Below are 57,671 nucleotides of genomic sequence, written 5' to 3'. Positions count from 1 at the left end.
GTTGCCCAGCGTCTGCGGCGCGCCGGGGTCGATGTGTATGAGGCTGATGTGCGCCCGCCGGAGCGTTTCCTGATGGAGCGTTTTATCACCGCCCCGGTGAGTTTCGGCGGCCGGGCCCAGGACGATGGTTCGTTGCTGGATGCCCGGCTAAAGCCCCATCCCGATTACCGGCCGCGCTTGAAACTGGTCTCGCTGGATATCGAGACCAGCGCCCAGGGTGATCTGTATTCCATTGCCCTGGAGGGCTGTGGCCAGCGTCAGGTGTATATGCTGGGCAAGGCCACCGAGGCTGACACTGCGGTCGATTTCGATCTTGAGTTCTGTGCGACCCGGGGCGACCTGTTGCTGCGCCTGAACCAGTGGCTGGCGCTGCATGATCCCGATGCAATCATTGGCTGGAACGTTGTGCAATTTGACCTTCGGGTATTGCACGAGCATGCCCGCCGGCTGGGTATCCCGTTGCTGCTGGGACGTGGGGGCAGTGAAATGCAGTGGCGCGAGCACGGCACCCGAAACAACCATTTTTTCGCCAGCGCGGCGGGGCGTCTGATCATCGACGGCATTGAGTCGTTGCGTTCGGCAACCTGGTCGTTCCCCTCCTTCAGCCTGGAAAACGTCTCCCAGACCCTGCTGGGTGAAGGCAAGGACATCAGCACGCCGTATCAGCGCATGGACGAAATCAACCGCATGTTTGCCCATGACAAGCCTGCGCTGGCGCGCTACAACCTCAAGGACTGCGAGCTGGTGACGCGGATATTCGCGAAAACCGAGTTGCTGACCTTTCTGCTGGAACGGGCTTCGGTCACGGGCCTTGAGGCAGATCGCAGCGGTGGTTCAGTGGCGGCGTTTTACCATTTGTACATGCCACTGATGCACCGCCAGGGCTTTGTCGCCCCCAATCTTGGCGACAAGCCACCCCAGGCCAGCCCCGGCGGCTTTGTGATGGAGTCCCAGCCGGGGCTTTACGAGTCGGTGCTGGTACTCGATTACAAAAGCCTTTACCCGTCGATTATCCGCACCTTCCTGATCGATCCGCTGGGGCTGGTGGAAGGGCTGCGCGAGCCGAGTGACGAGGCCTCGGTGCCAGGCTTTCGCGGGGCGCGCTTTTCCCGAACCCGGCATTGTCTGCCTGCCATTATCGAGCGGGTGGCCAATGGGCGCGAAGTGGCCAAGCGGGAAAAAAACGCACCCTTGTCCCAAGCCCTGAAGATCATCATGAATGCGTTCTATGGGGTACTGGGTTCCAGTGGCTGCCGTTTTTTCGATACGCGACTGGCGTCGTCGATCACCTTGCGGGGACACGAGATCATGCTCAAGACCCGGGCATTGATCGAGGCCAAGGGTTACAGCGTGATCTATGGCGACACTGACTCCACCTTCGTCTGGCTGCGCAGCGAACACAGCGAACAAGACGCTGCCCGTATTGGCCATGACCTGGTGCAGCACGTCAACCAGTGGTGGCAGGCCCATGTGCGTGACGAGTACGGGCTCACCAGTGCGTTGGAACTCCAGTTCGAAACCCATTACAGCCGGTTCCTGATGCCCACGATTCGCGGCGCCGAAGAGGGCAGTAAAAAGCGCTATGCAGGGTTGGTGGCCCATGCAGACGGGCGTCGGGAGATGGTCTACAAGGGGCTTGAAACTGTGCGCAGCGACTGGTCGCCGCTGGCCCAGCAGTTTCAGCAGGCGTTGTACCTGCGCATCTTCAATCGCCAGCCCTATCAGGACTACGTACGGGATTTTGTGCGCGGCACCCTGGCTGGGGAGCATGACGAACTGCTGATTTACCGCAAGCGCCTGCGTCGTCAACTCAGTGATTACGAACGCAACGTACCGCCCCATGTGCGGGCGGCGCGGCTGGCCGATGAGTACAACGACCAGCAGGGACGGCCCCGGCAGTACCAGAACGGCGGCACCATCAGCTATGTGATGACCGTGGCCGGTCCCCAGCCGTTGGAGAACCGCACCGCACAGGTGGACTACGACCACTACCTGACGCGTCAGCTACAACCGGTGGCGGACGCGATTCTGGTATTTGTCGACGACGACTTCAGCGCGCTGGTGGGCGGGCAGATGGGGTTGTTTTAAGCGTCGCTGGCGGGTGGGGTGGCCTTGGATTTGGCGCGATCCTTGGCGGCCTTGGCTTCAGCGGCCAGGCACTCCAGGCAGAACTGCTCGGCGTAGCTCATGATGATTTCTGTGGTATCACCCTTGATCGTGCGCGAGCCTGCGAGGATGTAGCGCATGCGCTTTTCGGTCACGCCGATGCGCTGGGCAATCCAGGCCGGGGTCTGGCCGATGCGGTCTACCAGTTTGTTGGCGTATTCGGTGGAGTGGTTGTAGCGTTCAGCGTTGGGAAACATAGGGGGTCCATAAGCGTGGGGATAAAGCCGGAGGGCAGGGTACTCCTTTTCATCGCAATCGCCTGTATTTAAACCACCGGGCTGACGGGATACCTGGCGGCTAGGGTTTTGCCGGCCTGATCAAGCTCTCTGCCGGGATGCCAAACATCTCATGCAGTTTCCAGATCATGGGCAGCGTCAGCGCCCGCTTGCCATTGAGCACCTCGTAAACGCGGTTCTACGCCGATAGCGGGCACCAGGTCGGCAGGTGACAATCCGGACTGCTCCATCCTGAAGCGTATGGCTTCTATCGGGTTGGGCAGGTCCATCGGGAAGTGCTTCGCTTCATAGGCTTCAATCAACGTAATCATGACATCGAGGTAGTCGCCCTGCGGGGTGCCTGGTTCCGGCTCATTGTCGAACAGGGGGGAAACAGCCTTCAGGGCGTCCTGGTAGTCTTGTTCAGTACGGATTGGGCGAATATTCATGGGTTACTCCAGTTCAACGGTATCGGCATCAATGGCGTCGTACTGTTTACGGGTGCCGACGAACTTGATGTAAAGGGCGCTGAAGCGGTAAGCCACCGCGACCACGAGCCGATACTCATTACCTTTGATGTTGAAAACGACTCTGCCGGTGGGACTTTAGCAAGTGACTTCCATTTCAAAGCGGCTATTCAAATACCAAGCAACTCCCGTAAATGCCAGGCACAAAGTTCAAGAAAGTGTGTGGTGCCCCTCATGCTCCAAATCACGTGCCGCCTGGTATTTCTGAACTAGAGTTCCCCTTACTTACCAACTGACACGAGAGGGACTTTCATGACTGCGCTGGATGTTTTCTGGGTCGGACTGGGGGGCGGGCTGGGGTCGTTGCTGCGCTGGTGGATCGGGCTTCGGGTGGGGCAGTTGTATAAGGGCTCCTTGCCCCTGGGCACGTTTTTGATCAACGTCAGCGGCGCCTTTGTCATCGGTTACTTGAGCATCCTGTTTACCGTGGACTGGCGTGACCGCTATGGCGACTTCCTGAGTGCTGCCGTGCTCACCGGTATTCTTGGCGGCTACACCACGTTCAGCAGCATGCAGCTGGATGCTTCCAAGCTGGCCAAGGCCCGGGACCGTGCATGGGCGGCAGGTTATCTGATCATCTCGGTACTGGTCGGTCTGGCCGCCGCCGCATTCGGCGCCTGGCTGGCGCGCTGACACAGGAGCAAACACCATGCTGAACATGATTATTCTGATTTTCGTCGGCGGCGCGTTTGGCGCCATGTGCCGCGAATTTGTCATGCTGTCGGTGCCGCGCCTGGCCGACGGTTTCCCGATGGATATTTTTGTCGTCAATATCGTCGCCGCCTTCCTGCTGGGAGTGGCCACGTCGCTGTTCAAGAGCAACCGGATCAATCAGTACGTACACGTGATGGTCGGCACTGGGATCATGGGCGGGTTGTCCACGTTCTCCAGCTTCGTGTTCGGCGCCGTCGAAATGATGAAAGACCCAAGCGGTGTATTTGTCTCCCTCTGCTATCTGGTACTGAGCCTGGTAATCGGTTTTGTCGCCGTTGAGCTGGGCCTGGTTGCCGGAGCAAAGGTCACGCCGCTGCCCGCATCAGACAACCCGTAACCAGGGTTGCAACGGCCATGAAAAAGCCCTCGTCAGAGGGCTTTTTTTGTATCCCGGCCAAAGGCTCAGGCCAGGGATGTACGCTTTCCGAAGAACATCTCGGTGATCAGGTCATTGTTGATCTCATCACCCTGCAATGTGCGCACCAGCAGCTCGCTGCCCAGCAACGGCAGCGACAGCACCATGGTCGGGTTGACGCGTTTGACCTTGGGCATGTTCCGCGTTTCGTTGACCAGCGCGATGATCTGGGTGTCATCCCCGGCGACTTCCTTGGCCGCCAGAATGGTGAACACGTTCTCGGCGTCGCTGTCGCACAGGGTCACGATGTATTTGGCGTCCTCGGCACCGGCCATTTTCAGGGTTGAAGCGGCCGATGGATCACCTTCGATAATGTCGGCCTTTTCGGGCAAGTCGTGCTGACTGCCGGTGGCGCACACGACCGTGACGTGCTCGCCGCGATCGGTCAGGCCTTTGTAGACGTTTTGTGCCAGTGAACCGACGCCGACGAGGATGTAGTGATTTTTACGGGCCATGTGGGTAATCCTGCCTTTAACGATTCGTTGGATGTTGTTGCTGATCAGCGGGCCGGCAATGGAGGCCACCGAGATCGCGAAGATGGTGATGCCCAGGATGATCACCGTCAGGGTGAAAAACCGCGCATCGGTGGTATGGGGCACGATGTCGCCAAACCCCACGGTCGACATCACCACAATGGCGAAGTAGAACGCTGACGGCAGGTCGGTGACGGGGGGAGCGAATCCTTCACCGATGTAGAGTGTGCCCAGGGTGCTGTAGACGATCAGCGAGGCGATGCTGACCACTGCAAAGAAGCTGCCCGTGGCCAGGCTGTAGTGGTCAAACCGGCGCCAGTAGAAGACCAGGACCGCAATCGTGAAGAGTGAAAAGAAGGTCACTGCGTCGGTTTTTTTAAGGATGAAAAAATCAACGCAGACGGTGGCTACCAAGAGCAGTAATGCAAAAAACCAGCTGATACGCGACTTGATCAACAACCCCAGGGACATCAGTACCAGTACAAACCCCACTACAAAACCGGGGATTTCAAGCAAGGCTAAAAAGCTCAGAGCCTCCTTCCATGAATCAAACGAGCCGGAGACGGTATTGGCGTGAGCAATGCCACGCTGCAACACCGGCATGAATAAAAGAAAGCCATTGATCGCCACCAGCAAAGCGACTCCATAGGCAAAGGAGATACGATTTTTTACGTCCTGTAATAAAGTCATGGCACCTACGACGCGTCTATTGAGGGGTGAAGGGAGTGTAGGCCAGGTTTTCCTGGCTGCCACACGGGGTCTCGGGTGCTGGGTCTTTTTCAGGTATTGGCTGCCAGTTGGTCATAACCGCGCAGGTAGTAGTTGAGGGCCGAGATCAACCAGCACAGCACAAACATGCCGATGATCCAGTAGCCAATTTCGCCGAAGTTTTCACTGATGGCATTGATCGGCGTCCATATTCCGCCGGTTAGCTCAAGCTTGTCGGCAATCAGTCCCAATGCCTCGACGCCGCCGATGAACAACGCAACCACCACCGAGGCGGCCGTGATGGTGATGTTGTAGTAGAGCTTGCGCACCGGTTTGGAAAACGCCCAGCCGTAGGCACCGATCATCACGAAGTTGTCCAGTGAATCGATCAGGGCCATGCCCACGGCGAACAGTATCGGGAAGACCATGATCGACCACAGGCTGATGCCGTGGGATGCGCTGGTGGCGCTGATGCCCAGCAGGCCGATTTCGGTGGCGGTGTCAAAGCCCAGACCGAACAGAAAGCCCACCGGGTACATGTGCCAGCTTTTATTGACCAGGTTGAACACCCGGCCAAAGATGCGCGCCATCAGGCCACCTTTGTTAGTGGTGATCAGGTCCAGCTCTTCGGGTGGCAGGCTATGGCCGGCCTTGACCTGCCTGAACTTCTTGTACACCGAGATCAGGATCACCAGGTTGAGCACGCCGAACAGCAGCAGGAACACCGAGGACACCAGGGTGCCGATCAATCCGCCGGTTTCATGGAACCACTCCATGTCGTCCTTGAAAGCCATCGCCGTGACGGCGATGGCAAAGGATGCCAGGACCACGATGGTGGAATGCCCCAGGGAAAACCAGGTGCCCACTGCAATCGGTCGCTTGCCCTGCTGCATCAGTTTGCGGGTGACATTGTCGATGGCTGCGATGTGATCGGCATCCACGGCGTGGCGCAGGCCGAAGCCGTACGCCAGTAATGCGGTGCCCATCAGTACCGGGTTGTTGCCAAACTCGATAAAGGCCCAGGCCCAGGCGAGGAGGTTGGCCAGAATCAATCCGGCCAGCAGGTAAATGGCACGACGCGTGGTGTTCGACGGTTCGGCATTGACCAGGGGTTGGGCAATCACGGTCATGGGAAGGCTCCGGCAGGGATCGGACATTATTGGCGGTGGGCCGGCATGACGTCTTTGTTGGGCACCAGGAACAACCAGGAAGCCAGCACAAAGGGCATGGTCAGGGTCGGGATGCCTGCCGGGCCCAATACTGTATTCAAGGCGCCCTGCACAAAGACAGTGAAGATCACCCCGATCACGGTGTAGATCAGTACCCGCCAGCTTGGCTTGTTGAAGGTCGAACCCAGGGCGATGGCCGTCAGCACGGCGCTGAATGCATACAGGCCGTTATTGATACTGCTGTGTTCGGCCTGCAGGACCACGGCGGTCAGGACGGCCAGCAACGATCCGAGAATACCGAACACGGCGGCCCACAACGATGACACCGCCAGCCCTGCGAGAAACAGCACGCTGCCAATCACCGTGCTGATCAGGAACACTTCAGAAACACCGTAGAACGTACTTTTGAACAGGTCGATGCCGTCGAACAGACTGGTGTTGTAGGCGACCAGATCATGGGGCAGGTTGGGCACGGGCAGGGAGCTGTTTTCCAGGCCGCCAAAGGCATAGCTGGCCAGCAGCATGGTCCAGGTCACCAGTACGAAGGGGGCGGTGAGCGCAGCGACTTTCCAGGTTTTCAGGATGTCGGCGATGCAGATCGTGACGATCACCGAGACCGCGCTGCCCAGGATGATGCACAGCCACAGGATGGGGGTGACGGCAAGAAAGGTCGGCAGGGCGACACCCACCAGGCAGCCGTTATACCCGTACAGGCCGGCTTTCCAGGAGGTGTGGTCCTTGAGGTGCATGCCGGTGAAGGTTGCTACCACGGTGCCCAGTACACTGCCGTAGGCCACTGCCGGATTGCCTTCGGCAAAAGCCCCGACAAAGATCGCGGCAAAGAACAGCAAGCCGGTCAGGGGGTTGTTCTGGAACATGACTTGAGCGCAACCGCGCAGAGTGACGTCGATAAACTCAAGGACGACGTTGCCATCCGCCACTTTTGACCACTTGGATGCAGTTTCCATATTGACTCTCCCAATTGTGCATTTGGCCTGGATCCGCTTGCGTAGCAGCTGCCCTAGGAACGAGGCTGCGTCCGACGGCGCAGCCGTCGTAATCCCTGAGGACAGGGTTTGACTGGCACACCGCAGTGCCTGATTTTGCGACGGCTGCGCCGTCGGACGCAGCCTCGTTCCTTCGGCAGCTGCTACACAGTTACTTCCACAAAAACTGCGGCTGAAGTGTCAGGCCCAGGATCTCTTCGCGGGCGACTTTCCAGAACTCGCGGATTTGCGCCTTGACCTCACCGCTGTCGTTGCCCAGTACCTTGAAAATCAGCCCGCAGTCGTTCGGCAGGCGGGTGACGCCGCTGGCCAGCCCTGCGCTCATGTCGAAGAGCGCCGGGATGCGCTCCACAATCCGGTCGTGATGCTCCTTGGGCGTGAGCAGCACCACGTTGCCGAACACGTCGAAGGTCTGCATGACACCAATGGCGTCCAGGCTCTCCTTTTTCGGTTCAAGAATGTACTTCTCGACAAACAGTTCGCGGCCCTCAAGGTTTTCAGCGCTCACTCGCGAGGAGTAAACGTCAAAACCGAAACGCTCATCGACATGGTGGTATTTGCGCCCCGACATCAACACTTCGCAGTAGATCGCCGTTGCCGTGGGGTGGATCTTGATCTGGGTGCTGGTGATAAACCGCGCATTGCGATGGGGGATCAGCGGGTCTGGCATAAACTCCAGATAACCGCCTTCCTCGATTCGCAAGTGCTGGATTTGCGTGGCGTAGTTGGCATCCATCGAATGCACTTTGGTCGCTGACTGGGTGGTGACGTGCCCGCAGGCACCCACCCCAACATTGACGTCAGTGGCCAGGCGGTCGCCCTGCAGCACGCAGCCCGAAGTCGAGATCATGGTCACACAGGGCAGTTCGGGCATAACCTCGTCCCAATACAGGGCCCGCTGCACCAGCGACGGCACGCGCCGCTCCATGTCCGCCAGCACGCTGCGATTGCCGCGCTTTTCAAAACCCAGTCGCAGGTAGCCGCTTTTTCCCACGGCACCACTTTGCATTTGTGGAGGTTCGTCCTGGTACTGCGACAGCTCCGGCGCATCATTGCCCAATGCGTGAGCGCGCAGCCGTGACGGGGTGTTCACGATCTGGCTCTGCGCTGTCATGCAGTGACCTCGCTCTTGACCGCCGGTTTTTGGGCGAACAGGAACATGTGCTCGATCATGTCCACCAGTTCTTCAATGCCGTGGCCGGTCTTGCAGTTGGTGAGGATGTACGGACGGTTGCCACGCACCACCTTGGTGTCGCTTTCCATGACATCCAGGCTGGCGCCGACATAGGGCGCAAGGTCGATCTTGTTGATGATCAGAATGTCTGCCTGCACCAGGCCCGGGCCATTTTTACGCGGGATTTTTTCGCCTTCTGCCACGTCGATCACGTAGATGTAGAAGTCGGCCAGGGCGGGGCTGAAGGTCAGGGTCAGGTTGTCGCCTCCGCTCTCGATCATGATCAGGTCGCTGTCGGGGAACTTCTCTTCCATTTCCTCGACCGCTGCAATGTTCATGCTCGGGTCTTCACGCACTGCGGTGTGCGGGCAGGCACCGGTCTCGACACCCAGGATCTTGTCTTCGTCCAGGATCCCTTTGAGGGTGCGCTTTACCTGCTTGGCGTCTTCGGTGGTGACGATGTCGTTGGTGATGATCAATGGCTTGTAGCCACGGTTGATCAGAATCGGAGTGATCACTTCGATGATCGCGGTTTTACCTGAACCGACCGGGCCGCCAATACCAATACGAGTAATCTTTTTCACGGTTATTTCCTTACCAGATAGGGGAGCTGATTGAGCGTCGACCACGTCAACGCAATCCGGGAGTATCAGTTCATGAACAGCCGCACGTGTGCTTTGACGTGAGCGGCGGCGAGCACATCGACGATGGGTACATAGGACGACATCTGTTCGATATCACCGATTTCAGCGATGTCGCAGAAGGCTTCAATGTCGTGGTTGAGTTCGAACAGAATGTGCTGGGTGTCCAGGTGCGTGACCCGCATAAGGCGCATGGCGGCGCTGAGGATGGTCATGGCGACACCGTACTGGTGCATCACCACCACTTCCCTGGCGCCAATGCCCTGGGTCGACATCACCACGGCCTGGGTGACGGGGTAGGTGCCCGCCGCGTTGCCGGCCTTGATCTGCTCCAGCCACCAGCGGACCAAGGGTTTTTCGACGACATGGATCGACATTTCGGCCAGTTTTTTACCCATGCGCGTCGCCATCAACCGGCTTTCTTCGTTGAGCTTGCGGTTATTGACCGCCCAGTCCGCGCGCAGGATCCCGTCGCGGTCTTCGGCGACACAGGCCCGGTGTGCGGCGACCACACCCATGCCGTCACAACTGGCCGCTTGTTTGAGCGCCGTGAGGACAAAGCCCTTGAGGGTCGCGACATCGTGAACGATGCCTTTCTGAATGGCGGATTCCACGCCGTTCGAGAACGAAAAGGCACCCACTGGCAATACGGAATCGCCAAACTGCATGATGCGAATTAGATCTGATGCGTTCATCAAAGCGCCTTCTTGCCGGATTCAGTGCTTATGGCTGTGAAACGTATGGCCATTGTCGTGGCTGTGACTGTGCGAGTCGTGACTGTGCAGGCCCTGGATCTTGAGGGCTGCCGCGTCCAGCTTGTCTTGCGGGCTGGCCACGTGAACGTGGGTGTCGGTTTCTTCGGCGCCGCCAAACAGCAGGCGTGCCTCTGAAGTGGTCAGCAGGGGCAGGACTTCAGCACCGCCGACAAAGGCATATGGCAAGTGTTGAAAGCCGTGGGTGCGCATCACCGAATCCATCATTTTGGTTTCGACCGTGAGCGGGATGTACACCTCGTTGTGTTTGGTCACGGCTTTCCAGTGCTGGTTGCCCAGGGCATGGCCCAGTTCGAAGCTGGTCTTGATCAGGACGTCCAGGGGTTGCTGTTTAAGTTCCTTGAGGTCAATCACCATCACGTCGCGCAGGTTCAGTTGCACCACGACGGCGGTGTTGGTGGCGTCATCCCACATCAGCACATCACCGTCAGACAGCACGACGTTGCGCTCCAGCGAGATACCCAGGTCCAGCCCGCCGAGACTGGTGCGCCGGCAGCGGCTTTTTTGCGCTTCACGCTGGTCCAGTACCAGAAGGTCGACATTGGCGCTTTCCAGTTTCTGTTTCCAGTGAGGGTCTTTCTTGGCGTTGCCCAGAATGTGTTCAATCAAAATCACGTCGCAAACTCCTTCCCCGAATCATTTGCCGGGCGTTTGCCGCCGGGGATGAATGCGTCCCCGGCGGCTGCCCGTTCAGACTTTAGCCAAAGAAATAACGCTGGTTCATGGTGGCCACGTCGATGGGTTTGCACGTGGCGTGCACACCGTCGACTTTTACGGCGAAGGTTTCAGGGTCAACTTCGATAAGCGGCGTCTGGTCGTTGCGTACCAGGTCTTTTTTGGAGACGGTGCGACAGCCCCGTACTGCCACGACCTGACGTTCCAGCCCGGCCTTTTCTTTCACGCCGTCTTCAAGGGCCGCTTGCGACACGAAGGTCACGCAGGTGTCCTGCACGGTTTTGCCGAACGCGCCAAACATCGGGCGGTAGAACACCGGCTGCGGGGTTGGCAGAGAGGCGTTAGGGTCACCCATCGCGGCCCAGTTGATCATGCCGCCCTTGATCACCATCTTCGGTTTGGCACCGAAGAAGCGCGGATCCCAGAGCACCAGGTCGGCCATCTTGCCGACTTCGACCGAGCCCAGCACGTGGCTGATACCTTGGGCCAGGGCCGGGTTGATGGTGATCTTGGCCACGTACCGCAGTACACGGAAGTTGTCGTTGTCGGCACTGTCTTCCGGCAGTTTGCCGCGCGAAACCTTCATCGCATGGGCGGTCTGCATCACGCGCAACCAGTTTTCACCGACCCGGCCCATGGCCTGGGAGTCACTGGAGAACATGGAGATAACGCCCATGTCCTGCAGCACGTTTTCGGCGGCGATGGTTTCCGGGCGTACCCGGCTTTCGGCAAACGACACGTCGGCCGGCACGTTCGGGTTGAGGTTGTGACAGACCATGATCATGTCGAACAACTCGGCCTGGCTGTTGACACCATAGGGCAGGGTCGGGTTGGTCGAGCTCGGCAGCACGTTGTTCTGGCTTGCCACCCTGATGATGTCGGGGGCGTGACCGCCACCGGCGCCTTCAGTGTGGAAGGTGTGGATGGTACGACCTTCGAAGGCATCAATGGTGTCTTCGACGTAGCCACATTCGTTAAGGCTGTCGGTGTGCACCGACACCTGGACGTCCATCTCGTCGGCAGTACGCAGCGCATGGCGTATGGCGTTTGAAGTTGCGCCCCAGTCCTCGTGAACCTTCAGACCGGCGACACCGGCGATGATTTGCTCGGCCAGCGGGTCGCGGCCGAAGGAGTTGCCTTTGCCGAGCATGCCGACGTTGACCGGCAGCCCTTCGAGCGAGCGCAGCATCTGGCGGATGTTCCACGGGCCTGCGGTCACGGTGGTGCCGTTGGTGCCGTCGGTAGGGCCGATGCCGCCGCCGAAGAAGGTGGTCACGCCGTTGGACAGCGCGTGATAGGCCTGTTGTGGCGAGATCAGGTGAACGTGGGTGTCGATCCCGGCTGCGGTCAGGATCAAGTGCTCACCGGAGATGGCGTCGGTGCTCACACCCACCACCAGACCGGGGGTCACACCGCTCATGGTGCCCGGGTTACCGCTTTTGCCGATACCGACAATCTTGCCGTCACGCACGCCCACGTCGGCTTTGATCACGCCCTGGATCGCGTCGATGATGGTGACGTTGGTGATCACCAGGTCCAGTACGCCATTGTCCCGGGTCAGGGTGTTGTCAGCCCCCATGCCGTCGCGCAGGGATTTGCCGCCGCCGTAGACGGATTCTTCGCCGTAACCACGTAAGTCCTTTTCAATCTCGACAAACAGGTTGGTATCACCCAGGCGGATTTTGTCGCCCGTGGTTGGGCCGAACAGGCCTGCATATTCTTTGCGTGAAATGGTTGGCATCGGTGGCTCCTTTTCTAATGCCGCGCGGGCGTCAATGACTAAACGGCGCGAGTGCAAAATATGAAAATGCTGTGGTTACTTGTCGTTGGTGGGCTTGGCCGGCTTGGAAAATTTGAAGCCGTGATCGACCGCGCGCTGAATGGCCTGGAGTTTTTCCGGGCGTTCATGGTTGCTGGTCATTTTGTCCGGTGCCCAGCCATCGACCAGGTTGTTGAAGCCGTAAAGGGTTTGCTTGCCACCGTACGGAATCAGCGGCACTTCAATTTCATCGCCCGGCTCGAAGCGGATGGCGGTGGTAGCCGAGATGTTCAGGCGCTTGCCAAAGGCTGCGGCACGATCGAACTCAAGGGCACGATTGACTTCGAAAAAATGAAAGTGTGAGCCGATCTGGATCGGGCGATCGCCGGTGTTGCGCACTTTGACTTTGGTGACGGGACGGTCTTCGTTGAACGTGATCGGGGTGCTGGCGAAGATGGTCCCGCCCAGAGGCACGTCAGCTTCATCGCCCTTGTGTACGCCGCCAGGGTTTTTGGCGTGAGGGATGTTGTGCTTCGGGTGGGTGTCCTGGTGCGGCCCTGCGGTCTCTTTAGTGCTCATGACTGACTCCTCAAAACGTGAAAGTTTTGCGTTAACCGGGTTTGGAACAGGCGGTTACTTGATCGGGTCATGGACCGTGACCAGACGGCTGCCGTCGGTGAAAATCGCTTCGACCTGAACGTTGGGAATCAGGTCGCTGACACCTTCCATCACGTCATCTTTGGTCAGCACTTTGCTGGCCTCGGTCATCACATCTTCAACTGACTTGCCGTCTCGCGCGCCTTCCAGTGCGGTCACGGTGATAATTGAAACAGCCTCTGGATAGTTCAATTTCAAGCCGCGAGCCTTGCGCCGGAATGCGACGTCCGAGAGGGTGTAAACCATCAGCTTTTCGACTTCTCTGGGGGTGAGCTGCATAAGCCCTCCTATCTACAGTGCGGTAAGAATTAAAGTTCTGGAGTGCGTGTCAGGCGTGCGCGCATGCAAAACACTCCACACGTCGGGAGCGTGCAAAGGCTGGTTGAGGTTTGAGTGGTTTTTGGGTGCAGGTGGTCGTTTCATGGGCTCAACCGTTCAAATCCATTAATACGGGTGCGAGCAGAGCCTAGACCATAATTCTCGGCAGGCCAGGTGAGGCTGTAGGGTGGTAACCCCCGGTGTCAGGATAGTTGTCGCCTCTCCGATTTTTCCTGAAAAAGCATATCGGGGGCGGAAAGAGACTGGTCGTGCCGTATTATTCATCTGAACGTAGAGCCGCATTGCTCAAGATGCTGCTTCCCCCGCTGAGCCTGACGATGGCCGAGGTTTCCCGGCGCGAAGGGGTCAGCGAAATGTCTTTGTCCAACTGGCGCAAACAGTTCAGATCCGAAGGGAATGTAGTGTCCGAAACCAAGCCGTCATCCCAGAACTGGTCAGCCGAAACCAAGTTCGCCATTGTCCTTGAAGCCGCCGGTTTGGCCGAAATCGACCTGGGAGAATATTGCCGCCGCAAAGGACTTTATCCCGAACAGATCGCCACCTGGCGACAGTCATTTATCAGCGGCCAAAAGTCTGAAAAGTCCCAGCAAAAAGACGACCGCGAACAAGCGCGTAAAGACAAGAAACGCATCCAGGAACTTGAGCGTGAACTGCGCCGCAAAGACAAGGCGCTGGCCGAAACCGCCGCGCTGTTGGTGCTGCGAAAAAAGCTCAACGATTACTGGGGGATCGACAGCGAGGACAACTGACCTCTTTGCCGGAACGGCAGTTGCTCGTAGCTTGGCTGGTCGAAGCAGTGGTGGCCGGGGCCCGAAAAGTCCTGGCATGCCGAGAGGTAGGGCTGTCGCTCAGAACCTTGCAACGGTGGACCGAAACGCAGGTGCTTCAAGCCGATGCCCGCACGACCACCGTGCGGCCTACGCCGCGTAATGCCTTGAGCGAGATCGAGCGGCAAGCCATCGTGACGCTGTGCAACAGCCCGGCATACGCCCATCTGCCTCCGAGCCAGATCGTTCCGCGTCTGGCTGACGAAGCACGTTATCTGGCGTCGGAGGCCACGTTTTATCGCATCTTGCGAGCGGCGGGCCAGCAACAGCATCGAGGCCGTAGCCAGCGTCCCCGGCGCTACGCAGCACCGACAACGCACGCTGCGCAAGCGCCCAACCAGGTGTGGTCGTGGGACATCACGTACTTGCCGTCGCCGATACGGGGCAAGTATTACTACCTGTATTTGATCGAGGATATTTACAGCCGCAAGGCCGTGGGCTGGGAAGTTTACGAAGAAGAAAGCGGCGAAAAAGCCGCTGCGCTGCTGCAGCGCAGCGTGATCGGCGAGCAGTGTTTATACGAGCCGCTGGTGCTGCACTCGGACAATGGAGCACCGATGAAATCGCTGACGCTGTTGAGCAAGATGTACGACCTGGGCATTACGCCGTCCCGTGGTCGGCCGCGAGTGAGCAATGACAATCCGTACTCGGAGTCACTGTTTAGAACGCTGAAATATTGCCCGCAATGGCCGCAGGCAGGCTTCGCCAGCCTGGATGCCGCACGGGTCTGGGTGAGGGATTTTATGCGCTGGTATAACAACGAGCATCGGCATAGCCGGATCCGCTTCGTCACGCCGTCAGAGCGCCATCGTGGGTTGGATCATCAGATCCTGGCTCGGCGGCATGACCTGTACGAACGAGCTCGGAAGAAAAGCCCGGAACGCTGGTCAGGTCAGACGCGTAACTGGGAGCCAATAGGGACGGTGATGCTGAACCCGGATCGGGAGCAGCAGGCCGAGAAAAGAGCGGCATAGTTGGATGGTTGACGCGACAAGTACCTTGAAAAACGCCGGTAACAGGGTGTTGACAAAGTCTGGAATTGGCTGGTTTTGATTTTTATTGTTTTAAAACAATAAATTACATATTTTTTATTTGCTTTTTTGGCTGGTGTTTATAGCTAAATACGCATTTTTAGAGTCCGAAAAATCCTCATCTTTTGTGCGTTAAGTCATCTAAATGGGTCAAGAGCATTGGATTAATAGGGCCTTATGCAAGCGTCATAATTCTTGCATGAGACCCCGCGAATTCACCATTCAGGCAGCTGCCATGAGGTTATTTCTGATCCGCCAGCTTGTCGTTTTTAAACAAGTGCTTGTGGGGGTTCGGATAGAGTGCGCTGTGCAGTTGATCATTGAGTTCGGTCAGTTGCCTGAGCATTTCCAGGCTCAGCCACACATAGGCATAAAAGGGTGTTTCGCTGATCTTGCCATCAAGACTCTTGAGCACAAGTTCATGCAGGTCGTGGGTTTTTTGCCGCAGTTCGCCACTGATCTGGTTGTTTGAAATGCCCAGGGTCAGCTTGTTCTGGAGTGATTCGAGCGCTTGCGGGATCAGGTGGTGGAGGTCGCTCAATGCTGGTTCGCTCTCAATCAGCAGATGGCTTTCGCGTGAAGACCAGTATGCATCGATCATCAGGCTCATGGTCGCCAGCATGTTGCGGTGCAGGGTTTGCACTGCCTCGAACACGTGTGGCTTGAGTTTGGTCTCTTTGCTGGCGGGAGCGATATAGCTGCGCAACTTGATGATCGTGTCCAGCTCATCCTTCAGCTCATCCTCCAGATCGGGCCGCTCGGCGATCCGGGGGGAAAAGTACGCCGAATACAGTTCGTTGATCTTGCCCAGACTTGCACTGAGTTTGATCCGCAGATCGGTGTAGGCCCTTAACGGGTAAATGCTGGTGTAGAGCATGGCCAGTATCGAACCTGCCAGTACGTAACCACTGCGGGTGAGTGCGGACTCCATGTCATTGGGCGGCGCGCAACTGACCACTGCCAGCGTTGCGCCGATCAGCAGGGCCATATAAGGATGCTTGCCCAGCGTCAGGTAGCCTGCGATGAACATCAGGACGCCGGACCACAACAGCATGAGGGAAAACGAGTAGGTTTCCAGGTACAAACCCACGAGCCCCGACAGCGCACCAATGATGGTGCCACCGGTACGTTGCACGGCTCGTGACGAGACATTACCCCAATAAGGCTGCGGCCCCATCACGATGAGCATGGTGATCAGGGCATAGGAGGCGCCGTCGAGCTTGAAGTAACGAATGACAACGAAGGTAATCAGGAACGCCAGACTGATACGGGTGGCATGGATCCAGTGGTTGTATTTGCAGGCCAGTTTTTCCAGATTTGAAATCTTTTTGCCCAGCTGCATAGAGTCCCCAATCGTTGTAATGGATTGGGCTGCCAGCGTAGTTCAGGATGGGTGGCTCCACCACTCAGGATGGCTCTACTTTGGGGCGGGGGAGAAATGGCAGGCGTAAAAAAGGCCATTACCATCATGGGGATCCGGTAATGGCCAAAAATCTCAACCAAAGAGAGCGTCAGGCATCAACCTGACGGGCGGCAATGTATCAATGTCACTCTTAGTTAGCTAGCTAAGTGTGAGCGAAACTGTTTTACCTGATGCGCAATAATGGTGCATTACGAGCCGGCTAGGCATGACATGCGTTACCCGATACCCTTTAAGGCATGCAAATACCTGACTTGAATCTGCTGGTTGCCTTGAATGTCCTGCTCGAAGAGGGCTCGGTGGTGGGCGCTGCCCGGCGCATGAACCTGAGCGCTCCGGCCATGAGCCGCACCTTGACCCGAATCCGTGAAGTCTTGAATGACCCTATTTTGGTGCGTTCCGGCCGTGGGCTTGTGCCCACACCCAGGGCGTTGGAATTGCGTGAACAGGTACGCGGTGTGGTTGAGTTGGCCCACGGGATCTTCACTCAAAGTCAGAACAGTGATTTGCGTGAGCTGGAGCGCACGTTCAGCATTCGCGCCAACGACGTATTTTTTGGCGTGTATGGTGCCGCTTTACGCCAGCAAATAGCCCTGGAAATGCCCAAGGCCACCTTGCGGGTCGTGCCGGAAGGTTTTACCGATGATGAAGCGCTTAATGAAGGGCGTATTGACCTCACCATCTGCGCCACTAACCGCTTCAGCTCGGATATCAAGGTTCAAAAGCTGTTCACTTGCCCGTTTGTAGGGCTGGCACGGGAAGGTCATCCCATCTTCGACCAGCCCATTACACCCCGACGCTTTGCCGGGTATGACCATATCAGTGTGTCCCGCCGGGGCCATGCCCGGGGGCCGATTGATGTGGTGCTGGCTGAACAGGGGCTGGAGCGTCGGGTGTCATTCACTACGCCGACCTTCTACTCGGCGATCTTTGCGCTGGCTGGCGCCGACCTGATTCTGCCGTTGATGCCCCAGGTGCTGCTTAAAACCCTTGAACCACTGGGCCTTAAATTGCGTCCGTTCGAGTTGCCGATCCAGTTGCAGCCGGTTGAAATCGTTCAGGCCTGGCACCCGCGCCTGGACAACGACCATGCCCACCGCTGGCTGCGTCGAACCCTCAAGACTTTCTGCGATAACGCAGTGGTGTGAGCCTTAACCCCTGTAGCAGCTGCCGAAGGAACGAGGCTGCGTCCGAGTGCGAAGCACTCGCAAGATTTTAGTCGCGCCATTACTGTTTAACCCGTTAGCTGATATATGGCGGCTTCGCTACCGGACGCAGCCTCGTTCCTTCGGCAGCTGCTATGGGCAAAAGTTGGCATCCGCAATAATTGCGTCTGACGCACTCCACAGTTAGCTATTTATCAATTTTTATAGTAATGCAAGCTGATTAAACTTTCTGTCATCTATAAAGACGACGGAGTCAGCCATGTACTGGCGGTTTGATCATGGGCGCAGTCTGGCGTCTGGAGCAGGGGTGTGACTGCGCTGGTTGCAGGTGCAACCACCCCGGCACCCGCCATCAGCACGGCATTTGGGCTGCGGATTTTTACGGGTCTGCTGGGCGTGTTGCTGGCGGTGCTGGTATCGGGTTTCAACGAGAATGTAACCAAGGTGGCCATGCCCGATATTCGTGGGGCAATGGGCATCGGTTTTGACGAAAGTACCTGGTTGCTGGCGGTGTATTCGGCCACGTCCATCAGTGCCATGGCTTTCGCGCCCTGGTGCGCGGCAACCTTCTCTTTGAGACGGTTTACCTTGTGTGCCATCGGTGCTTTTTTGCTGTTGGGCATCCTCTGCCCGTTTGCGCCTAATGTCGATGTGCTGATGTTGCTGCGCACTTTGCAAGGGTTTGCCGGTGGCGCCTTGCCGCCAATGCTGATGTCAGTGGCGCTACGGTTTTTGCCGCCGGGCATTCGTCTATACGGGCTGGGCAGTTATGCGCTGACCGCGACCTTTGGCCCCAGTTTTGGTACGCCGCTGTCTGCCTGGTGGGTGGAGTACGCCGGGTGGCAGTGGGCGTTCTGGCAAATCATCCCGCTGGGCCTGTTGTCGATGGCTTGTGTGGCCTGGGGTTTGCCCCAGGACCCATTGCGGCTGGAGCGTTTCAAGCAGTTTGACTGGCGAGGCCTGCTGCTTGGCTTGCCGGGCCTGATCATGCTGGTGCTGGGCCTGGAACTGGGCCAGCGGCTGAACTGGTTCGAGTCGTCGATGATTCAGTTTTTTATTGTCGGCGGCACCGCGCTGATGGTGTTGTTTTTTATTAATGAATGGTCGCATCCGCTGCCGTTTTTCAAGTTGCAACTGTTGAAAATCCGCAACCTGGCTCATGCCCTGCTGACGTTGGGCGGGGTGCTGTTTGTGTTGTTGGCGGTGATCAAGATTCCTTCCAGTTATCTGGCTCAGGTGCAGGGTTACCGTCCCCTTGAAACCGCTCCGGTCATGTTGCTGGTGGCGTTGCCACAGTTGATTGCGCTGCCGCTGGTGGTCGCGCTGTGCAACCTGCGCTGGGTTGACTGCCGCTGGGTACTGGCCATTGGTCTGGCGCTGTTGGCGCTGGCGTGCGGCCTCGGTTCGCAGGTGACCTCAATGTGGAGTCGCGAGAATTTCTATGGGTTGCAGGCGATTCAAATCATCGCACAGCCCATGGCAGTAATTCCGTTGTTGATGCTCGCCACGGGCGGCCTGAACCCGGCTGACGGCCCGTTTGCATCGGCCTGGTTCAACACCGTCAAAGGCTTTTCAGCGGTTGCCGCGGGCAGTGTGCTGGGTGTGTTGACGCTCAACCGCGAGCACTTCCATTCAACGATGTTGCTCGATCGCCTGGGTAACTCGCCGCTGGTCAGTACCGGGGCAGATCTGGCGCATCGGGTTCATCAGCAGGCGGTGGTGCTGACGTCTGCCGACCTCTATCTGTACATGGCCGCCTTGGCGCTTCTATTGATTGTGTTAATCCCTTTTGGCCCCACGCGGATCTACGCGCCGGGCACACCTGTTGGAGCAGTGAAATGAGTACAACAAGCGGGCGCAAGCCTTTGGTCATGGTCGGCGTGGGTCTGGTGGCAGTTATTGTGCTGTACGGGTTGTGGCGGCTGGTTTTCGGATCGGGTGCAGTGCAGAGCACCAATGATGCGTTTGTCAGCGCCGATTACACTTTGATCGCGCCTAAAGTCGCAGGGTTTATCGATGAAGTGCTGGTGCAGGACAACCAGCCGGTCAAGGCCGGGCAGTTGTTGGCGCGGATCGATCCTCAGGACTATCAGGCTGCCGTGCAAGCGGCGCAAGCCAGCGTGGCGAGCGCTCGGGCGCAGCAGGCCAATGCACTGGCGATGCTTGAGCGTCAACGCTCGCTGATCGAACAGGCCAAGGCCACGGTCGATGCGGACCTGGCGCAGGTGGAGTTTGCCGAACATGAGTTGCAGCGCTATCAACATCTGGCGGGGCAGGGGGCGGGAACATTGCAGAACTCCCAGCAGGCGAAAAATCGTTCGCTGACCGCCCGGGCCGAGTTGGCCCAGCACAAGGCCGCCATGGAAGCTGCCCGTCAGCAAACCCGTGTGCTGGCCGCCCAGGCCACCGCGGCGCAAGCGTCGGTGGACTATGCCGAGGCCTTGCAAGCACGGGCCGAGCTGGACTTGTCCCACACCCAACTGACGGCACCTTTTGACGGCGTTGTAGGGCGGCGCAGCGTGCGTCTTGGCGCTTACGTCAAGCCCGGGGATACCGTGCTGGCGGTTGTACCGCTGGCGGACGCCTTTGTCGTTGCCAACTTTCTAGAGCATCAGCTGACCCACATGCAGGCCGGGCAACGTGTGACGATCAAGGTTGACAGTTTCCCCGGCCAGACCCTGCAAGGCACCGTCGACAGTATTGCTCCGGCTACCGGTGTGACGTTCTCGGCCATTGCCCCGGATAACGCAACGGGCAACTTCACCAAGGTAGCGCAGCGCATAGCGGTGAAAGTCACCCTGGATCAAGGGCAGTTACTGGCCAGCCAATTGCGCCTCGGGATGTCGGTAGATGCATCTATCGACACGGCCACAGCGCACGATCAACAGGTCAGCGCACGATGAAAAACACTGCATTGATCTGGGCTGTGGCCTGTTACAGCGTGTTGAGTCTGAGTGGTTGCGTGGTAGGTCCGGACTTCCAGGCGCCCGTGCCCAAGATTGCAAAAAACTGGGCGCCCGTGGCCACCGAAGCGGGGCATAGCGGGACGCTCGAGTCAGCAATCGACCCGCGTTGGTGGGATACTTTTGGCGATCGTCAGCTGTCGGCATTGGTGCGCGAGGCGCAGCAGAGCAACTTTGATGTGAAACTGGCGGCCAGTCGCCTGGAGCAAAGCCTTGCGATACGCCGTCAAATAAACGCCGACACCTTGCCTGAGGTGGACGGTACGGCCAGTTACAGTCGCAGCCGTAACAGTCAGGTGGGCTTGAATGACCCTTCGGGGCACAGCGGCAAGCAGGCGTTCAATCTGTGGAATGGTGGCCTGGGTTTTAGCTGGGAAGCGGACTTGTGGGGCAGGGTCAAGCGTTCGGTGGAAGCGGCTGATGCATCAGTGCAAGTGGCGGCAGAGGATCGTCACGGGGTGCAGTTGCTGGTGATCGTGCAGACCGCGCAGCACTATATTCAGCTGCGTGGTACGCAGCAGGCACTGGCGGTGGTGGAGCAAAACCTGCAGATCGCCCGCCGTAGTCTGGAGCTGACTCAATTGCAGCTCAAAGAGGGCGTAGCCACTGACTTGCAAGTGTCGGAAGCCGCCGCTCAGGTAGCCGAGATCGAAGCGCGCATGGCGCCGTTGCAGCAGCGTAGTGCGCAATTGATCAATGCTCTGAGCATGCTGGTGGCTCGTGAACCAAGGGCCTTGCAGCAGCTATTGAACGCAGCGGCGCCCGTGCCGGCCTATGGCGCGGATGTACCGATTGGCTTGCCGAGCGAGTTGGCGCAGCGACGCCCCGATATCCGCCGTGCCGAGGCACAATTGCATGCAGCCACGGCTGCTATCGGTATGGCCAAGGCGGACTTTTATCCACGTATTACCTTGTCTGGAAGCCTGGGGATGCAGGCCATGCAACTGTCAGATCTGGGCAGCTGGGGCTCGCGCAGTTTTGCGTTCGGGCCGGGGTTGAGCGTGCCGGTGTTTGAAGGTGGACGTTTGCAGGGTGCGTTGCAATTGCAGGAAGGGCGTCAGCAAGAGGCCGGCATTGCCTATCAAAAAACCGTATTGCGGGCCTGGCATGAGGTGGACGATGCACTGGTGGCGTATCAGGCCAACCAGCGTCGTCGTGACAGCCTGCAGCAGGCGGTGGTGCATAGCCAGCGTGCGCTGGATAGCGTCCATCAACAGTACACCCAGGGTACGGTGGACTTTCTGAACGTATTGACCGTTCAAAACGTGCTGCTGGCCAACGAAGCAGCGCTGGTCGACAGCACCGCCCAGGTGTCGCTGTCGCTGGTGGATGTGTTTGGGGCATTGGGTGGAGGGTGGCAGGGGTAGTTGCCTGGGGGCGGTGGCCTATGTGGGAGCGGGCTTGCTCGCGATGGCCGCGCTTTGGTGACTCAGTCACACCGAGCAGTTCGCATCCCAAGCCAGCCCGCTCCCACAGGTTTTGCAGTGGTTTCTGCAGGATTTGCTATGCTCGCGCCCTCGACCGCAAGCGCCAACATAGGCGTGTCCAGTTAACATTGAGCCTATTTATGTCTGCTGATACTCAAGCCACAACGGTGCGTTTTTCCCGTTCCGACTATAGAACCTTGGGCCTTGCGGCCCTGGGCGGGGCGCTGGAAATTTACGATTTCATCATTTTCGTATTCTTTGCCCTGACCCTCAGCCAGCTGTTTTTTCCGCCGGACATGCCCGAATGGCTGCGCTTGCTGCAGAGCTTCGGGATTTTTGTGACCGGTTATCTAGCGCGCCCATTAGGCGGGATTTTGATGGCGCACTTTGCCGACCACCTGGGGCGCAAGCGGGTGTTCAGCCTGAGCATCCTGATGATGGCGCTGCCTTGTCTGCTGATCGGGATCATGCCCACTTACGCGGATATCGGTTATTTCGCGCCGCTGATTCTGTTGGCCCTGCGCATCCTTCAGGGCGCGGCGGTAGGGGGGGAGGTGCCCAGTGCCTGGGTATTTGTGGCCGAGCATGCACCGGCCGGTCGCAGGGGCTTTGCCCTGGGCTTCTTGCAAGCCGGGCTGACCTTCGGCTACTTGATCGGGGCCTTGACCGCGACGCTTCTCGCCCAGATGTTCACACCAGCAGAAATCCTTGATTACGCCTGGCGCTTTCCGTTCCTGCTCGGTGGCGTGTTCGGTGTGATTGGCGTGTGGCTGCGTCGCTGGCTCAGTGAAACCCCGGTGTTTTTAGCCTTGCGCGAGCGCAAGGAAGGCCGCGCAGAGTTCCCGTTACGCACGGTTTTGCGTGATCACCGTGGGTCTTTGCTACCGGCTGCGTTGCTGACCTGCGTCCTTACTAGCGCCGTGGTGGTGTTTGTGGTGATTACGCCGACCGTGATGCAGCAACGCTTTGGCATGACTGCCAGTCACACCTTTGCGTTGAGCAGCCTGGGCATCGTGTTTTTGAATATCGGCTGTGTGCTGGCCGGTCTGATCGTCGACCGTATCGGCGTCTGGCGCAGCATTGCGCTGTACAGCGTTTTGCTGCCACTGGGTATCGGCCTGTTGTACGCCAGTCTGGTAGGGGAGTGGGCATTGCCCGGGCTGGCGTACGCATTCGCCGGTTTGACCTGCGGGATTGTCGGGGTGGTGCCTTCGGTGATGGTTGGCCTGTTTCCTGCGCCGATCCGCGTTTCGGGCATTTCGTTTACCTACAACATCGCCTACGCACTCTGGGCCAGCACCACGCCGTTGCTGCTGATCGCGTTGATGCCGTGGAGTCCGTGGGTGTGCGTGGCGTTCTGCGGGGTGATGGGAGTGGTCGGGTTGCTCACGGCCCGGCGCTATGGTTCCAGCGGTGCCACTCAAGTCGAGAAACGCTTGTTAGCCAAGGCCGAGATGTAAGGGTTTGACCTTCTGTCATCGCAGTGATTGCTGGCTTTAATAGGAAGCATTACTATTCGCGCCCCACCTGTGTAGTCCCCTGCGATGACTCAGAAAGTGCCCCGTAAAACGGGCTTCTTTGACCATTACGAAGAGTTGATCGGAACCTGGACCCGGCGCCTGCGCAACCGACAGCAGGCTCAAGACCTCGCCCATGACACTTTTGTCCGCGTGCTCGAATCCAATGTGGATGCGGTCGAGCAGCCGCGTGCGTATTTGCACCAGACAGCCCGCAATATCGCGGTGGACGGTTTTCGCCGTGAAGAACTGCGCGCTGCCAAGGAGCAGGCGGGCGTTCCTTCAGGCTCGTCCGAAACCGGTGATCCGGAGCAGTACATGCGTGCTCTGCAGTTGGCTGAGTCGGTTGAAAGGGCATTGCTGGAGCTACCGCTCAATTGTCGCAGGGTCTTTGTCTGGCAGAAGATCGAAGGCCTCACCCAGGCAGAGATTGCAGAGCGCCTGGGGCTGTCCAAGAACATGGTGGAAAAGTATATGATCCGCACCCTGCGCCATCTGCGTGAACGTGTGGGGTCTGCGTGATGACATCGGTAAAGGATTGCGTGATGGATACGCCTGACTGTGCATGTGGCAGCGCGAATGTGCGCGACGCCGCCGCAACCTGGTTTGCGCGGGTGCAAGCGCACACCCTGAGCGTGGCCGAGCAGGCCGAATTTGAGGCGTGGCGTACGCAACACGCCAGCCATGAGGCGGAATACCAGTGGTTGGCCAGCATGTGGTCGGCCGCAGACCTGTTGCCCAAGGCGCGATTGCAGGCGTTGTGCGAAGTGCCTGCGCCAAGGTTGGGGCGTCGCTCGTTTCTGGCTTACGGGCTGGCTGCGAGTGTTGTGGCAATAGCGGCCGGGGCGGGTCTGTGGATGCAGCTGCAATCGTCAGCGGGCTACCAGGCCGAGTTTGCCACGGCGACAGGTGAGCGGCGCACAGTGAACCTGCCCGATGGATCATCCATTGAACTCAACGGCCGCAGCCGCGTACGAATCAATTTCGAGCGTCGCCAGCGCAATGTCGAGTTGCAGCAGGGCGAGGGAATGTTCAGCGTGGCCCGCGACGCTGACAGGCCGTTTGTGGTTCAGGCCGGTGCCGGACAGGTGACAGTGACCGGTACGCGTTTTGACGTGTTGCGCGAGGGCGATCAGGCACGGGTTGCGGTGGAGTCCGGGCATGTTCGGGTGCAAGGTGCCAACCCGCACGCAGTGGCCAACCTGACGGCGGGGCAGGGGACTGTTGTGGACGCGCAGGGGCAGGTGGCTGCCGTGCAGGCGGTCAACACCCGGGTGTTGACCGCCTGGCGCAAGGGACAACTGGTGTTCGAGGATGCCACCCTGGGTGAAGTGGCGGCACAAGTGTCCCGTTATCGCGACAAGCCTGTGCACGTGACCTCGCCTGCGATCGCCCGGCTGCGGCTGTCCAGCGTGTTTAAAACCGATGACACCGATGCGCTGCTCAAGGCCTTGCCACAGATCCTGCCAGTCGCTGTCCGGGCACGGTCAGACGGCAGTCAGGAAATCATCGCCAGAAAATAATTGGGTAATCAATTCAGGTTTTTTTCGAGTTCTTCGTCTTCTTGATCAACTGCAACTGGTTTGCATTAACAGTCGCACTCAAGTGCGATCCACAGGGCAAGACTCGACGTGAAAAACAACAATCATCGTGGGCGACTTTCCTCGCTTGAAACACCTTTGAGCACTCCAGCTTCTCTTCCCCGCACGCGCTTGTTGCCGCTGGCGTTGGCCCTGGCGGTCAATGCGGCGATGCCCTGTGCGTTTGCCGCACAATCCCCGTCGAGTGCTGTCCATATTCAGTCGCAGCCCTTGGGTGCCGCACTGAGCCAGTTGGCTCAACAGACCTCGTTGCAGGTGTTTTTCAGCCCGCAACTGGTGGCGGGCAAACTGGCGCTTGCGGTCGACGGCAACCTGTCACCCGAGCAAGCCCTGGCGCAGTTGCTGCAAGGCAGTGGCCTGAGCTACACGCTGGACGGCGATGCCGTGACCCTGAGTGCTGCGCCCACCGTCAGTGCCGCACCTTCCGGCCCCCTGGAACTGGGACCGGTGGATGTGAAAGTGGTCGGTAACTGGCTGAGCGATGCCAATGACGCGGTGGTGCAGAATCATCCGGGCGCCCGGACGGTGGTACGCCGCGAGGCCATGGTCGAGCAGGGCACCATGAACGTCAGTGACGCGCTCAAGCGCATTCCCGGGGTGCAGGTGCAGGAGTCCAACGGCACTGGCGGCAGCGATATTTCGCTGAACGTAGGCGTACGCGGTTTGACTTCACGGCTGTCGCCGCGCTCCACCGTATTGATCGACGGCATCCCTGCGGCGTTCGCGCCCTACGGCCAGCCACAATTGTCGATGGCTCCGATTTCGTCGGGCAACCTGGACAGCATTGACGTGGTACGCGGTGCCGGTTCGGTGCGCTATGGGCCGCAAAACGTGGGCGGGGTGATTAATTTCGTCACCCGGGCCATTCCTGAAACCTTCCAGGGCGAAGTGGGTACTACCCTGGAGACCTCCGAACGCGGTGGCTGGAAGCACATTGAATCGGCGTTTCTGGGCGGCACGGCAGACAACGGCATCGGTGCCGCGCTGCTGTACTCGGGGGTCAAGGGGGATGGCTATCGGGCGCGCAACAATGACAACGATATTGATGACGTGTTGCTTAAAACCCACTGGGCGCCCACCGATCAGGATGACTTCACCCTCAACTTTCATTATTACGATGCCACAGCGGACATGCCCGGTGGCCTAACCCAGAAGCAGTTCGATGCCGATCCGTATCAGTCGGTGCGCGACTACGACAGCTTCACCGGGCGGCGCAAGGACGTGTCCTTCAAGTACCTGCGCCAGATTGACGACCAGACCCAGTTTGAAGTCCTGACGTATTACACCGACAGCTTTCGTGGCAGCACTATTGCCGCACGTAACTTGCAGACCCTGGCCTCGTATCCGCGCAGTTATCACACGTTTGGCATCGAGCCACGGGTGTCCCATGTGTTTACGCTGGGGCCCGTGACGCAGGAAGTGGGTGTGGGCTATCGCTATCTCAAAGAAGCGATGCACGAGGAGGCCAGCCAGGTCTTGCTGGTCAATTACGTGCCAGTGCCGGGGCCAGGAGCCGATGGTCATGTGTATCAGGATCGCACGGGCGGCACTGAGGCCAACGCGTTCTATATCGATGACAAGATCGATGTAGGTAACTGGACGGTGACTCCGGGGATTCGTTTCGAGCGCATCAGCACCCAATGGCACGACCGCCCGGTACTGGGAAACAACGGTGTGCCGGTGCTTGAGAAGAAGCGCAGCATCGACAGCAGCGAAGCCCTGCCGGCCCTGAGCGTGATGTATCACCTCTCGGACGCCTGGAAGCTGTTTGCCAACTACGAAACCTCGTTCGGCAGCCTGCAATACTTCCAGCTGGGGCAGGGCGGTGTCGGCGATGCGACAGCGGCAGGCCTGCGCCCTGAAAAGGCCAAAACCTACGAGCTGGGTACGCGCTACGACAATGGCGTGTGGGGCGGTGAAGTGACGCTGTTCTACATCGATTTTGCCGACGAGTTGCAATACGTCAGCAACGATGTGGGCTGGACCAACCTGGGGGCAACCAAGCACCAGGGCCTGGAAACTTCGGTTCATTACGACCTGTCGGCTCTGGACGCACGCCTTGACGGCTTGTCGGTGAATGCGGGCTTCACTTACACCAAGGCGACTTCCGAGGGTGACATTCCGAACTTCAAGGGGCGTGACCTGCCGCTGTATTCCCGCCAGGTGGTAAACCTGGGTGCGCGTTATGTGGTCAATCGCTGGACCTATAACCTGGACATGTTTGCCCAGTCCCAGCAGCACGCGCCCGGCACTGGCGGTGTGTACATCACTGATCCGACACCGGATGGCCAGTATGGGGACATACCGGGCTATGCGACCTGGAGCACCCGTGTTGGCTACGATTTCGGCCCTGAAGCGTCGAATTTGAAGGTGGGGGCGGGGATCAAGAACCTGCTGAACCAGGAGTACTACACCCGTTCCAGCGACAACAACTCAGGGATTTACCTGGGTGAGCCGCGTACGTTCTTTGTGCAGGCGAGTGTAGGTTTCTAAGCGCCTCAACACAGGTACTGCCGGACCTGTGGGTGCGGGTTTGCCTGCGAGGTGGAGCACTGCCCCCCTCACAGGGTGTTGTGTTACCTAGACGCGCAAGATCCGCCCGCTGATGGCCACGGCCATCAGCATGGCGGTGATCAGCAAAAAGGCGATGCTCAGGCTGCTGGCATGGGCGATAAAGCCGATGGCCGCAGGCCCTGCCAGAATCCCCGCATAACCCAGGGTGGTGATGGCCGGCACGGCGATGTTTTCCGGCATCACGGTTTGTTTGCCTACGGCGGTGTACAGCACTGGAACGATGTTTGAACACCCCGCGCCCACCAATGCATACCCGAGCAGCGAAACTTCCCAACCCGTCCCCAGTGTTGCCAGGGCCATGCCGGCAGCGGCAAACAGCCCTCCCACGACAATTACCCGCCGGGCACCCAAGCGCTTGACGATGGTATCGCCCATCAAACGACCTGCGGTCATGGTCAGTGCGAACGCGGCATAGCCAAGCCCGGCGTAGGCTTCACCGATGTTTTTTTCGGTGGTCAGGAACACCGCACTCCAGTCGAGCATCGCGCCTTCGGCCAGAAACACCGTAAAGCACAGCAGCCCGATGAACAGCACCACGCCGTGAGGCACGGCAAACGCCGGGCCGCTGCTTTCGCTGCCATAGGGCAGCAGATGGGGAGCGGCTTTAATCAGGGCCGCAAGGAGCAGCATAATCACCACCACAATCGCCCACAGCGGTGACAGGCCCAGCGCAAGCAATGCGCTGACACCGGCTGCCCCGGCAATCCCGCCCACACTGAACAAACCATGAAAGCCCGACATCATGTTGCGTCCGCTGGCGCGCTCAACGATCACGGCCTGCAGGTTGACGGTGGAGTCGACGGCGCCCAGCCCTGCACCAAATACAAAGAGCGTCGCGATCAACAACGACATGGAGCTGGCAGTCGCCAACAGCGGCAGTGCGAGGCAGATCAGTAGCGTCCCGCCGATCAATACCCGCCGACAGCCAAAGCGTGTGGCCAGAACCCCTGCGATAGGCATCGCCAGGATCGACCCTGCGCCCAGACACAGCAGCAAAAGCCCCAAGGTCGCCTCATCCAGCCCGGCCCGTGCTTTGGCATAGGGCACCAGTGGCGCCCAGGCCGCGAGCCCAAAACCGGCGATAAAAAAGGCAATGCGGGTCGACATTTGTTCAAGACGCCCCGGCACAAGGGGCATTTGGGTGTTGATGGCGGTCATGGTCATCCTTGGAAAACGGGCTCTGGTGCGATGCGGCGGGACATCCTTACATATTTGCGGCAGGTGTCGCGAGGGCGCTGGCATACGGGTTTGCGAGAGTGGTTGAATAGCGCGCTTGCTTACTCAACTGCCTATGGTGCGTATTTTATGGATAAGAACTCTAACCCTGCAGTGCAATTACTCAACCCGGCAGGCTTGTATGACCCTGCGCCCAACGGCTATTCCCATGTCGCCCGTCTGGCGCCCAATGTGCGCCTGGTGTACACCGCAGGCCAGGGCGGTGAAAACGCCGAAAGCCAGTTGTCACCCGACTTCGCCGAGCAGGTGCGCCAGGCATTTGCCAACGTGCAGATTGCCCTGGCAGCAGCGGATGCGCAGATCAAGGACGTCGCCAAGATCACAGTATTGATCGTAGATCACAGCATGGAGCGTCTGCAGATTTTGGGTGCTGAGATCTCGCGGGTGTGGGGTGAACTGCCAGCACCGGCCTGCACATTGATCCCGGTACCGCGACTGGCGCTGGATGAGATGCTGTTTGAGGTAGAGGCGGTGGCGGCAGTGGCGGTTTAAGTGGGAGTCTGAACCCGCCGTTAACGCGCAGTTACTGGATAAACCGCGCTACCTGGAAGACTTCGCGAGCAGGCTCGCTCCCACTTAATTGAATTTTTTTCTGTGCCCCTGTGGGAGCGAGCCTGCTCGTGAACGGTTAAACCTGCAACAACCGCTCCCTGAGCTTGCCGATTTCGTCGCGCATTTGCGCGGCGGCCTCGAACTCCAGGTCGCGGGCCAGGGCGTACATTTTTTCTTCCAGCTGGCGAATGCGCTTGCTGATCTCGCTCGGCGAGCGCAGTTCGTTTTCGTACTTGGCGTTCTCTTCGGCGGCTTTGGCCATCCCTTTGCGCTTTTTACTGCGCGAACCCGGTACTACTGCGCCTTCCATAATGTCGGCAACGTCCTTGAACACCCCTTTGGGGGTGATGCCGTTGGCGAGGTTGAACGCGATCTGTTTCTCGCGACGACGCTCGGTTTCGCCAATGGCTCGTTCCATCGAGCCGGTGATCCGGTCTGCATAGAGAATTGCCCGGCCATTAAGGTTACGGGCCGCACGGCCAATGGTCTGGATCAGTGAGCGCTCCGAACGCAGGAAGCCTTCCTTGTCGGCATCGAGAATTGCCACCAGCGACACTTCGGGCATGTCCAGGCCTTCACGCAGCAAGTTGATGCCCACCAGCACATCAAACACCCCCAGACGCAGGTCACGAATGATCTCGACCCGTTCCACGGTGTCGATGTCCGAGTGCAAGTAACGCACGCGTACGCCGTGGTCGGCCAGGTAGTCGGTCAGGTCTTCGGACATGCGTTTGGTCAGCGTGGTGACCAGCACCCGTTCTTCCAGCGCGACGCGCTTGGCGATCTCGGACAGCAAGTCGTCGACTTGGGTCAGTGCCGGGCGAATCTCGATTTGCGGGTCGACCAGGCCGGTCGGACGCACCACTTGCTCGACCACACGGCCCGCATGTTCGGCCTCGTAGTTACCCGGCGTGGCCGAGACGAAAATCGTTTGCGGGCTGATGCGCTCCCATTCATCAAAGCGCATCGGCCGGTTGTCCAGTGCCGAAGGCAGACGGAAGCCGTACTCCACCAGGGTCTCTTTGCGGGAGCGGTCGCCTTTGTACATGGCGCCTACCTGCGGCACGCTGACGTGAGACTCGTCGATCACCAGCAAGGCATCCGCCGGCAGGTAGTCGAACAAAGTCGGTGGCGGCGCACCGGACTCGCGGCCCGAAAGGTAGCGCGAGTAGTTTTCGATGCCGTTGCAGTAGCCCAGCTCCATGATCATTTCCAGATCGAAACGGGTGCGCTGCTCCAGTCGCTGTGCCTCGACCAGTTTGTTATTGGCGCGCAGGTACTCAAGACGCTCCTTGAGTTCCTCCTTGATGCCTTCGACGGCGTCCAGCAGGGTTTCGCGCGGGGTCACATAGTGGCTTTTTGGGTAGAAAGTAAAGCGCGGCATCTTGCGTATGACTTCGCCGGTCAATGGGTCAAAAGCGCTGATGCTCTCGACTTCATCATCGAACAGCTCGATGCGCACGGCCTCAAGGTCCGACTCTGCCGGGTAAATGTCGATCACATCGCCACGCACCCGGAATGTCGAACGGGCGAAATCCATGTCGTTGCGGGTGTATTGCAGGTCGGCCAGGCGGCGCAACAGCTCGCGCTGGTCGAGCTTGTCCCCGCGATCGACGTGCAACACCATCTTCAAATAGGTTTCCGGGCTGCCCAAACCATAAATGCACGACACCGTGGTGACGATAATCGCGTCCTTGCGCTCCAGCAGCGCCTTGGTCGCGGACAAACGCATCTGTTCGATGTGGTCGTTGATCGAGGCGTCTTTCTCGATGAAAGTGTCGGAGGAGGGCACGTAGGCTTCGGGCTGGTAGTAGTCGTAGTACGAAACGAAGTACTCCACCGCGTTGTTTGGGAAGAACGACTTGAACTCGCCATACAACTGCGCGGCCAGGGTCTTGTTTGGCGCGAGTACCAGTGTGGGACGATTCACATGTGCGATCACGTTGGCGATGCTGAAGGTCTTGCCCGAACCCGTTACCCCGAGCAGGGTCTGGTGCGACAGGCCGGCTTCGATGCCTTCGATCATCTGGCGAATGGCTTCGGGTTGATCACCCGCAGGCTCGAAGCGGGTAACAAGCTGGAAATCGGGCATGAAGGACCTCGGGGTTTGCTTCTATAAAGGCGTTGACCCTTATAAGTGCATGCGACTCAAGCCGCAGGAAAAAAACAGGATACGGGTAAATATGGAGGTCATGTCTGACTGTTTCAAGGCGCTGCTCTGACACGGTGATCTTGGCAAAGATTGCAATTCGACCAGTGGCCTGAAAATAAACTCAAATACTTAGCCAAAACCGGTAATAGCCTGTTGCCCGAATCGTGATCGGCCTTATACTTGCTCCCCGTTTGTGCACCGCTCTAGTGCAATCGGCTGGAGCGTTGTCACCCCCTCCATTCTCCATTCAGAGCCGCCGTAATAATGAGCCTGTTCTCCGCTGTCGAAATGGCACCACGCGATCCTATCCTGGGCCTCAACGAAGCATTTAACGCCGATACCCGTACCAGCAAAGTGAATCTGGGGGTCGGTGTTTACTGCAACGAAGAGGGACGAATTCCGCTCTTGCGTGCCGTTGTCGAAGCCGAAACGATTCGGGTTGCTCAGCATGCGTCGCGCGGCTACTTGCCGATCGATGGTATTGCTGCCTACGACCAAGCTGTTCAGAAACTGCTGTTCGGTGCTGACTCACCCCTGTTGGCTGCTGGTCGAGTAATCACCACTCAAGCCGTGGGCGGTACTGGCGCGCTGAAAATCGGTGCTGACTTCCTCAAGCAACTGCAGCCAAATGCTGTTGTTGCCATCAGCGATCCAAGCTGGGAAAACCACCGTGCTCTGTTCGAAACCGCGGGTTTCCCGGTTCAGAACTACCGCTACTACGACGCTGCCAGCCATGACGTCAACCGTGCCGGCATGCTCGAAGACCTCAATGCCTTGCCAGCCGGCTCCATCGTTGTGCTGCACGCGTGCTGCCACAACCCGACCGGTGTCGACCTGACCCCGGCTGACTGGCAGAACGTGCTGGACGTGGTCAAGGCCAAAGGCCTGATTCCGTTCCTGGACATGGCCTACCAGGGCTTTGGCGACGGTATCGACGAAGACGCCGCGGCAGTGCGCCTGTTTGCTGAGTCGGGGCTGAGCTTCTTTGTTTCCAGCTCGTTCTCCAAGTCGTTCTCGCTGTACGGCGAGCGTGTAGGGGCACTGTCAATCATCACCGAGTCTGCGGATGAGAGCGCTCGCGTTCTGTCCCAGGTCAAGCGTGTGATCCGCACCAACTACTCCAACCCGCCGACCCACGGTGCAACCATCGCCGCCGCTGTGCTCAACAGCCCTGAGCTGCGTGCCATGTGGGAAGAAGAACTGGCTGAAATGCGACTGCGCATTCGCGGTATGCGCCTGCAAATGGTAGAGCTGCTGTCGAAAAAGGCTCCGGGGCATGATTTCAGCTTTGTTGCGCGTCAGCGCGGCATGTTCTCGTACTCCGGCCTGACCGTTGAGCAAGTGACGCGCCTGCGTACCGAGTTCGGCATCTACGCCCTGGACACTGGCCGAATCTGCGTGGCTTCTTTGAATCAGCGCAACATTGAAGCGGTAACCGACGCTATTGTTCAGGTCATCTGAATAATGCACTGAGAAGTCATCGAAAGTGTTGACTTCTCTTTTTATATCAGTAAGATAGACGCCATTCCGCGATAGCTCAGTTGGTAGAGCAAATGACTGTTAATCATTGGGTCCCTGGTTCGAGTCCAGGTCGTGGAGCCAGATAGTAAAAAAGCCGCTAGCGATAGCGGCTTTTTTTTGCCTGAAATTTGGCGTGCGGGGGGCCTGGTCATCCAGATGTTTAAGTGTCGTGCGCAGGCACTCAACCTTCATGGACGGACCATTTGTTCAGCGTGACGGTGACTTCCTCCTCGGCAGCAAAGTCCCCCGCATCTGCTTCTTCCAGCGCCTGCTGGATCTCGGCTAGTTGCCACGCCTCACGTGCCAGATAATCCCGTAGCGCATCGATGGCCAGAAACGATTTACTGCGGCCCGTGGCTTTTGCCAAATTGGCGAGGGTGTCGGCCATTTCGTCATGCAGGCGTATAGACATAACGGGCATGGAAGCCTCGGCGTAGTGATGTGTAATACAGCACACTACATCGACCTACATCCACATCATTAACCGGTCATCGGGCCTTGCTAATGCCTTGGGTTCAACTCTTTGCAGCCTGATACTGGTCAGCTTTAGCTTCGGATGTTCCTGACCATTGAGTCTGCGCCTTCGCAAAACCTATAGCCGCCTCAATATCCAGGGAGGTAGAAGCGAAGGACTTCATAAGCAGCGACTCAGGTAACGCCCAGTCCCATTTTTCCCGGCGCATGTTCTCAACATCTGCCAGCAGGGTTTTTAGATCGCTTGGGTCCAGCGCCGCCACCTGTTCAAGTGCTTGCATCATCTCGTTGGTGTCGGCTTCAGCTGAAATCAGCAATCCCTCCGTCCCGCAACTCAGCCCTACGTGATTAAGCAACAAACACAGGGCGTCATTGGCGTAGTCACCCAGCCAGCTAACGATCTGGCAATTGCTGCCTTTTTTTATGATGTGCTGTTCCGCCAGACCAAGAGCAGCAAACGTCTGTCGCGCTTCGTCCAGCAATACCTGGGCTGTGCGGTCAATGAAAGGGCAGGGTGTGTTTTCAGTAAGCAGTGCTCGCATCTCCTGCCTGACCCGGTCGTGAATCAAGGCGCCCAGTCCCTCAAAATGAGGAGGAGCACCGCCACGAGAGGGGGACACAACAATCACTTTGGCCTCCAGATCAACGTCCTGAACTTGCCAGCGGCGGCCGCCAAATATGATTCGCTGATCCTTCGTCAGGGGGCGGCTGACCGGAACGCAGCCCAAAGGTTTGCCTGCGCAGACCAGTCGAAACTCCTCATCACTGGTGAAGGCACTGTAAAACTCGTAATGGTTGATCAAGCGCTCGCCAAGGTTGCCTGGCAGCAACAGGCCCGAACTTTCTTGTGTGATGAGCTCTTTTGCACCGAGGTTTTTGAGCAGTTCAACAAAGTCTGCTTTTTCGGTTCGGGTAAACGCACCGTCCGTAACCAGGCGCCGCCATAACTCGTGCGCAGTAGCACCCCCGCATTCGGCAATGATGGAAAGGCACTGCTGAACGAGTGTGGAGGCATGCACACCTTGAGTACGTGGCGGCTCAAACCATGACTGGGTGAGCAGACGAATCATGGAGATGGTCTGTACCAACCCTTGGCGCAACTGGTCCGAAAGGGTGGAGTTGGTTGTTAGCATCGGCTCTTTGCAGTAAGCACGCAAAATGGCGGGTTCACCGGGGCGCCTGCCGGAGCGCCCCAGGCGTTGACGAAGGCTCGCGACCGAGGGCGGGGAGCCGATCTGTACGACATTTTTGATCGAACCAATGTCGATACCCAGCTCCAGGGTTGATGTGCAGATGCCTGTGGCGGGATATTCCCCGGACTTCAAGGCATGCTCGGTTTGCTCGCGCAGATCCTTGGACAGACTGCCGTGGTGGGGCCAGAACTCATTGGGCACGGCATCCCGTTCACAGCATCGACGAAGCCGGTCCGCGTAAACCTCAACCTGGCCGCGGCTGTTGGGGAAGACCAGGTTATTGCTACCTCTGAGTACCTTGTACAGATGCTCGGCGATAGCAAAATCAGGTGTGCTCTGATCTTCAGGTTCTTCATCGGAGTCTGTTTCAGGTTCATCCCCGGTTTCGAGCAGTTTGCACATCGGGGACAGGATGTAGCCTCTTACCTGGATCTGAAGTTTCTGGCCCGCATTCCTGGACTCAATGATCTTGACGCCCTCTGCGCGACGAGGGCAAAGAAACTCACTGGCCATCTTCATATCACCCAGCGTTGCCGAGAGCCCGACCCTGGGCAAGGTTCGACCGACCACCAATTCGACGCGGTGCATCAGCGATTGCAGTTGTTTGCCGCGCTCACTGCCAATAAAGGCATGCAATTCATCAACGACGATGTAGCGCAGGTTTTTGAACACTGCGCCAAGGTTGGAACCTCGATTTACAAAAAGCGCTTCCAGGGATTCCGGTGTGATGAGTAGCACACCTTCAGGTGATTTCAGGAAGCGGTGTTTCTTGCTGGCTGAAATATCCCCGTGCCAGGCAACTACCGGGATTTCCAACTGCTCGCACAGGCGACCCAAGCGATCCCATTGATCGTTAATCAGCGCTTTGAGAGGGCTGATATACAGCACCGAGCCTGGTACATCGGGGTGATTGAGTAGGTGGGTCAGAATCGGCAGGAAAGCCGCCTCGGTTTTACCCGCTGCGGTGGCTGCAGCAATAATCACATCCTGATTGGCGTCGACCAAAGCGGGAACAGCCTGCTCCTGGGCATCCCTGAGAGATGTCCAGCCTTCATCCCAGATCCAGCGTTGAATCCGGGTGTCGAGAAGGCTGAAAGAGCAGGAGTCAGAGTTCGAAGGTGGCAAGTTCATCGTCCTGCTCCACGGTCAGGTCGGATGCGCCACCGTTGTCCCTTGCCACTTCAACGCTACCAATCAATTCGCGCCAGTCCGTACCCGGGTTCTGCTCAAGGATAGCCAGCAGGTTGATAAAGGCTGTGATCGTTGTGCGGGGTGTACGGAAATAGGCTTCCCCAAGACGTTGATGACAGTGCGCCATAAATTGCGGCAAGGCTTCGTCGGGCAGCAAGTACTTCTGGGGATCCCCAGAGGCATACACGTGTCGCAGTTTTTGCAGCAATACGTAAAAGTCTTCAGGTGTCAGGCTGGTCAGGCGCAGAACCGGCCCGGACAAATCCACCAGGCCACTTTTGGCAAACGCGTTTTCCGCCAACCGGGATTGAAGGGCAGGGTAGCTGAACAAACCGCGGCGAGTATCCATCAGGAACTCAGGCGTACCCCCCAGGACAAACCCCAATCCTTGTGTGGATCCCTGCAAGGAGTCGTTGAGAATGCGCAGGATCTGCTCATAGTTGGCGTTTCGGGCCTGGGTGTTGGCCAGCTTGTACAGGTTCACCAGCTCATCAAGGCAAACCATCAATCCGGCATAGCCGGCCAAACGCACGAATCGGGATAACAGTTTGAGCTGATCGTAGATCGAAGCGTCGTCAACAATTGTCCGTACCCCGAGGGCCGCTCGTGCATCGGTTTTTGTCGAAAACTCCCCCCTCAACCAGCGAATGGCATCCGCCTTGAGCTGCTCATTGCCCTCATCAAAGCCACGGCAGTAGGCCGCAATCACGTGTGCAAAGTCATACCCGTTGACCATTTCAGTCAGTTCATTGAGGCGTGCCTGGATGACGTTTTCGGTACTAACGCCCGATACCTTGGCTTCTGCTTTTGCCTGGGATATGAACTTTTCGACGATACCCTGCAGCGCGCCACCGTCCGGTTTTGCGCGAGTGGACATGTTTTTCGCCAGTTCAGCATAGAGCGACCGGGCCTGCCCGCCGCTGGCGTGCAAACGTCGGTCCGGGTTCAAGTCTGCGTGCAGGGTGACCAGCTTGCGCTCCATGGCAATTGCACGAACCAGATTCAGAAAGAAGGTCTTGCCTGCGCCGTATTCGCCGATCACTACCCGAAATGACGAGCCACCGTCCGCCAAACTATCCACGTCCTTGAGCAGAGCATCCAGCTCACCGACACGTCCAACCTGGATCAGGTGTTGACCCACGCGCGGTACAACGCCAGCACGCAGTGATTGAATAAGCGCATCGCGATCTTTTGTTCGAATAGTGCTCATAGGGTCAATTTTTCCAGAATGTCCGGGTTGATTTCGACGGGCTCTTCACCTTCGGTAATGGGCATGTCGAAGTGTTCATAAGCCAGTTCGTTGATATGTTCCAGAGCTCCGTCGAGCATCAATTCCATATCGCTGGCGCTGTCTTCCAGCTCTGAGCGGCTCCACTGGGGGCGGGAGAGCAGCAGCCTCAGGAATGCAAGATGGTCACCTTCAAGCCCCGGGATGATGACGGCGGCATCATCTTGCGTTTCGCTCACCTGGGGGGCTGGCTCAGGCTCAGGCTCGATGACCGGTTCTTCGGTAAACACTTTAGCCAGTAATGCCGAGACCGCCTCGGTTTCCCGCTGCAGCAGGGCGATGCGATCCAGATTGAGCACCACACCACCTAATTCAGGCATGAGTTGCGGTTCATGGGTGGTCAGCGGTACGCCGAAGTGTTCCGAGAACGCCCGTGACGCAGTAGCAACATGCAAGTTGCCGTAAAGGGACTGAGGATCCAGCTGAAGGACTTTGTAGACCCGTTCCAGTAGTTTCACCTCTTGAGCACTGACACAACCATCTGCCTGGGCAAGGCTCGCAAGGAAGTGGGCGATTGCCTGCTTCTCTGTGATTGCCAAGGGTTCTAGTCTGCTTTTGAGGCTTACAAGCGTGGGGGGTTGTTGCAGTTGAATACCCAGGTGAGCTTTCAAACGCTTGCGCTGAGCAATGCTCAGATGCTGCCAGGCATCGATCTGGTTCAACAGCAGTGATACTTCTTCTGCCGATATTTTTCCGTCGGCAACCGTTACGGCGCTAGCCAGGTCCAGCGTCAGACACGCCGCGTTATAAGCCGGTGTTGCCCGAAGTGCACCATCGTCAGGCAGTGTGACAAACAGGGCAATGCAGTCATCAGGCTTGGGTGTCCTGCTGCCCGCCAGCACGTCGGGTTCCATGCCTATTTGCAAGGATTCCAAAGCCCGGGCCATGGCCAGCAGCAGCGGGCGGGACAAAACACCGGCACTGTTGAAGCGTTTGCCCAGATCTGCAAACGTCATGACTTCCAGGTCATCTTCTATACGGGCTTTCAAGCGCTCCAGCTCATCGCGCAGGGTTGATGGCCATAGTGAGATGGGCAGTTGAAGTAAACCTTCAAGCTTCTGCGCGTTTTCAGGGTAGCGGCCAATAAAACGGCTATACCCGTCCAGATCACTGGAGCAGCGGTCGAGCAAGAACTGAAGCTTTTTGCGATTCAGCGAGCTGGCTGTCACATCGGGAATCTCTCCCAAATCCATCACTGGGGCGCCAACCGCTCTCGAAGCGGTGCGGTAACCGTGCTTGAGCTTCGTTTTGTTATGGCTCAGCACAATGCCATCGGGATAGACCCGCTCAAACTCATCAATAAACAGAGTGGCCAGCAAGTCCGGGCAACGAGTTGCAGGGGTGCGTCGTGTAATGTCCGGGTCTGAGAGGGCCCAGGCCAAAGCCCATTGCCCGTTAACCGGATACTGATTGATAGCCATTTGCCCGAGGCCGACTCTCAGCCCCATTGGCATACTGGATCGCGCTGCAGAGGTGACTGGCGGAGAGTGTAAATACAGTTTTTCGTCTACTTGCGAATGGCCCAGATAATCCAGAAAACTTTCTGCATAGCCTCGCAACGAGCTGTTTGAGCCATAGATACCGAGCAGATGTTCGACTGCCTCAATAATATCCGGCAGGTCGTCAATAGCTTCTTGATCATCGCCTGTGTCTATCAGGGCGCGTCGCTCCAGCCCGTAGAAAAAGATGAACACGTACCCGATATCAGCCCGAGGATCGCAACGGCCCTCTGCCAGCCATTGCACATACCCGCGTCGAGCTTGTGCAGATATGGTTTTGTAGTCTGGCCAATAGGTCATCAATGATGAAGATGAGTCAACGTTTTCAGGCCAAAGCTTGAGCCAGGTATTGATAAGCGATGGCTCACACAAGGCGGATTGGGGATCTACGCACAGCGTTGTGTAAATTAACCCACCCGGGATCAGGAAGTTGCCGACCGAAAGGGGTTGGCCTTTCTTTAACCAGCGCGCTGCGACAGCGCCTTCAGCAGACGCCGACGAGACCGAAGCCCCACTCACGCTTTGAGTGGGGGGAGCGGGGATTCTGTATGCCCTTGCAGGGCGAGTGCCAAGATTGATGGTGAAGAAGTCTGAGCTGGAAGTGCTTGCCATAGGGAGATTCTCAGATTCCAGAGCGCAATTGAGCCTTGCAGCTTGAATGATGGCTTATCGGCAGTATCGCTATTTATGTGCAAATGACCAAGTACTCCACAGCTCAGCGTCTGAAGTTCAAGAAAGCACTGGCGTTTAGCCAGCCATTTACGGGCAGCAACGTTTTTTTATGCACTCCATCACGAATATCGCTATTCGATAATAAAAATCGTTTACTCCTATCTGAGAATGATTATTATTGGCTTCAGTGTTTCCTCGCTCAAAGGACCTGTGTCAGTGATCAGAACCTCTCCGGTATTTTCCCTGCTACAAAACGGGAAAAGCGTTTACGGCATGCTCAATTCCCTGCCTTCACCCATGCTCTGTGAAATGCTCGCGTTTGCCGGGTATGACTTTGTAATCCTCGATCTTGAGCACTTGCTGCGCTCCGAAGAAGACCTCATGCATTGCATTCGGGCCTGTGAGGCTGCCGGCATTTCTCCCTGGCTGCGCCTGCCCCACGTTGACGAAAAGCTGATCGGCAGGGCACTGGATGCCGGTATCGAAGGCATTGTCCTGTCACGTACCGAAAGTGCCGCGCAGGTTCAGCGCGCCATCGAAGCCACCCGTTTCCCGCCCTTGGGGAACCGCGGAATAACAGGGGGGCGCATCACCGGATTCGGTCGTGTGCCATTACCCGAATACATCGAGCTGGCCAACCGTCAGACACCGATTGTTCCCATGATTGAAAGCCGCGCAGGGGTCGACGCTCTGGGCGAAATCCTGCTACTGCCGGGAGTCGGCATGATCATGGAGGGCGCCCTGGATCTGGCCCTTGATCTCGATCTGGGGCCTGACCCGCTCAGCCCTCACGTCTGGCAAATGCTGCAAGGCATGGCCGACGCCTGCCTCGCCGCTGAAGTACCTTTTTGCGCCAACCCCCGCACCGCTGAACAGAACGCGTTTTGGCGAGCTCGGGGTGTGCGCAGTTTTCTGGCCGGTGAAGACCGTGGCTTGCTGCATAACGCATTGAAAGCCCGCCTGCATTCTCTCCAACAGCAATAACGAGTCGACGTAGATAAATGAAAACAACAACATACCTACACTTTTCACTCAGTCTCATCACACTGGGCATTTGCCATGCCGCCCTGGCTGCTGAGCAACCCCCCGTCAGCAGTCTGGAACTGGCACCCATGACGATTCAGGGGGACGTTCTCGGCGCAGCCAGCGATCAGGACGTGCGTACTTACGCCGGTAGTCGTAGTGTCGTCGATTCCAGCGACCTGAAAAAAGCCAGCGTCCGCGGTCTGGACGACGCTTTGCAGCGGGTCCCCGGGATCAAGATTTTTGATGAAACCGGCACCGGCGCCTTGCCGCAGATTTCTGTTCGCGGTCTCTATGAGAGCCGCAGCGGCCGGATCCAGGCCTTGTCCGATGGCATCCCTCTGGCATTGGCACCTTACGGCCAGACGGGCCTGTCGCTGTTTCCAATGACCATGGCCACGGTCGATCGTATTGATATCGTGCGCGGGGGCGCAGCGGTGCAATACGGCCCGAACAACGTAGGCGGGGTCATCAACTTCATCAGCAAGCCGATTCCGCGTGAGTGGGAGACCACTTTGCAGGAGAGGACTACATTCAACCCTGGCGGGCGCCAGTTGTGGGACACCTATCTGGGCACCGGTGGTTACCTGACCGACAACTTCGGCTTGCAACTGGATATCAACACTCTGAGCGGTGAATACGGTCGCGAGCACTCCGACACCGATGTTCAGAACTACCGCCTGCGGGGTCAGTGGAACATCGACGACGATCGTGATCTGGGCTTCGGTGTGCAGCACTACAAGGCCGACATGGACTTGGCCGGCGCGCTCAGCGTGAAGGACTACAAGGATGATCCGCGCCAGTCTACGCGCCCACTGGACCGCTTCGAGGGCGACACCAATCGCGTCTGGGGCACCTACACCCAGCGCCTGGGCGCCATGGGGCCTTTCGACTCGGTGGAGTTCAGCTGGACCAACTTCGCCCACAACAGTTACCGCAACTTCGTGGTCGGCTTGCCGTTCACACCGGACGGAACGGCAGTCACCAAACAGGACGGCCCTCGTGATTTCAAAGTATGGGGGACGGAGCCGCGCATCAGTGCCACGGTCGATGGCGACAACGTTGGCCAGACCTGGCTGCTCGGTGCCCGCTATGTCAGCGAAGACATCGATTACAAGGTCAATCGCCAGAGCCTCGCGACCGGCGTGACGGCGCCGTTCCGCGACTGGAAGTTCGATGACAACGCCCGTGCCTTCTACATCAGCAACGCAATCAGTCTGCTCGATCACCGCCTGACCATCACGCCGGGCGTGCGCTATGAAAACGCCCGCATGAATTACAGCGACGGCATCACCGGGTTCGAGCGCGAAAACAAATCCGAGGAATGGCTGCCGGGCCTGACTGTGGGTTATCAGGCGAACGATGCCTGGTATGTCTACGCCAACGCCCAGAAGTCCCTGCGTCCGCCCCAAGTTACGCAGATCGTCAAGGAGGGTGCTGTGGGGGCCGAGCTGGCGTGGAACTACGAGACCGGTGTGCGCTACACCCCGTGGGACGGCATGCGCGTCGACTTCAATCTGTACCGCATCGACTTCGACGACCAGATTTCATATAACGCCACGACCGACCGCTTCGACAACCTTGGCAGCACGCGTCACCAGGGTTTCGAGACCGATATCTTCTGGACGCCGCAAGCCATGCGTGATCTGGACCTGCATGCCGGTTATGCCTACCTCGATGCCAAACAACGCAATGGCACATACACAGACAACGAGGTGCCGTACTCCTCGCGCAACCAGTTCATGGTTGACGCCCGTTACCGTTTTGCCGAGCACTGGACCTACAACCTTGACGGCCTGTACATCAGCAAGGCCTACACCGATGCCGCGAATACCCGCGATGAAAATGCCTCGGCCAGTGTGGGTGAGCTGCCTGCGTACTGGGTCTGGAACACGGCCGTGGAACGTGAGTTCCCGCTGGCAGACAAGAGCGTCCTGACCGCATCGGCGGGCATCAGCAACCTGTTCAACCGCGAATACTATTTCCGCGGTATCGACACCGCCCCTTGGGGTCGTCAAGCCGCGCCCGAGCGTTCGCTCACCCTAGGCGTCAACTACCGCTTCTAACCCGCGCACACGCGCCTACGTGAACCAGTTGCCCGATCCTCAGGGACGGGCAACTGCTGCCCCCAGGAAACTGCCATGCAACGTCCATTTGTCATCCTTGCACACGTCGCACATCCAGCCATTCTCGAGGGCTTCTTGCCTGCAGCGCACGCGCGCGGGCTGCCGGTTGTGGTGATTACTGATCACGCCCAGGAGCACCGGCGTCTGCTCGCCACCTCGCACATTTCGCCTGACCAGCTGCACGTTATCGAATGTGATGTGTTCAATCCGCTGGCAGTTATCGAGACGCTCAACGCCCAGGGCTTGCGCCCCGTGGCCGTGTTCTCCAACAGCGACCACCTGCAAACCGCCACGGCGATGGTGGCCGATACATTCGAGTGTCCAGGCAAGGACTGGCGACTGTGTTACGCGGCGAAGAACAAGGCGGCCATGCGCGAGCGCATGCAACGACTGGGTTTGCCTGGGCCGTGGTTTCAGGTACTCACATCGAAGAGCCCATTGCCGGCCGATGCGCCATGGCCGGTGGTGGCCAAGCCTCGTGAAGGCGTTGCCAGCCTGGACGTCAGGCTATGTCACAACGCGGACGACCTGGGCACTTACTGCGAGCAGTTCTGGCAGCAGCAACCTGATCGGGCACTGTTGCTCGAAGCTTATATGGAAGGCCCGTTGTTCACCCTCGAAACCCTGGGGGACGGACGGACCCTGCAAGCCATTGGCGGCTTCGACGTGACCCTGTCTGCGCCGCCGCATTTTGTGGAACTCGCCGCACGCTGGAACGGCCACCTCAGTTGCGCGCAGCGTTCTGCGGCGCTGGCACAAGTCGCTGCATTCGGGGTCAATTTCGGTGTGTGCCACAGCGAGTTCATTCTGACCGCCCAAGGCCCGGTACTGGTTGAAATCAACTATCGCAGTATCGGGGATGGCCGGGAGTTCCTGCTTGACCGCCTGCTGCCGCAAGGGTGGTTCGATCGTATTGTCGCGGTGCATTTGGGGCACGCCCTGAGCGCTGCGCAACCGGCGCAAGCCCAGGCCACCGTGCATTACCTGGTAGCCGACCGCAGCGGGCGCCTGGACCAGGCCAGCGCCAGTTTCAACGTCGAGCGAGAAGGGCACTGGTGCGATTATCGGGCGTTGCAGCATGCGGGGGATACGGTGACTATCAGCCACTCCAACAAAGACTATGTCGGTGTGCTGCGCCTGATCGCGCCGGATGATGTCAGCCTTGATGCGCAACTGAGTTCGACCCTGAACGACCTGAAATGGGTGGTGGCATGAGCCTGCAACCAGAGGTCGCCGATCAGGGCTTCATCACCCGGCGCATCATCGATTGTTGCCTGCGCGAAGACATTCGCGGGGTTGTCAGCCAGGGGCAGCTTGGCCCGCTGCCCGAAGCGTTGAGCCCCTATCTGGATCATCAGCCCGGCGCCCACTGGCTCCGTATCGCCCATTTGGGCGCCGACGAGCTATGGCTGCCCGTTGTCAGGGCCTATCCGTTGCAGGACTGGATCGGTACAGGCGACGCCTGGATCAAGGTTTCGTCGCAACAACCGGTCGAGGTCCAGCGCGGCTATTCGCAATGGCTGGGCCACTTGAGTCAGGGCCTGGATGAAGAAAGCCTGGCGCTGTTCGCGGCGTATCTGAAAGAAGCGGATTGCGCCACTGAACACCGGACCCTGTGCAATCAGGCCTATCACCACTGTGCCCCCGGTCTCGGTGATGTCATTGCGCTCAAGGACTGGTCACAGCGGTTGTTGAAAATAGACCAGTTGGCGAGCTATCTGGATCACCCGTTCTACCCCACGGCGCGGGCTAAAAGCGGTTTCGATGCGGCGGCGCTTAAAGGCTACGCCCCGGAGTTTGCACCGCGCTTTGAACTCAACTGGCTGGCGATTCCCAACCAGGCGCTGACCCTGACCAGCCTGCCGCCGCCGCATTGGCCGGACTTTGAAGAAGTCGGCCTGTCGCCGACCTTGCACAACAGCCATTCATTGTTGCCGGTTCATCCGCTGACCTGGAACGAACTTGAGCACTATGGCTTGCCCGAAGGCACACTCAGGGCTCCACGTACCGCCATGCAGGTCGAGCCCACGCTGTCCGTGCGAACGGTGGTGTGCATCGACCAACCGCAGTGGCACCTCAAACTGCCGTTGCTGGTCAGCACCCTCGGGGCGCGCAATTTACGCCTGATCAAACCGAGCACTCTGTATGACGGTCACTGGTTTCAAACCACCTTGATGGCTTTGGCCGAGCGCGATACGGCCCTGGCATCCCGGTATCTGCACGTCGATGAAAAACATGGCGGTCATGCGGACCAGAGTCGTCATCTGGCTTACATCGTGCGTCGTTATCCCTCAGGTCTTGAAAACACCACGCTGGTGCCCGTCGCAGCGCTGGCCAGCCCGCTTACCGATGGGCGGCTGTTCCTTGAGCAATTGGTCGAGCGCTTCTACGCAGGTTCATTGCAACACTGGCTCAACGACTATCTCGACCTGCTGCTGCAGGTGCATCTGCGGCTTTGGCTGCATTACGGCATCGCATTGGAGGCCAACCAGCAGAACGCCGTACTGATTTTCGAACCCGGGCAACCATTGCGACTGTTGATGAAGGACAACGACGCCGCTCGTTTGTGGCCTCAGCGCTTCGCTGCTGCCTGCCCGGATCTCGCCGATTTGCCGACAGCGCTGCAGGATGAGCGCATTCGTGTCGACAGCACCCAGCCCTTGGCCGAGATGTTCTGCACCATCACCTTGCAACTGAACATCGTGGCCATTGTTGAGGCCATTGCGGTCGCGGGGCTGTCCTCCCGATCCAGCCTGTACGGTTCGTTGCGTCAGCGCCTGATGCTTTGTCTGGAGCAGCTCGAAACAGACGGCATCAACTGTGACGACGCACGCCTGTGGCTTCTCGACAGCCCGAAACTGCCGGTCAAGTACCTGCTCAGTGCAGGCAGCCTGTTGAGCAAGGCGCATTCCGGTGCCAGTGATATCAACAAGTTCTACGGCTACAGCGCGACGAACTTCCTGCTGGAGGAGGGGGCATGCAACGCCGTCTGATCACCAGCGTCCTGCTGGGGCATTTCCTATCGGCTTTCACGGCGCTGGGGATTCCGCTGTACCTGCCGCGCATCCTGGCCGATCTGGCGCCCGGTACCCCTGGGTGGGCCATTGGTGTGCTGTTTGTATTGCCGACACTGTGCACCGCGCTGGCAGCGCCGATCTGGGGGCGCTGGGCCGATCGCAACGGCTGTCGCCTGTCATTGCTGCGCGCTCATGCCGGGCTCTTCGCGGGTTTTCTGCTGGCAGGCTTTAGCCCCAATCTGACGGTGTTCGTTCTGGCGTTAATCATCCAGGGCACTTTCGGTGGTGCGATGGCGGCGTCCAACGCCTATCTGTCGACCCAGTTCAAGGGCGGGGACCTGTCCCGAGCCCTGAACTGGACACAGTATTCGGCGCGGCTGGCGATGATCACTGGTCCGATCCTGCTGGGGCTGATGACTTCCAAAGGTCTGGGGTTAAGCCTGTACAGCTATCTGGCCTGGTTGCCGCTACTGGCCTTTGTGCTCGTCCTGGCGTTGCCCAACGACAAGCCCAGGCATGCTCTGGACAGCAAAAAAAACCAGGCATTGGGTGAGCTGCCGCCAGATATGGCGCGGCTGCTGGCGGTGCAGTTTTTATTCAGCTTCGCCATGGTCGTCACCTTTCCCTATTTCATGCCGTTCGGCGAGCAATTGGGAATCGGCAGCGACACCTTGATCGGCGTGCTCTACAGCCTGCCGCATCTGGTGTACCTGCTGGCCTTGCCTTGGGTGCACAAGCATCAGGGCAACCTGCTGTTGCCGGGGTTGGCGCTGCTGGCAATCAGTAACGCGCTGCAGTTCTGGAGTGTGCAGGCCGAGCCTTTATTCGCCCTGCGCCTGGTCAGCGGGGCGGGCATGTTGCTCAGTTTTGTCGGGTTGCACCGCTGCCTGAGCCAGCGCAGTCGCCAAGGCAGTGCAGGGCGCATGTTTGGCTGGTTCGATTCCAGCGGCAAATGGGCCGGTACCGCTGCCGGTGTCACCGCCGCCGTGGTCAGCCAGACCTGCGGCATTGCTTCTCCGTTTCTTGTTGCGTGCCTGGCAGCCATGGCGGCCATGGTAATCGCGCGCCCACTATTGATGACTTCCCGGGAGATTCCGGCATGACGTTCGCAAGACATACCCCTTCGCTGAACACTGTATCCCTGCAGGACCATGCCCTTGATGGCGAAGCACAGCGACATGCCATTGAGTGCCTGCTCAATTGCTATTTGCGTGAATATGCATTGCCCCGCAATGAGGCCAACCTGAACTATCAGGCTCAGGACTTGCCAATGAGCCTGCGCCAGGCCAACGGCCGTTGCATCAGCATTCGCCTGCCCGGCGGCCGGTTGGTGGTACGCATCGATCGCGCCAGCCTTCTGGGACGATGCCATTACCTCAGCGCACCTTATTTCAAGGGCAACCAACAGAGCTGGCGGCCGCTGGACGCCCATGAGCTGGCACGCCTGCTGTGTACGCCGCTCAGTGGCGCCGAGCGCGTCGGCGAGATGCTGCAGCAAGTCGCCAACAGCCTGCTGATCACCCGTACCTTTCTGCGCCACTCCCGTCCTGCCAATGAAGTTGCCGATAGCCTGCTGGCGTCCGAGCAACATCAGCTGTGGGGTCACGCCCTGCATCCGACTCCGAAGAGTCGAGAAGGTATTTCCCATAACGATTTGCTGGCCTGCTCGCCGGAAGTCGGGGCGCGCTTTCAATTGCACTGGTTCAAGGTCGACCCGGCGCTGATACGGCATCAGGGCGATGACCCGCGCAGCACCTTGCGCGACCTATCGGGGCGCGACGACGCTTACCCGTGCCACCCCTGGGAAGTCGCCCGTATACTGGCCGACCCGCTGGTGCAGCGCGCACAGCAGCAGGGCTTGATTACATACCTCGGTGCTTTGGGACAGTCCATGTACCCGACGTCGTCGGTGCGCACGCTTTACCATCCGCAGTTGCCCTATTTCATGAAGTTCTCGATGCACGTGCGCCTGACCAACTGCGTGCGTAAGAACGCCTGGTATGAGCTTGACAGTGCCGTCGCTCTGACCCGGCTGCTCGGCCCTGTCATGAACGAGCTGGCGATGCAGCAACCTGGTTTCAGGCTGATGCCCGAACCCAGTGCCACCAGCCTGGACCTCAGTGCTTTGGGCACCCTTGAACAGGCCCGGGAAGTCACTGAATGCTTCGGTATCGTGTACCGGGAAAACCTCTGCGCCGCAGACCGCGAGCGGTATCAGCCGCAAGTGGCAATGGCGCTGTTCACCTGGGATCAACAGGGTCGCAGCGTGTGCCGCGAACAGGTACAGCGCTATGCCGACCGCGCCGGTCTGGGCATTGAGCTCGCCACCCTGAACTGGCTGGATGCCTATGCTGCCCAGATGCTTGGCGGCGTACTGTATTGCCTGTTCCGTGAGGGCGTAGCGCTGGAGCCGCACTTGCAGAATACGGTCATCGGTTTCGCCGAGGATGGGCTGCCAAGCCAGGTGTGGATTCGAGACCTTGAAGGCACCAAGCTGGTCCCTGAAATCTGGCCCGCTGAACGCCTCAGCGCACTGGATGAGCGCACCCGCAGCTCGGTGTACTACAGCGCACAAAAAGCCTGGCAGCGGGTGGGCTACTGCGCCCTGGTGAACAATCTGGGCGAGGCAGTGTTCCATCTGGCCAGCGGCAGCACTGCCCTGGAGCAACAACTGTGGGCACGTATCGGCGACCTGCTGCAGGTGCAATCAGAGCGGCTTGGCCACCCCGAGCCCCTGCGAGCGTTGTGCGCCGGTGCACCATTGCCGAGCAAAGAGAACTTCATGACACGCCTGATGATGCGCGCCGACCGTGAAGCCGGTTACACCCTGTTGCCCAGTCCGCTGGCTATCATTGAAAAGAGCCAATGCGCATGAGCCTTCCTGCATCCGTCACCCACTGCATCGAGCAGCTCAAGGCTGAGCACGACGGGCCATTATGTGCCTACGTTTACGACCTGCCTGCCCTTGAACGGCACGTAAAGGCAATGCGCCAGGTACTGCCCAAAAGCTGTGAACTGTTCTACGCCGCCAAGGCCAATCCGGAAGCCCGGGTGCTGAAATCCCTTGCCCCTTGGGTCGATGGCTTTGAAGCTGCTTCAGGCGGCGAACTGACGTGGCTGCATGACCAGTGCCCCGACCAGCCGCTGATTTTTGGCGGCCCCGGCAAGCTTGATCGCGAGCTGGATCTCGCCCTGCAGCACCGGATATCGGCGTTTCATGTGGAGAGCGTGACCGAATTGCGCAGCCTGGCACGCATCGCCCGTGAGCGTGGCGTGCAGGCACCGGTCATGCTGCGATTGAATCTGAAGCTGGCCCAGGCACCGCAAAGCCGATTGGTCATGGGAGGCAAACCCACGCCATTCGGTCTGGATGAAGAGGGGCTCGCCAGTGCCCTGCACCTACTGCGTGAAGAGCCGTCTCTGGAGCTAAAGGGGCTGCACTTCCATCTTCTGTCACACCAGCTGGATGTGGACGCGCACCTGGAGTTGATTCGCAGCTACTTCCTGACATTCCGCAAGCTGTGCGCCGACAACGGCCTGCAACTGCCGATCCTGAATGTCGGCGGAGGCATGGGCATCCACTATCAGGACCCGGCGCAGTCGTTCGACTGGCCACGGTTCTGTCAGGGCCTGCAGGGTTTGATCGATGAGTACGACATGGGCGCCACCTGCATTCGTTTCGAGATTGGCCGATTTATCAGTGCTGCCTGTGGCTACTACGTCATGCAGGTACTGGACATAAAAAGCAGTCATGGCGAGTTTTTTGCCATTGGCCGCGGCGGTACGCATCACTTCCGCACGCCTGCTGCTCAAGGCCATGACCATCCGTTCACGGTAGTACGAGGCACTCAGCCAGCTCAGATCAGTGATCAGGAGGTCACGCTGGTGGGGCAGTTATGTACGCCAAAGGATGTGCTGGCCAGACGGCAACCCGTGGCGCAACTGGCGATGGGTGATTTGCTGGTGTTCACCCTGGCGGGGGCTTATGCCTGGAACATCTCGCATCAGAACTTCCTGATGCACGAGCCGCCACTGAAGGTGTTTATCGAGGGTTGAGGCTGAGCAGTACCGCTGCGGGAGCGAGCAGGCTCGCTCCCGCAGCGGGTGATCATCACGGCACGACTGGCTGCGGTGTTATGTTCGAGACGTTGTGGGCGGGCATCATCTCCCAGGCATCACGGGGTTCGTCCAGATCGCGGTTGAGTGTTTCCGGAGTTTTGAAGGTGGTGTAAAGGGTGATCAGCGTCAGTAGCGACAGGTAGCAGGCAATCGGCAGCCAGGCGCCAATGCCCGCGCTGGCGTCGCCATCGTGGCTGGCCACGACCAGGGCGATAAGGCCTGCGCCGATCAAGGGCGCAATGCCACCCGCGATCACGGCCGAGGCTTCCCTGGCGATGGAAACGCCCATGTAACGGTGACGCGAACCAAACAGCTCGGGCATAAGCGCCGCTTGCGTACCGAACATCCCCCAGGTACCGATGCCCAGCGCGATGGAGATGGCAATGATGCTCGCCACCACATTGCCCTGACTCAGTACCCACCACACCGGAAAAGCCAATACCAGTTGCAGCATGGCAAAAGCCCGGTAGACCACCACACGACCAAAGCGGTCGCTGAGTTTGCCGGCAATCGGTACGGTCAGCGCGCCGAGACTGGCAGCGCAGATCAATGTCAGCACACCCACCGGGCCTTGCAGGCCAACTACGCCAACGATGTAGCTCACGGCCAGGGCTTGATAAATCGAAGAACCGCCGTTTTCTCCCAGGCGCAGGCCGATGCCGAGCAGCAGGGTGGGCTTGGAGTGCTTCATGGCACTTTTAAGCGGGTTGTCGCAGACGCGCTTGAGTGCCTTGAGGCGGATAAATGTCGGCGATTCCTTGAGCGACAAACGCATGTACAGGCCCAGGGCAACGATCACCACGCTGCTGAAAAACGGTATGCGCCAAAGCCCGCTCTCCAGCACGTTGTCACTGCTGCTGATGACCAAAAAGTACACCAGCGCCGCAAGGATGGTGCCCAGCTGGATCCCAAGGAATGGCAAGGCGGCATAGAAACCGCGTCTGCCTTCGGGGGCGTACTCGGTCATCATGACGGCTGCGCCTGCCTGCTCGGCACCTGCGCCCAGGCCTTGGAGCAGACGCAGAACCACCAGCAGGACCGGTGCCAGATAACCGACCTGTTCAAAAGTGGGCAGGGCGCCAATCAGGGTGCTGGAAACACCCATCAGCAGCACGGTGGATGTCAGCACGAATTTGCGCCCTACGCGGTCTCCGATCATGCCGAACAGCACGCCGCCGAGGGGGCGAATGGCAAAACCCAGGAAGTAAGTACCGAAGCTGGCGATGAGGCTCATGGTACGGGTCTGTTCAGGAAAGAACAGCGGCCCGAAAATCAGTGCGGCAGCCAACGTATAGAGGGCAAAGTCGTAATATTCCAGAGCACTGCCCAAGGAGCAGGCCCAGGCAGCGCGGTGCAAGTCTTTCTTGTGTTCTTGCGGTTCGGGGACCAGGTCAATGTCAGATGGAGAATGATCATGAGTCATGTTGGTACCTTCTGGTAGGTGCCTTTACGGCATCTTGTTATCGATAGGCAGCAGGGTTACTTACAATTTCAGTCTCTGTATTTCGTGGAGCATGGCCTGCTCCATGACGTCGATGGGTGCATCGTGTTCGGTGTACAACTCGATTTGTCGACATGCCTGGTGCACCAGCATGCGTGTGCCGCTAACCGTGCGGCAGCCCAGCGCTGCCGCTTGCAGCAGCAGGGCGGTCTGCATGGGCATGAACGCCACGTCCATGACAATCAGGTGGCTGGCCAGCAGGCCGTCCAGCGGGTTGCTGTCCGGCTGCTTGAACCCCACGGACGTCGCGTTGATGACGATGTCGAAATCCTGGGCTGCAAATGCATCGACGCTGCCGCCCCATCGAGCCCCCAAATCCTCGGTCAATGCCTTGCCGCGCTCGCGGCTGCGGTTAAACACCGTGACCCGGGCCGCCGCTTGCAGGCAGCCGTAAACCACGGCCCGGGCAGCGCCACCGGCACCGATCACGGCAATGCGCCTGTTGTTCAGTTCGCTGACTTCCTGCAGGGCACGCACTGCGCCCAGATAGTCGGTGTTGTAGCCAGTAAGCACGCCGTCGATGTTATTGATGGTGTTGACTGCGCCAATCACGTGGGCGGACTCGTCAATCACATCCAGATGAGCCATCACGGCGGTTTTGTAAGGCATGGACACGTTCATGCCGCGTATACCCAAGGCCCGGATGGCCGCGACGGCGGCCACCGGGTCTTCTACGCCAAAGCACACAAAGGTGTAGTCCAGACCGAGCGCGGCATAGGCCGCATTGTGAATTTTTGCGGAGAGGGAAAACGGCGACCCCATGATCGAACCGCACAGGGTTGGCAGGGATTGGGGCATGGGTGCCTCCTTGAATTGGATTTATGAGTGGGGCAATGCCGCCACTTTCAACCCCTGCCGGCCTTGAGTGCCAATCGTATATGGTGATGCCGTGATCACGAATCGTGATCACCAAAAGAGCGGTGCCGCTGGTGTTGGATGTTGTGTGCCATCAACCCTGCAAGTGCTGGAAGAGATTTCGTAGCCGCCGCCTCGCGGAGCGAGGCTGCGAACGGACACTACATAAACTCAGAAAAATACCGGACTCATTAGCTCAAGGCGGCGATCAGACGTTCAAGCTGTTTGCAGGCGCCATCGTCCAGTGGCGAAACCGGCAAGCGCGGGTTGCCGACTTCCAGTCCGGTGTTGCGCAAGCCGGCCTTGATGGTTGCTGGTAAGCCGCCCTTGAGGATGAAATCCAGCAGGGGTAACTGGCGGTAAAACAACGCCCGTGCCCGCTCCAGATCATTGGTCAGAATGGCCGCGTACAACTCAAGGTTAAGGGGCGCTATCAAGTTGGGGGCTGCGGTGCACCAGCCCTTTGCGCCTGCGGCAAAGGCTTCCAGTGCCAGAGGATTGCAGCCGTTGTAAAACGGCACCTGCCCCTCGCCCAGCACGTGCAGGCGGTGCATGCGCTGGATGTCCCCCGTGCTCTCCTTGACCATGGTGACGTTCTCAACGGCGTTGAAGATCCGCAGGATCAGCTCGGGCGACATGTCCGTGCCGCTGGTGGCCGGGTTGTTATAGAGCATGATCGGCACCTGGATACTGCTGCCGATGGCCTGGTAGTGGGCAAGAATTTCCGCTTCGCTGAGTCTCCAGTAAGACGCAGGCAGCACCATGACCACATCGGCACCCTGGGCCTGGGCAAAGCGCGCACGGCGTACGGCTTTGGCGGTGGTCAAATCTGAAACGCTGACGACGGTCGGGACTCGTTTGGCCACGTGCTGGATGCTGAATTCGCACACCCGGTCCCATTCAAGGTCACTCAGGTAGGCGCCTTCGCCCGTGCTGCCCAATGGCGCGATGGCATGTACGCCGCTGTCGACGAGGCGGTCTATGGATTGCCCCAGAGCATCCAGGTCCAAGTGTTCGCCGTCAGCGGAAAATGGGGTGATGGTGTAGCCGATGATGCCGTGGATATCAGGGGTCGACATGTCGATGTCCTTGAGAAGAGGGGGGTCAGTTCAGGCAATCGGCATGACGACGAAGGTTTTGCCGGACGTAATAGTTGAAGGCGGCAGTGTGGCGTTTGGGCCTGGCAATCCAGTCGTGGGCTTCGCGGCCCAGTTCAGGCTGGATCGGCTTGATTTCACCTGCGGCCATGGCCAGCAATTGCAGTTTGGCGGCCCGCTCGATCAACTGCGCAATCACGCACGCTTCTTCAATGCTGGCGCCGGTCGACAATTGGCCGTGATGGGAAAGCAGCACCGCCCGTTTTTTGCCCAGCGCACCGGCAATCAGTTCGCCTTCTTCATTGCCCACCGGAACACCCGGCCAGCCTTCGAGAAACGCGCAATCGTCATACAGGGGGCACAGATCCATGTGCGAAATCTGCAGTGGAACCTCCAGCATCGACAACGCACTGACATGGGTGGGATGGGTGTGAATGATGCAGTTTACGTCCGGACGGGCGCGGTACACCCAACTGTGGAAACGGTTGGCCGGATTGGGCATGCCGTGGCCTTCGAGCACTTCCAGGTCCTCATTGACCAACAACAGGTTACCTGCGCTGATCTCATCGAAACCGAGCCCTAACTGCTGGGTGTAGTAAGTGCCGGGTTGCGGGCCACGAGCGGTAATTTGCCCGGCCAGGCCCGAGTCATGACCGTTCTCGAACAAAATACGGCAGGTCAGTGCCAGCTTTTGCCGGTCAGTCCACGTATTATCCGCCAGGGTTTGTTGCATCTGTTGCAGTGCCTGCTTGACCAATTGGTCTTTGGGGAGTGCTAGTGTCTTGCTCATAGAGGTGTCCTCTGATGCGTTCATTAAGCGTCGAGTTCGCTGTCACTCATCTCTGGGGAGGGCATGGGTGAATGCAAATGACACGAAAGATCCTATATGACACTTTGTGTCATTGGCAAGCATGAGTCGTTTCCTTTTTTGTGAGCTGACCGTTTTTTATGTCTATCCGATTGAAATTGCTAAGAAAAAAACTGGGGATGAGCCTGGAGTCCTTGGCTGAAAAATCCGGCATGACCAAGAGTTATCTGTCGAAAATCGAGCGCGGCCTTAATACGCCGTCGATTGCGGCAGCCTTGAAGCTGGCCAAAGCGCTGAATGTGAAGGTCGAAGAGTTGTTCAGCGAAGAAAACGTCCAGCTCGACAGCTACAGCCTGATACGCAGCGATGAGCGTCAGTCATTGGCAGCCAATGACCAGAGCCTGGGGTACGCCGTGCTGGCCCATCAGGTGGGGGAGCGCAGCATGCTGCCGTTCATGATTTATCCGCCGGCCGATTTCATTGACAAAGCCTTCAAGGAGCACATGGGCGAGGAGTTTCTGTTTGTCCACGAGGGGCAGGTCGAAGTGGACTTCATGAACGAGCGTGTGTTGCTCAATCGCGGGGATGCCTTGCATTTCAACGCGCAGAAACCGCACCGTATTCGTTCGGTGGGCGAGCAGCAGGCCCAACTGCTGGTGGTGGTGAACAGCGCTCAAGAGTGAGGCGGGAGGAGGGGGCTCGAAGCCGAGACGGCTGAGCCCCGAAACTTTATTGAACCGGGAGTTTTTCCAGCGCCCCACGCAACTCCTCAGCGGTCGCGAACTCTTGCTGGGAAACCAGCGTGCCATTGTCCAGTTGCAGCCACAGCACCTTCTCTTCGGCGCCCGGGTAGTTGGCGGCAATACTGCCATCGCGGTCCAGGACCACACGATAGCTGTAGTCACGCATGGCCGGGATGGCGATGAACTTGCCGATCAGCGAGGGCATGCGCTGTACATCGGCCAGGAACACCACGTTGCGCGCTTCCAGATAGCCCTTGGCCTCGTTTTCCAGTGCAGCCTTGACCAGTTTGGAACCGTCCATGTTGCGTGCTACCAGCAGAACCCGGGTTTGAGTGTCCAGGGTGTAGGGTTGGTCATGCTGGTCCTGCAGGGTCCAGGGCGTCAGGCGCTCGCCGATATTCGCCGCGAAGGCCTGCATGGACAGCGCGCTCAACAGCAGCACAAGTGCAATTCTCACCGTTTGATACCCCTTCAGGTTGTGTAGTCGAAGCGTTGGAGCCCGACATGCATCGGGCATGGCGCGTATGGTATCCCACAGGATCAGGTAAAAGTTCTGAGACGCATTTAGCTACAAATTGCTCTATGGTTAAACGCAACCGGCCATAGGAAGTGCACTGATGACTCGTCTTACCGCGAAAGACTTTGCCCCTGAGTTGCTTGAGCTCTATGACTACTACGCCCACGGCAAGATCAACCGTCGCGAGTTCCTGGATCGTGCCGCGTTGTTCACCCTGGGTGGTTCAGCGCTTAGCGTGCTGGCTGCGCTAAGCCCTGATTACGCGCTCGCCGAACAGGTCTCTTTTACCGACCCGGATATCGTGGCCGAGTACGTCATGTATCCATCTCCGAAGGGCAACGGCCAGGTTCGCGGCTATCTCGTGCGTCTTGCCAAGGCGCAGGGCAAGTTGCCAGCTGTGGTGGTGGTTCATGAAAATCGCGGGCTCAACCCCTATATCGAAGATGTCGCCAGGCGGCTGGCCAAAGCGGGGTATATCGCCCTCGCACCCGATGGCCTGACCTCAGTGGGCGGCTACCCGGGCAATGACGCGCAAGGGTTGGCATTGCAACAAACGGTCGATCCCACCAAGTTGATGAACGACTTTTTTGCCGCAGTGGAATGGCTGATGCAGCACGACGCGACGACCGGAAAAGTAGGGATTACCGGGTTCTGCTATGGCGGTGGGGTGGCCAACGCGGCTGCGGTGGCCTATCCGGAGCTGGGGGCGGCGGTATCGTTTTACGGGCGCCAGGCCGCTGCCGATGAGGTCAGCCGCATCCAGGCGCCACTCATGCTTCAGTACGCCGGGCTGGACACGCGAATCAACGAAGGGTGGCCGGTCTTCGAACAGGCGCTTAAGGCCAATGGCAAAAATTATGCAGGGCATGTCTACCCGGGGGTAAACCACGGCTTTCATAACGATTCAACGCCCCGCTACGATGAGGCCGCGGCGACATTGGCCTGGGGCAGGACGCTGGATTGGTTCGGCAAGTATCTGGCGTAAAGGCTTAGCTGTTCTTTTTGCGCAAGCTCTTGAGCCGGGCGCTGGCGCGTTGCACGGCGGCCATTTTTTCCGGACGCTTCATGCTCCGCCACTTGCGGATGTCTTCCTTGGTACGCCCGCAACTCACGCAGAGATCGCCACTCAACTGGCACACGGCTATGCACGGATTTTCAATGTCTTTAGCCAATCAGTTGCGCCCCGTCTGCTTTTGGGCCAGACGCTTTGGCCAGTTGCCGCCACAGCTGCGCTGGCATTCTTCTTCAGAATCGAAAAATACGTGGGCCGAGCCATTACGCACCTTCACCTGGGCATCAGCCAATGCCCGGGCCGTCAGTTCACCCATATAACTGGCCTCGCCATCGGCCAGGGCGAAGTCTTTACTGGCTTGTGTATCGAACACCCAGACCACCTTGAGGCTGGCCGGGAAGGCCTCGTAGTCGACCACATGAGTCAGCCAGACAAACCCCGGAATCTGTGATTTGGCTGTTTCACAGGCCTCGGTCAGGGTGGTGATCAGACGACGTTCGATCTGTGCCTGGGTGCGCTTGCTTAAAGACATGGGTGAATCCTGTTGATGGGCGGAGCAAAAGCGCGATTATACCTGACCTCGGGGCTCGGTCACTGCAGCGACTGCCGCTTCGCCCAAAGTGCCACCTGAGGTAGAATGACGCAGCAAGTCGGCTGGCCGCCCTGGATCGTCGTATCCACACACGTTCCCCGGAAGGAGCTGTGAGCAGGCCGGGCATCAAGGAGCCGCAAGTGCTGCACAAAAAATGTTACCCAAGCAGCTGAAGCCAAAACCAACAAGAGATCAGCGCCCAAGGTGCATAAAGTGAGGTCTGTAACGTGCACAGGCCTTATATATCTGCCCGTTCAAGGTTTGAGAATCGGTTCGATCGCAGGCGACAAGCCTGTGGTGAGTCGAAGAATTTCATGCTCTGCGTGTCGGGTGGATGGCGTTTTATCTTAGGTACTACAACATGTTTAAAAAAGTGAACAAGGGGCTACTGGGCCTGGCGCTGACCATGGGGATTACCTCCGTGCACGCTGCCGAGCCTAAACAGGTGGATGTACTGCTGATTGGCGGCGGCATCATGAGCGCTACTCTGGGTGTCTGGCTCAATGAGCTGGAACCTGGCATGTCCATGGAGATGATTGAACGTC

Annotated in this window: 48 protein-coding genes, 1 tRNA gene and 3 pseudogenes (2 of these 52 running past the window's edge); 25 read left to right on the top strand and 27 right to left on the bottom strand. The window is 58.5% G+C overall.

Annotated elements, in window-relative coordinates; genetic code table 11:
* Positions 1-2,088: the 3' portion of a DNA polymerase II gene (locus V6P94_RS17950; RefSeq protein WP_338647984.1), read on the top strand. 276 nt of this gene lie to the left of the window's left edge; only the last 2,088 of its 2,364 coding nucleotides appear in the window; its start codon lies off the left edge, out of view; the stop codon is at positions 2,086-2,088.
* On the opposite strand, the gene V6P94_RS17945 is transcribed toward V6P94_RS17950, so the two are convergent.
* From V6P94_RS17945 to V6P94_RS17935, 3 genes and pseudogenes are all read right to left on the bottom strand, one after another.
* Entirely contained in the window at positions 2,085-2,363 is a 279-nt protein-coding gene (locus V6P94_RS17945) for a hypothetical protein (RefSeq protein WP_133077592.1), read from the bottom strand. The two genes, V6P94_RS17950 and V6P94_RS17945, sit on opposite strands and share 4 nt — an antisense overlap.
* Positions 2,364-2,463: 100 nt before the next feature.
* Positions 2,464-2,830 (bottom strand): annotated as a pseudogene (locus V6P94_RS17940) (type II toxin-antitoxin system HigA family antitoxin).
* A 3-nt stretch (positions 2,831-2,833) separates the two neighbouring features.
* Positions 2,834-2,974: pseudogene (locus V6P94_RS17935) on the bottom strand (type II toxin-antitoxin system HigB family toxin); the annotation flags it as partial.
* Positions 2,975-3,160: 186 nt separating this feature from the next.
* Here V6P94_RS17935 and crcB (V6P94_RS17930) point away from each other — a divergent pair.
* Together crcB (V6P94_RS17930) and crcB (V6P94_RS17925) are read left to right on the top strand one after the other, a co-directional pair.
* Positions 3,161-3,541, top strand: a complete 381-nt coding sequence (crcB, locus tag V6P94_RS17930; protein WP_133077595.1) for a fluoride efflux transporter CrcB — start codon at positions 3,161-3,163, stop codon at positions 3,539-3,541.
* A gap of 16 nt (positions 3,542-3,557) precedes the next feature.
* A complete protein-coding gene (crcB, locus tag V6P94_RS17925) occupies positions 3,558-3,959 on the top strand; it encodes a fluoride efflux transporter CrcB (RefSeq protein ID WP_133077596.1) in 402 nt (133 codons plus the stop codon).
* 65 nt (positions 3,960-4,024) lie between these two features.
* Here crcB (V6P94_RS17925) and kch read toward each other — a convergent pair whose 3' ends face one another.
* The 10 genes and pseudogenes from kch to V6P94_RS17875 all read right to left on the bottom strand — a co-directional run bounded on the left by kch (position 4,025) and on the right by V6P94_RS17875 (position 13,352).
* Positions 4,025-5,200, bottom strand: a complete 1,176-nt coding sequence (kch, locus tag V6P94_RS17920; RefSeq protein WP_326397741.1) for a voltage-gated potassium channel protein — start codon at positions 5,198-5,200, stop codon at positions 4,025-4,027.
* 89 nt (positions 5,201-5,289) lie between these two features.
* Complete coding sequence (locus V6P94_RS17915; protein ID WP_133077598.1) at positions 5,290-6,348, bottom strand: HoxN/HupN/NixA family nickel/cobalt transporter; 1,059 nt, start codon at positions 6,346-6,348, stop codon at positions 5,290-5,292.
* Positions 6,349-6,374: 26 nt separating this feature from the next.
* Positions 6,375-7,355 carry an urea transporter gene (gene yut / locus V6P94_RS17910; RefSeq protein WP_133077599.1) on the bottom strand — a complete coding sequence of 327 codons (981 nt, stop codon included), beginning with the start codon at positions 7,353-7,355 and terminating at the stop codon, positions 6,375-6,377.
* A 190-nt stretch (positions 7,356-7,545) separates the two neighbouring features.
* On the bottom strand, positions 7,546-8,508 hold the full coding sequence (locus V6P94_RS17905) for an urease accessory protein UreD (protein ID WP_133077600.1): 963 nt from the start codon (positions 8,506-8,508) through the stop codon (positions 7,546-7,548).
* On the bottom strand, positions 8,505-9,152 hold the full coding sequence (gene ureG, locus V6P94_RS17900; protein ID WP_019828475.1) for an urease accessory protein UreG: 648 nt from the start codon (positions 9,150-9,152) through the stop codon (positions 8,505-8,507). The genes V6P94_RS17905 and ureG overlap by 4 nt, the downstream gene beginning before the upstream one ends.
* Before the next feature lie 65 nt (positions 9,153-9,217).
* Entirely contained in the window at positions 9,218-9,904 is a 687-nt protein-coding gene (locus tag V6P94_RS17895) for an urease accessory protein UreF (RefSeq protein ID WP_133077601.1), read from the bottom strand.
* 21 nt (positions 9,905-9,925) lie between these two features.
* Complete coding sequence (gene ureE / locus V6P94_RS17890) at positions 9,926-10,597, bottom strand: urease accessory protein UreE (protein ID WP_133077602.1); 672 nt, start codon at positions 10,595-10,597, stop codon at positions 9,926-9,928.
* Between the two features lie 82 nt (positions 10,598-10,679).
* Positions 10,680-12,398: an urease subunit alpha gene (locus V6P94_RS17885; protein WP_133077603.1), complete on the bottom strand. Its 1,719-nt coding sequence runs from the start codon at positions 12,396-12,398 to the stop codon at positions 10,680-10,682.
* Positions 12,399-12,593: 195 nt separating this feature from the next.
* Positions 12,594-12,890 (bottom strand): annotated as a pseudogene (locus V6P94_RS25090) (urease subunit beta); the annotation flags it as partial.
* Between the two features lie 159 nt (positions 12,891-13,049).
* Complete coding sequence (locus V6P94_RS17875; protein ID WP_016781195.1) at positions 13,050-13,352, bottom strand: urease subunit gamma; 303 nt, start codon at positions 13,350-13,352, stop codon at positions 13,050-13,052.
* 308 nt (positions 13,353-13,660) lie between these two features.
* On the opposite strand from V6P94_RS17875, the gene V6P94_RS17870 reads away from it, so the two are divergent.
* A protein-coding gene (locus V6P94_RS17870; RefSeq protein WP_326397640.1) for an IS3 family transposase occupies positions 13,661-15,213 on the top strand; the annotation gives its coding sequence in 2 pieces (ribosomal slippage) (positions 13,661-14,123 and positions 14,123-15,213; 1,554 coding nt in all).
* 298 nt (positions 15,214-15,511) lie between these two features.
* Here V6P94_RS17870 and V6P94_RS17865 read toward each other — a convergent pair.
* Positions 15,512-16,612, bottom strand: a complete 1,101-nt coding sequence (locus V6P94_RS17865; RefSeq protein ID WP_322149506.1) for an FUSC family protein — start codon at positions 16,610-16,612, stop codon at positions 15,512-15,514.
* A gap of 317 nt (positions 16,613-16,929) precedes the next feature.
* On the opposite strand from V6P94_RS17865, the gene V6P94_RS17860 reads away from it, so the two are divergent.
* The 8 genes from V6P94_RS17860 to V6P94_RS17825 all read left to right on the top strand — a co-directional run bounded on the left by V6P94_RS17860 (position 16,930) and on the right by V6P94_RS17825 (position 27,857).
* The gene (locus V6P94_RS17860; protein ID WP_019828469.1) at positions 16,930-17,838 is read left to right on the top strand and encodes a LysR family transcriptional regulator; all 909 of its coding nucleotides are present in this window, start codon (positions 16,930-16,932) and stop codon (positions 17,836-17,838) included.
* Positions 17,839-18,165: 327 nt separating this feature from the next.
* The gene (locus V6P94_RS17855) at positions 18,166-19,698 is read left to right on the top strand and encodes an MFS transporter (protein WP_326397743.1); all 1,533 of its coding nucleotides are present in this window, start codon (positions 18,166-18,168) and stop codon (positions 19,696-19,698) included.
* Complete coding sequence (locus V6P94_RS17850) at positions 19,695-20,759, top strand: HlyD family secretion protein (protein WP_019828466.1); 1,065 nt, start codon at positions 19,695-19,697, stop codon at positions 20,757-20,759. The genes V6P94_RS17855 and V6P94_RS17850 overlap by 4 nt, the downstream gene beginning before the upstream one ends.
* The gene (locus tag V6P94_RS17845) at positions 20,756-22,186 is read left to right on the top strand and encodes an efflux transporter outer membrane subunit (protein ID WP_326397744.1); all 1,431 of its coding nucleotides are present in this window, start codon (positions 20,756-20,758) and stop codon (positions 22,184-22,186) included. Before V6P94_RS17850 ends, V6P94_RS17845 begins: the two co-directional genes overlap by 4 nt.
* A gap of 200 nt (positions 22,187-22,386) precedes the next feature.
* Positions 22,387-23,706 carry an MFS transporter gene (locus V6P94_RS17840; RefSeq protein ID WP_019828463.1) on the top strand — a complete coding sequence of 440 codons (1,320 nt, stop codon included), beginning with the start codon at positions 22,387-22,389 and terminating at the stop codon, positions 23,704-23,706.
* A gap of 84 nt (positions 23,707-23,790) precedes the next feature.
* Positions 23,791-24,285 carry a sigma-70 family RNA polymerase sigma factor gene (locus V6P94_RS17835; protein ID WP_019828462.1) on the top strand — a complete coding sequence of 165 codons (495 nt, stop codon included), beginning with the start codon at positions 23,791-23,793 and terminating at the stop codon, positions 24,283-24,285.
* A gap of 23 nt (positions 24,286-24,308) precedes the next feature.
* Complete coding sequence (locus V6P94_RS17830; RefSeq protein WP_338647966.1) at positions 24,309-25,286, top strand: FecR family protein; 978 nt, start codon at positions 24,309-24,311, stop codon at positions 25,284-25,286.
* A gap of 228 nt (positions 25,287-25,514) precedes the next feature.
* Positions 25,515-27,857 carry a TonB-dependent siderophore receptor gene (locus tag V6P94_RS17825; RefSeq protein WP_326399043.1) on the top strand — a complete coding sequence of 781 codons (2,343 nt, stop codon included), beginning with the start codon at positions 25,515-25,517 and terminating at the stop codon, positions 27,855-27,857.
* Between the two features lie 87 nt (positions 27,858-27,944).
* Here the strand turns inward: V6P94_RS17825 and V6P94_RS17820 are convergent, their stop codons facing one another.
* On the bottom strand, positions 27,945-29,096 hold the full coding sequence (locus tag V6P94_RS17820; protein ID WP_046808634.1) for an MFS transporter: 1,152 nt from the start codon (positions 29,094-29,096) through the stop codon (positions 27,945-27,947).
* Positions 29,097-29,243: 147 nt separating this feature from the next.
* Between V6P94_RS17820 and V6P94_RS17815 the strand changes: the two genes are divergently transcribed.
* Positions 29,244-29,666, top strand: coding sequence for a RidA family protein (locus V6P94_RS17815; protein ID WP_019828457.1), 423 nt, complete (start codon positions 29,244-29,246; stop codon positions 29,664-29,666).
* A 136-nt stretch (positions 29,667-29,802) separates the two neighbouring features.
* Here V6P94_RS17815 and uvrB read toward each other — a convergent pair whose 3' ends face one another.
* The gene (gene uvrB, locus V6P94_RS17810; RefSeq protein ID WP_019828456.1) at positions 29,803-31,818 is read right to left on the bottom strand and encodes an excinuclease ABC subunit UvrB; all 2,016 of its coding nucleotides are present in this window, start codon (positions 31,816-31,818) and stop codon (positions 29,803-29,805) included.
* Positions 31,819-32,142: 324 nt separating this feature from the next.
* Here uvrB and V6P94_RS17805 point away from each other — a divergent pair, with 324 nt between their 5' ends.
* Together V6P94_RS17805 and V6P94_RS17800 are read left to right on the top strand one after the other, a co-directional pair.
* Complete coding sequence (locus V6P94_RS17805; RefSeq protein WP_019828454.1) at positions 32,143-33,339, top strand: amino acid aminotransferase; 1,197 nt, start codon at positions 32,143-32,145, stop codon at positions 33,337-33,339.
* Between the two features lie 65 nt (positions 33,340-33,404).
* A tRNA-Asn gene (locus tag V6P94_RS17800) sits at positions 33,405-33,480 on the top strand.
* 100 nt (positions 33,481-33,580) lie between these two features.
* Here the strand turns inward: V6P94_RS17800 and V6P94_RS17795 are convergent.
* The 4 genes from V6P94_RS17795 to V6P94_RS17780 all read right to left on the bottom strand — a co-directional run bounded on the left by V6P94_RS17795 (position 33,581) and on the right by V6P94_RS17780 (position 39,563).
* Complete coding sequence (locus V6P94_RS17795; RefSeq protein ID WP_326397748.1) at positions 33,581-33,820, bottom strand: ribbon-helix-helix protein, CopG family; 240 nt, start codon at positions 33,818-33,820, stop codon at positions 33,581-33,583.
* 94 nt (positions 33,821-33,914) lie between these two features.
* Positions 33,915-36,128 carry a DEAD/DEAH box helicase gene (locus V6P94_RS17790; protein WP_338649457.1) on the bottom strand — a complete coding sequence of 738 codons (2,214 nt, stop codon included), beginning with the start codon at positions 36,126-36,128 and terminating at the stop codon, positions 33,915-33,917.
* 43 nt (positions 36,129-36,171) lie between these two features.
* Positions 36,172-37,467 carry an ATP-binding protein gene (locus V6P94_RS17785; RefSeq protein ID WP_326397749.1) on the bottom strand — a complete coding sequence of 432 codons (1,296 nt, stop codon included), beginning with the start codon at positions 37,465-37,467 and terminating at the stop codon, positions 36,172-36,174.
* The gene (locus V6P94_RS17780) at positions 37,464-39,563 is read right to left on the bottom strand and encodes a TerB N-terminal domain-containing protein (protein ID WP_405046755.1); all 2,100 of its coding nucleotides are present in this window, start codon (positions 39,561-39,563) and stop codon (positions 37,464-37,466) included. The genes V6P94_RS17785 and V6P94_RS17780 overlap by 4 nt, the downstream gene beginning before the upstream one ends.
* 426 nt (positions 39,564-39,989) lie before the next feature.
* On the opposite strand from V6P94_RS17780, the gene V6P94_RS17775 reads away from it, so the two are divergent.
* The 7 genes from V6P94_RS17775 (at position 39,990) to V6P94_RS17745 (ending at position 49,938) form a co-directional block, all read left to right on the top strand.
* Positions 39,990-40,700 (top strand): HpcH/HpaI aldolase/citrate lyase family protein, encoded by a 711-nt coding sequence (locus V6P94_RS17775; protein ID WP_072022814.1) that lies wholly within the window; start codon positions 39,990-39,992, stop codon positions 40,698-40,700.
* Positions 40,701-40,717: 17 nt separating this feature from the next.
* Positions 40,718-42,805, top strand: coding sequence for a TonB-dependent siderophore receptor (locus V6P94_RS17770; RefSeq protein WP_326397751.1), 2,088 nt, complete (start codon positions 40,718-40,720; stop codon positions 42,803-42,805).
* A gap of 75 nt (positions 42,806-42,880) precedes the next feature.
* Positions 42,881-44,080, top strand: coding sequence for a siderophore biosynthesis protein PvsA (locus V6P94_RS17765; protein ID WP_326397752.1), 1,200 nt, complete (start codon positions 42,881-42,883; stop codon positions 44,078-44,080).
* Positions 44,077-45,858 carry an IucA/IucC family protein gene (locus V6P94_RS17760; protein WP_338647955.1) on the top strand — a complete coding sequence of 594 codons (1,782 nt, stop codon included), beginning with the start codon at positions 44,077-44,079 and terminating at the stop codon, positions 45,856-45,858. Before V6P94_RS17765 ends, V6P94_RS17760 begins: the two co-directional genes overlap by 4 nt.
* The gene (locus tag V6P94_RS17755) at positions 45,843-46,985 is read left to right on the top strand and encodes an MFS transporter (protein WP_326397754.1); all 1,143 of its coding nucleotides are present in this window, start codon (positions 45,843-45,845) and stop codon (positions 46,983-46,985) included. Before V6P94_RS17760 ends, V6P94_RS17755 begins: the two co-directional genes overlap by 16 nt.
* Positions 46,982-48,757 (top strand): IucA/IucC family protein, encoded by a 1,776-nt coding sequence (locus V6P94_RS17750; protein ID WP_326397755.1) that lies wholly within the window; start codon positions 46,982-46,984, stop codon positions 48,755-48,757. The genes V6P94_RS17755 and V6P94_RS17750 overlap by 4 nt, the downstream gene beginning before the upstream one ends.
* Entirely contained in the window at positions 48,754-49,938 is a 1,185-nt protein-coding gene (locus tag V6P94_RS17745) for a type III PLP-dependent enzyme (protein ID WP_326397756.1), read from the top strand. The genes V6P94_RS17750 and V6P94_RS17745 overlap by 4 nt, the downstream gene beginning before the upstream one ends.
* A 55-nt stretch (positions 49,939-49,993) precedes the next feature.
* Here the strand turns inward: V6P94_RS17745 and V6P94_RS17740 are convergent, their stop codons facing one another.
* From V6P94_RS17740 to V6P94_RS17725, 4 genes are all read right to left on the bottom strand, one after another.
* The gene (locus tag V6P94_RS17740) at positions 49,994-51,424 is read right to left on the bottom strand and encodes an MFS transporter (RefSeq protein WP_046808637.1); all 1,431 of its coding nucleotides are present in this window, start codon (positions 51,422-51,424) and stop codon (positions 49,994-49,996) included.
* Between the two features lie 60 nt (positions 51,425-51,484).
* Positions 51,485-52,300: a shikimate dehydrogenase gene (gene aroE / locus V6P94_RS17735; RefSeq protein WP_338647950.1), complete on the bottom strand. Its 816-nt coding sequence runs from the start codon at positions 52,298-52,300 to the stop codon at positions 51,485-51,487.
* Between the two features lie 248 nt (positions 52,301-52,548).
* Positions 52,549-53,436 carry a dihydrodipicolinate synthase family protein gene (locus V6P94_RS17730; RefSeq protein WP_326397758.1) on the bottom strand — a complete coding sequence of 296 codons (888 nt, stop codon included), beginning with the start codon at positions 53,434-53,436 and terminating at the stop codon, positions 52,549-52,551.
* Positions 53,437-53,461: 25 nt separating this feature from the next.
* Positions 53,462-54,244: an aldolase gene (locus V6P94_RS17725; protein WP_019828438.1), complete on the bottom strand. Its 783-nt coding sequence runs from the start codon at positions 54,242-54,244 to the stop codon at positions 53,462-53,464.
* A gap of 158 nt (positions 54,245-54,402) precedes the next feature.
* Here V6P94_RS17725 and V6P94_RS17720 point away from each other — a divergent pair, with 158 nt between their 5' ends.
* Entirely contained in the window at positions 54,403-54,945 is a 543-nt protein-coding gene (locus V6P94_RS17720) for a helix-turn-helix domain-containing protein (protein WP_019828436.1), read from the top strand.
* A 46-nt stretch (positions 54,946-54,991) separates the two neighbouring features.
* Here V6P94_RS17720 and V6P94_RS17715 read toward each other — a convergent pair whose 3' ends face one another.
* Complete coding sequence (locus V6P94_RS17715; protein WP_037032692.1) at positions 54,992-55,462, bottom strand: hypothetical protein; 471 nt, start codon at positions 55,460-55,462, stop codon at positions 54,992-54,994.
* A 160-nt stretch (positions 55,463-55,622) separates the two neighbouring features.
* On the opposite strand from V6P94_RS17715, the gene yghX reads away from it, so the two are divergent.
* Positions 55,623-56,507 carry a YghX family hydrolase gene (yghX, locus tag V6P94_RS17710; RefSeq protein ID WP_338647946.1) on the top strand — a complete coding sequence of 295 codons (885 nt, stop codon included), beginning with the start codon at positions 55,623-55,625 and terminating at the stop codon, positions 56,505-56,507.
* Between the two features lie 4 nt (positions 56,508-56,511).
* Here yghX and V6P94_RS17705 read toward each other — a convergent pair whose 3' ends face one another.
* Together V6P94_RS17705 and V6P94_RS17700 are read right to left on the bottom strand one after the other, a co-directional pair.
* Positions 56,512-56,694, bottom strand: coding sequence for a DUF1289 domain-containing protein (locus V6P94_RS17705; protein WP_046808641.1), 183 nt, complete (start codon positions 56,692-56,694; stop codon positions 56,512-56,514).
* A complete protein-coding gene (locus V6P94_RS17700) occupies positions 56,695-57,066 on the bottom strand; it encodes a hypothetical protein (RefSeq protein WP_019828432.1) in 372 nt (123 codons plus the stop codon).
* A gap of 421 nt (positions 57,067-57,487) precedes the next feature.
* On the opposite strand from V6P94_RS17700, the gene mqo reads away from it, so the two are divergent.
* Positions 57,488-57,671 carry the start of a malate dehydrogenase (quinone) gene (mqo, locus tag V6P94_RS17695; RefSeq protein ID WP_019828430.1) on the top strand. It continues 1,463 nt past the right edge of the window, so only the first 184 of its 1,647 coding nucleotides appear in the window; the start codon lies at positions 57,488-57,490; the stop codon falls past the right edge of the window.

The organism is Pseudomonas sp. ML2-2023-3, from assembly GCF_037055275.1.
Classification (GTDB): Bacteria; Pseudomonadota; Gammaproteobacteria; order Pseudomonadales; family Pseudomonadaceae; genus Aquipseudomonas.
This window is presented reverse-complemented; position numbering and strand designations above follow the sequence as displayed.

What these genes read in the sequence shown, in the direction of transcription:
- V6P94_RS17760 (WP_338647955.1), top strand. Translation starts at nt 44,077, where the DNA reads ATGAGCCTGCAACCAGAGGTCGCCGATCAGGGCTTCATCACCCGGCGC.
- V6P94_RS17730 (WP_326397758.1), bottom strand. Translation starts at nt 53,436, where the DNA reads ATGTCGACCCCTGATATCCACGGCATCATCGGCTACACCATCACCCCA.
- V6P94_RS17850 (WP_019828466.1), top strand. Translation starts at nt 19,695, where the DNA reads ATGAGTACAACAAGCGGGCGCAAGCCTTTGGTCATGGTCGGCGTGGGT.
- V6P94_RS17815 (WP_019828457.1), top strand. Translation starts at nt 29,244, where the DNA reads ATGGATAAGAACTCTAACCCTGCAGTGCAATTACTCAACCCGGCAGGC.
- V6P94_RS17835 (WP_019828462.1), top strand. Translation starts at nt 23,791, where the DNA reads ATGACTCAGAAAGTGCCCCGTAAAACGGGCTTCTTTGACCATTACGAA.
- V6P94_RS17945 (WP_133077592.1), bottom strand. Translation starts at nt 2,363, where the DNA reads ATGTTTCCCAACGCTGAACGCTACAACCACTCCACCGAATACGCCAAC.
- V6P94_RS17845 (WP_326397744.1), top strand. Translation starts at nt 20,756, where the DNA reads ATGAAAAACACTGCATTGATCTGGGCTGTGGCCTGTTACAGCGTGTTG.
- V6P94_RS17785 (WP_326397749.1), bottom strand. Translation starts at nt 37,467, where the DNA reads ATGAGCACTATTCGAACAAAAGATCGCGATGCGCTTATTCAATCACTG.
- V6P94_RS17885 (WP_133077603.1), bottom strand. Translation starts at nt 12,398, where the DNA reads ATGCCAACCATTTCACGCAAAGAATATGCAGGCCTGTTCGGCCCAACC.
- V6P94_RS17720 (WP_019828436.1), top strand. Translation starts at nt 54,403, where the DNA reads ATGTCTATCCGATTGAAATTGCTAAGAAAAAAACTGGGGATGAGCCTG.
- crcB (WP_133077595.1), top strand. Translation starts at nt 3,161, where the DNA reads ATGACTGCGCTGGATGTTTTCTGGGTCGGACTGGGGGGCGGGCTGGGG.
- yghX (WP_338647946.1), top strand. Translation starts at nt 55,623, where the DNA reads ATGACTCGTCTTACCGCGAAAGACTTTGCCCCTGAGTTGCTTGAGCTC.
- V6P94_RS17820 (WP_046808634.1), bottom strand. Translation starts at nt 29,096, where the DNA reads ATGACCGCCATCAACACCCAAATGCCCCTTGTGCCGGGGCGTCTTGAA.
- V6P94_RS17750 (WP_326397755.1), top strand. Translation starts at nt 46,982, where the DNA reads ATGACGTTCGCAAGACATACCCCTTCGCTGAACACTGTATCCCTGCAG.
- yut (WP_133077599.1), bottom strand. Translation starts at nt 7,355, where the DNA reads ATGGAAACTGCATCCAAGTGGTCAAAAGTGGCGGATGGCAACGTCGTC.
- V6P94_RS17700 (WP_019828432.1), bottom strand. Translation starts at nt 57,066, where the DNA reads ATGTCTTTAAGCAAGCGCACCCAGGCACAGATCGAACGTCGTCTGATC.
- V6P94_RS17795 (WP_326397748.1), bottom strand. Translation starts at nt 33,820, where the DNA reads ATGCCCGTTATGTCTATACGCCTGCATGACGAAATGGCCGACACCCTC.
- V6P94_RS17765 (WP_326397752.1), top strand. Translation starts at nt 42,881, where the DNA reads ATGCAACGTCCATTTGTCATCCTTGCACACGTCGCACATCCAGCCATT.
- kch (WP_326397741.1), bottom strand. Translation starts at nt 5,200, where the DNA reads ATGACTTTATTACAGGACGTAAAAAATCGTATCTCCTTTGCCTATGGA.
- V6P94_RS17915 (WP_133077598.1), bottom strand. Translation starts at nt 6,348, where the DNA reads ATGACCGTGATTGCCCAACCCCTGGTCAATGCCGAACCGTCGAACACC.
- V6P94_RS17840 (WP_019828463.1), top strand. Translation starts at nt 22,387, where the DNA reads ATGTCTGCTGATACTCAAGCCACAACGGTGCGTTTTTCCCGTTCCGAC.
- aroE (WP_338647950.1), bottom strand. Translation starts at nt 52,300, where the DNA reads ATGCCCCAATCCCTGCCAACCCTGTGCGGTTCGATCATGGGGTCGCCG.
- uvrB (WP_019828456.1), bottom strand. Translation starts at nt 31,818, where the DNA reads ATGCCCGATTTCCAGCTTGTTACCCGCTTCGAGCCTGCGGGTGATCAA.
- V6P94_RS17860 (WP_019828469.1), top strand. Translation starts at nt 16,930, where the DNA reads ATGCAAATACCTGACTTGAATCTGCTGGTTGCCTTGAATGTCCTGCTC.
- V6P94_RS17770 (WP_326397751.1), top strand. Translation starts at nt 40,718, where the DNA reads ATGAAAACAACAACATACCTACACTTTTCACTCAGTCTCATCACACTG.
- V6P94_RS17740 (WP_046808637.1), bottom strand. Translation starts at nt 51,424, where the DNA reads ATGACTCATGATCATTCTCCATCTGACATTGACCTGGTCCCCGAACCG.
- V6P94_RS17775 (WP_072022814.1), top strand. Translation starts at nt 39,990, where the DNA reads ATGCTCAATTCCCTGCCTTCACCCATGCTCTGTGAAATGCTCGCGTTT.
- V6P94_RS17725 (WP_019828438.1), bottom strand. Translation starts at nt 54,244, where the DNA reads ATGAGCAAGACACTAGCACTCCCCAAAGACCAATTGGTCAAGCAGGCA.
- V6P94_RS17895 (WP_133077601.1), bottom strand. Translation starts at nt 9,904, where the DNA reads ATGAACGCATCAGATCTAATTCGCATCATGCAGTTTGGCGATTCCGTA.
- V6P94_RS17875 (WP_016781195.1), bottom strand. Translation starts at nt 13,352, where the DNA reads ATGCAGCTCACCCCCAGAGAAGTCGAAAAGCTGATGGTTTACACCCTC.
- V6P94_RS17745 (WP_326397756.1), top strand. Translation starts at nt 48,754, where the DNA reads ATGAGCCTTCCTGCATCCGTCACCCACTGCATCGAGCAGCTCAAGGCT.
- crcB (WP_133077596.1), top strand. Translation starts at nt 3,558, where the DNA reads ATGCTGAACATGATTATTCTGATTTTCGTCGGCGGCGCGTTTGGCGCC.
- V6P94_RS17830 (WP_338647966.1), top strand. Translation starts at nt 24,309, where the DNA reads ATGGATACGCCTGACTGTGCATGTGGCAGCGCGAATGTGCGCGACGCC.
- V6P94_RS17755 (WP_326397754.1), top strand. Translation starts at nt 45,843, where the DNA reads ATGCAACGCCGTCTGATCACCAGCGTCCTGCTGGGGCATTTCCTATCG.
- V6P94_RS17865 (WP_322149506.1), bottom strand. Translation starts at nt 16,612, where the DNA reads ATGCAGCTGGGCAAAAAGATTTCAAATCTGGAAAAACTGGCCTGCAAA.
- V6P94_RS17805 (WP_019828454.1), top strand. Translation starts at nt 32,143, where the DNA reads ATGAGCCTGTTCTCCGCTGTCGAAATGGCACCACGCGATCCTATCCTG.
- V6P94_RS17825 (WP_326399043.1), top strand. Translation starts at nt 25,515, where the DNA reads ATGCCCTGTGCGTTTGCCGCACAATCCCCGTCGAGTGCTGTCCATATT.
- V6P94_RS17905 (WP_133077600.1), bottom strand. Translation starts at nt 8,508, where the DNA reads ATGACAGCGCAGAGCCAGATCGTGAACACCCCGTCACGGCTGCGCGCT.